The organism is Saccharothrix espanaensis DSM 44229, from assembly GCF_000328705.1.
In the GTDB taxonomy this organism is placed as follows: Bacteria; Actinomycetota; Actinomycetes; order Mycobacteriales; family Pseudonocardiaceae; genus Actinosynnema; species Actinosynnema espanaense.
Map to the genome: position 1 here is coordinate 8,359,957 of NC_019673.1, position 55,837 is coordinate 8,415,793.

At 71.5% G+C, this 55,837-nt stretch carries 58 protein-coding genes (1 of these 58 cut by a window edge); 23 read left to right on the forward strand and 35 right to left on the reverse strand.

Annotation, left to right across the window (positions count from 1 at the left end):
- Position 1 precedes the first annotated feature (1 nt).
- Entirely contained in the window at positions 2-1,537 is a 1,536-nt protein-coding gene (locus tag BN6_RS36520; protein ID WP_015104893.1) for a helix-turn-helix domain-containing protein, read from the reverse strand.
- A gap of 171 nt (positions 1,538-1,708) precedes the next feature.
- Here BN6_RS36520 and BN6_RS36525 point away from each other — a divergent pair, with 171 nt between their 5' ends.
- The gene (locus BN6_RS36525; protein WP_015104894.1) at positions 1,709-2,101 is read left to right on the forward strand and encodes a hypothetical protein; all 393 of its coding nucleotides are present in this window, start codon (positions 1,709-1,711) and stop codon (positions 2,099-2,101) included.
- Between the two features lie 155 nt (positions 2,102-2,256).
- Here the strand turns inward: BN6_RS36525 and BN6_RS36530 are convergent, their stop codons facing one another.
- Positions 2,257-2,655 carry a GntR family transcriptional regulator gene (locus BN6_RS36530; RefSeq protein WP_015104895.1) on the reverse strand — a complete coding sequence of 133 codons (399 nt, stop codon included), beginning with the start codon at positions 2,653-2,655 and terminating at the stop codon, positions 2,257-2,259.
- A gap of 134 nt (positions 2,656-2,789) precedes the next feature.
- Between BN6_RS36530 and BN6_RS36535 the strand changes: the two genes are divergently transcribed.
- The 7 genes from BN6_RS36535 to BN6_RS36565 all read left to right on the forward strand — a co-directional run bounded on the left by BN6_RS36535 (position 2,790) and on the right by BN6_RS36565 (position 6,850).
- Entirely contained in the window at positions 2,790-3,182 is a 393-nt protein-coding gene (locus BN6_RS36535) for a hypothetical protein (RefSeq protein ID WP_015104896.1), read from the forward strand.
- 148 nt (positions 3,183-3,330) lie between these two features.
- Positions 3,331-3,519 (forward strand): hypothetical protein, encoded by a 189-nt coding sequence (locus BN6_RS36540; protein ID WP_015104897.1) that lies wholly within the window; start codon positions 3,331-3,333, stop codon positions 3,517-3,519.
- The gene (locus BN6_RS36545) at positions 3,519-3,782 is read left to right on the forward strand and encodes a hypothetical protein (RefSeq protein ID WP_231905471.1); all 264 of its coding nucleotides are present in this window, start codon (positions 3,519-3,521) and stop codon (positions 3,780-3,782) included. The genes BN6_RS36540 and BN6_RS36545 overlap by 1 nt, the downstream gene beginning before the upstream one ends.
- On the forward strand, positions 3,782-3,985 hold the full coding sequence (locus tag BN6_RS36550) for a hypothetical protein (RefSeq protein WP_015104899.1): 204 nt from the start codon (positions 3,782-3,784) through the stop codon (positions 3,983-3,985). The genes BN6_RS36545 and BN6_RS36550 overlap by 1 nt, the downstream gene beginning before the upstream one ends.
- Before the next feature lie 83 nt (positions 3,986-4,068).
- The gene (locus BN6_RS36555; RefSeq protein WP_015104900.1) at positions 4,069-5,445 is read left to right on the forward strand and encodes an FtsK/SpoIIIE domain-containing protein; all 1,377 of its coding nucleotides are present in this window, start codon (positions 4,069-4,071) and stop codon (positions 5,443-5,445) included.
- Positions 5,446-5,472: 27 nt separating this feature from the next.
- Positions 5,473-5,826, forward strand: coding sequence for a hypothetical protein (locus BN6_RS36560; protein ID WP_015104901.1), 354 nt, complete (start codon positions 5,473-5,475; stop codon positions 5,824-5,826).
- Between the two features lie 25 nt (positions 5,827-5,851).
- The gene (locus tag BN6_RS36565) at positions 5,852-6,850 is read left to right on the forward strand and encodes a tyrosine-type recombinase/integrase (RefSeq protein WP_015104902.1); all 999 of its coding nucleotides are present in this window, start codon (positions 5,852-5,854) and stop codon (positions 6,848-6,850) included.
- Positions 6,851-7,344: 494 nt separating this feature from the next.
- Here BN6_RS36565 and BN6_RS36570 read toward each other — a convergent pair whose 3' ends face one another.
- Together BN6_RS36570 and BN6_RS36575 are read right to left on the reverse strand one after the other, a co-directional pair.
- The gene (locus tag BN6_RS36570; protein WP_015104904.1) at positions 7,345-8,157 is read right to left on the reverse strand and encodes an aminoglycoside phosphotransferase family protein; all 813 of its coding nucleotides are present in this window, start codon (positions 8,155-8,157) and stop codon (positions 7,345-7,347) included.
- Positions 8,158-8,197: 40 nt separating this feature from the next.
- The gene (locus BN6_RS36575; protein WP_015104905.1) at positions 8,198-9,184 is read right to left on the reverse strand and encodes an MrcB family domain-containing protein; all 987 of its coding nucleotides are present in this window, start codon (positions 9,182-9,184) and stop codon (positions 8,198-8,200) included.
- A 174-nt stretch (positions 9,185-9,358) separates the two neighbouring features.
- Between BN6_RS36575 and BN6_RS36580 the strand changes: the two genes are divergently transcribed.
- Together BN6_RS36580 and BN6_RS36585 are read left to right on the forward strand one after the other, a co-directional pair.
- The gene (locus BN6_RS36580) at positions 9,359-9,961 is read left to right on the forward strand and encodes a histidine phosphatase family protein (protein ID WP_015104906.1); all 603 of its coding nucleotides are present in this window, start codon (positions 9,359-9,361) and stop codon (positions 9,959-9,961) included.
- A complete protein-coding gene (locus BN6_RS36585; protein WP_015104907.1) occupies positions 9,954-10,442 on the forward strand; it encodes a GNAT family N-acetyltransferase in 489 nt (162 codons plus the stop codon). Before BN6_RS36580 ends, BN6_RS36585 begins: the two co-directional genes overlap by 8 nt.
- Positions 10,443-10,552: 110 nt before the next feature.
- Here BN6_RS36585 and BN6_RS36590 read toward each other — a convergent pair whose 3' ends face one another.
- The 3 genes from BN6_RS36590 to BN6_RS36600 form a co-directional block, all read right to left on the reverse strand.
- The gene (locus BN6_RS36590; protein WP_041315390.1) at positions 10,553-11,350 is read right to left on the reverse strand and encodes an SAM-dependent methyltransferase; all 798 of its coding nucleotides are present in this window, start codon (positions 11,348-11,350) and stop codon (positions 10,553-10,555) included.
- 205 nt (positions 11,351-11,555) lie between these two features.
- Positions 11,556-12,299, reverse strand: coding sequence for a S1 family peptidase (locus BN6_RS36595; protein WP_015104909.1), 744 nt, complete (start codon positions 12,297-12,299; stop codon positions 11,556-11,558).
- A 128-nt stretch (positions 12,300-12,427) separates the two neighbouring features.
- Positions 12,428-12,829, reverse strand: a complete 402-nt coding sequence (locus BN6_RS36600; protein ID WP_148303154.1) for a hypothetical protein — start codon at positions 12,827-12,829, stop codon at positions 12,428-12,430.
- 255 nt (positions 12,830-13,084) lie between these two features.
- Here BN6_RS36600 and BN6_RS36605 point away from each other — a divergent pair, with 255 nt between their 5' ends.
- Both BN6_RS36605 and BN6_RS36610 read left to right on the forward strand, forming a co-directional pair.
- On the forward strand, positions 13,085-14,029 hold the full coding sequence (locus tag BN6_RS36605; RefSeq protein WP_041315393.1) for a diacylglycerol/lipid kinase family protein: 945 nt from the start codon (positions 13,085-13,087) through the stop codon (positions 14,027-14,029).
- A 258-nt stretch (positions 14,030-14,287) separates the two neighbouring features.
- A complete protein-coding gene (locus tag BN6_RS36610) occupies positions 14,288-14,542 on the forward strand; it encodes a WhiB family transcriptional regulator (protein ID WP_015104912.1) in 255 nt (84 codons plus the stop codon).
- 133 nt (positions 14,543-14,675) lie between these two features.
- Here BN6_RS36610 and BN6_RS36615 read toward each other — a convergent pair whose 3' ends face one another.
- The gene (locus BN6_RS36615; RefSeq protein WP_041319296.1) at positions 14,676-16,154 is read right to left on the reverse strand and encodes a PAS domain-containing sensor histidine kinase; all 1,479 of its coding nucleotides are present in this window, start codon (positions 16,152-16,154) and stop codon (positions 14,676-14,678) included.
- A 173-nt stretch (positions 16,155-16,327) separates the two neighbouring features.
- On the opposite strand from BN6_RS36615, the gene BN6_RS50340 reads away from it, so the two are divergent.
- Positions 16,328-16,402 (forward strand): 50S ribosomal protein bL37, encoded by a 75-nt coding sequence (locus tag BN6_RS50340; protein ID WP_096498094.1) that lies wholly within the window; start codon positions 16,328-16,330, stop codon positions 16,400-16,402.
- A 136-nt stretch (positions 16,403-16,538) separates the two neighbouring features.
- Here the strand turns inward: BN6_RS50340 and rsrA are convergent, their stop codons facing one another.
- The gene (rsrA, locus tag BN6_RS36620) at positions 16,539-16,820 is read right to left on the reverse strand and encodes a mycothiol system anti-sigma-R factor (protein WP_015104914.1); all 282 of its coding nucleotides are present in this window, start codon (positions 16,818-16,820) and stop codon (positions 16,539-16,541) included.
- Positions 16,817-17,428, reverse strand: a complete 612-nt coding sequence (locus tag BN6_RS36625) for a sigma-70 family RNA polymerase sigma factor (protein ID WP_085983558.1) — start codon at positions 17,426-17,428, stop codon at positions 16,817-16,819. Before BN6_RS36625 ends, rsrA begins: the two co-directional genes overlap by 4 nt.
- Positions 17,429-17,666: 238 nt before the next feature.
- On the opposite strand from BN6_RS36625, the gene ybaK reads away from it, so the two are divergent.
- Positions 17,667-18,143, forward strand: coding sequence for a Cys-tRNA(Pro) deacylase (gene ybaK, locus BN6_RS36630; protein ID WP_015104916.1), 477 nt, complete (start codon positions 17,667-17,669; stop codon positions 18,141-18,143).
- A 108-nt stretch (positions 18,144-18,251) separates the two neighbouring features.
- Here the strand turns inward: ybaK and BN6_RS36635 are convergent, their stop codons facing one another.
- The 3 genes from BN6_RS36635 to BN6_RS36645 form a co-directional block, all read right to left on the reverse strand.
- Positions 18,252-18,734, reverse strand: coding sequence for an RICIN domain-containing protein (locus BN6_RS36635; protein ID WP_158509480.1), 483 nt, complete (start codon positions 18,732-18,734; stop codon positions 18,252-18,254).
- A 427-nt stretch (positions 18,735-19,161) separates the two neighbouring features.
- Complete coding sequence (locus BN6_RS36640) at positions 19,162-19,773, reverse strand: alpha/beta hydrolase family protein (protein WP_015104918.1); 612 nt, start codon at positions 19,771-19,773, stop codon at positions 19,162-19,164.
- Complete coding sequence (locus BN6_RS36645) at positions 19,770-20,531, reverse strand: SOS response-associated peptidase (RefSeq protein ID WP_015104919.1); 762 nt, start codon at positions 20,529-20,531, stop codon at positions 19,770-19,772. Before BN6_RS36645 ends, BN6_RS36640 begins: the two co-directional genes overlap by 4 nt.
- Positions 20,532-20,615: 84 nt before the next feature.
- Between BN6_RS36645 and aroA the strand changes: the two genes are divergently transcribed.
- Positions 20,616-21,896, forward strand: a complete 1,281-nt coding sequence (aroA, locus tag BN6_RS36650) for a 3-phosphoshikimate 1-carboxyvinyltransferase (RefSeq protein ID WP_015104920.1) — start codon at positions 20,616-20,618, stop codon at positions 21,894-21,896.
- Positions 21,897-21,898: 2 nt separating this feature from the next.
- Entirely contained in the window at positions 21,899-22,906 is a 1,008-nt protein-coding gene (gene rsgA, locus BN6_RS36655; RefSeq protein WP_041319303.1) for a ribosome small subunit-dependent GTPase A, read from the forward strand.
- A 155-nt stretch (positions 22,907-23,061) separates the two neighbouring features.
- Here the strand turns inward: rsgA and BN6_RS36660 are convergent, their stop codons facing one another.
- Positions 23,062-23,358 (reverse strand): hypothetical protein, encoded by a 297-nt coding sequence (locus tag BN6_RS36660; RefSeq protein WP_015104922.1) that lies wholly within the window; start codon positions 23,356-23,358, stop codon positions 23,062-23,064.
- A gap of 40 nt (positions 23,359-23,398) precedes the next feature.
- Entirely contained in the window at positions 23,399-25,039 is a 1,641-nt protein-coding gene (gene pruA / locus BN6_RS36665) for an L-glutamate gamma-semialdehyde dehydrogenase (RefSeq protein ID WP_041315398.1), read from the reverse strand.
- Between the two features lie 37 nt (positions 25,040-25,076).
- Here pruA and BN6_RS36670 point away from each other — a divergent pair, with 37 nt between their 5' ends.
- Entirely contained in the window at positions 25,077-25,445 is a 369-nt protein-coding gene (locus tag BN6_RS36670) for a VOC family protein (protein ID WP_041315401.1), read from the forward strand.
- 5 nt (positions 25,446-25,450) lie between these two features.
- Here the strand turns inward: BN6_RS36670 and BN6_RS36675 are convergent, their stop codons facing one another.
- The 3 genes from BN6_RS36675 to BN6_RS36685 are packed head-to-tail and all read right to left on the reverse strand — an operon-like array spanning position 25,451 to position 27,991.
- Positions 25,451-25,942 (reverse strand): DUF6912 family protein, encoded by a 492-nt coding sequence (locus BN6_RS36675; protein WP_015104925.1) that lies wholly within the window; start codon positions 25,940-25,942, stop codon positions 25,451-25,453.
- On the reverse strand, positions 25,939-27,324 hold the full coding sequence (locus BN6_RS36680; protein ID WP_015104926.1) for a WS/DGAT/MGAT family O-acyltransferase: 1,386 nt from the start codon (positions 27,322-27,324) through the stop codon (positions 25,939-25,941). Before BN6_RS36680 ends, BN6_RS36675 begins: the two co-directional genes overlap by 4 nt.
- A gap of 10 nt (positions 27,325-27,334) precedes the next feature.
- Positions 27,335-27,991 (reverse strand): phosphotransferase, encoded by a 657-nt coding sequence (locus BN6_RS36685; RefSeq protein ID WP_015104927.1) that lies wholly within the window; start codon positions 27,989-27,991, stop codon positions 27,335-27,337.
- Positions 27,992-28,210: 219 nt separating this feature from the next.
- Between BN6_RS36685 and BN6_RS36690 the strand changes: the two genes are divergently transcribed.
- Positions 28,211-28,954 carry a TrmH family RNA methyltransferase gene (locus tag BN6_RS36690; RefSeq protein WP_015104928.1) on the forward strand — a complete coding sequence of 248 codons (744 nt, stop codon included), beginning with the start codon at positions 28,211-28,213 and terminating at the stop codon, positions 28,952-28,954.
- Between the two features lie 380 nt (positions 28,955-29,334).
- On the opposite strand, the gene BN6_RS36695 is transcribed toward BN6_RS36690, so the two are convergent.
- A complete protein-coding gene (locus tag BN6_RS36695; RefSeq protein WP_173430504.1) occupies positions 29,335-29,742 on the reverse strand; it encodes an HAD-IA family hydrolase in 408 nt (135 codons plus the stop codon).
- 57 nt (positions 29,743-29,799) lie between these two features.
- Between BN6_RS36695 and BN6_RS36700 the strand changes: the two genes are divergently transcribed.
- The gene (locus tag BN6_RS36700; protein WP_015104930.1) at positions 29,800-30,138 is read left to right on the forward strand and encodes an Rv3235 family protein; all 339 of its coding nucleotides are present in this window, start codon (positions 29,800-29,802) and stop codon (positions 30,136-30,138) included.
- 84 nt (positions 30,139-30,222) lie between these two features.
- Here the strand turns inward: BN6_RS36700 and secA are convergent, their stop codons facing one another.
- From secA to BN6_RS36735, 7 genes are all read right to left on the reverse strand, one after another.
- Complete coding sequence (gene secA, locus BN6_RS36705) at positions 30,223-33,102, reverse strand: preprotein translocase subunit SecA (RefSeq protein ID WP_015104931.1); 2,880 nt, start codon at positions 33,100-33,102, stop codon at positions 30,223-30,225.
- Between the two features lie 989 nt (positions 33,103-34,091).
- A complete protein-coding gene (gene hpf, locus BN6_RS36710) occupies positions 34,092-34,784 on the reverse strand; it encodes a ribosome hibernation-promoting factor, HPF/YfiA family (RefSeq protein WP_015104932.1) in 693 nt (230 codons plus the stop codon).
- A gap of 429 nt (positions 34,785-35,213) precedes the next feature.
- A complete protein-coding gene (locus tag BN6_RS36715) occupies positions 35,214-35,849 on the reverse strand; it encodes a ComF family protein (RefSeq protein ID WP_015104933.1) in 636 nt (211 codons plus the stop codon).
- Between the two features lie 84 nt (positions 35,850-35,933).
- Positions 35,934-37,676: an LpqB family beta-propeller domain-containing protein gene (locus tag BN6_RS36720; RefSeq protein ID WP_015104934.1), complete on the reverse strand. Its 1,743-nt coding sequence runs from the start codon at positions 37,674-37,676 to the stop codon at positions 35,934-35,936.
- Between the two features lie 37 nt (positions 37,677-37,713).
- Positions 37,714-39,441 (reverse strand): MtrAB system histidine kinase MtrB, encoded by a 1,728-nt coding sequence (gene mtrB / locus BN6_RS36725; protein ID WP_015104935.1) that lies wholly within the window; start codon positions 39,439-39,441, stop codon positions 37,714-37,716.
- 10 nt (positions 39,442-39,451) lie between these two features.
- Positions 39,452-40,129, reverse strand: coding sequence for an MtrAB system response regulator MtrA (gene mtrA / locus BN6_RS36730; protein WP_015104936.1), 678 nt, complete (start codon positions 40,127-40,129; stop codon positions 39,452-39,454).
- Positions 40,130-40,315: 186 nt separating this feature from the next.
- Entirely contained in the window at positions 40,316-40,957 is a 642-nt protein-coding gene (locus BN6_RS36735) for a dTMP kinase (RefSeq protein WP_015104937.1), read from the reverse strand.
- A gap of 190 nt (positions 40,958-41,147) precedes the next feature.
- On the opposite strand from BN6_RS36735, the gene BN6_RS36740 reads away from it, so the two are divergent.
- Positions 41,148-42,065, forward strand: a complete 918-nt coding sequence (locus BN6_RS36740; protein ID WP_148303156.1) for a hypothetical protein — start codon at positions 41,148-41,150, stop codon at positions 42,063-42,065.
- Between the two features lie 28 nt (positions 42,066-42,093).
- Here the strand turns inward: BN6_RS36740 and BN6_RS36745 are convergent, their stop codons facing one another.
- The 3 genes from BN6_RS36745 to ahcY form a co-directional block, all read right to left on the reverse strand.
- Positions 42,094-42,660, reverse strand: a complete 567-nt coding sequence (locus BN6_RS36745) for a DUF2510 domain-containing protein (RefSeq protein WP_015104939.1) — start codon at positions 42,658-42,660, stop codon at positions 42,094-42,096.
- A gap of 4 nt (positions 42,661-42,664) precedes the next feature.
- Positions 42,665-44,002: a DUF4041 domain-containing protein gene (locus BN6_RS36750; RefSeq protein WP_015104940.1), complete on the reverse strand. Its 1,338-nt coding sequence runs from the start codon at positions 44,000-44,002 to the stop codon at positions 42,665-42,667.
- A gap of 127 nt (positions 44,003-44,129) precedes the next feature.
- A complete protein-coding gene (gene ahcY / locus BN6_RS36755) occupies positions 44,130-45,593 on the reverse strand; it encodes an adenosylhomocysteinase (protein ID WP_015104941.1) in 1,464 nt (487 codons plus the stop codon).
- A 128-nt stretch (positions 45,594-45,721) separates the two neighbouring features.
- On the opposite strand from ahcY, the gene BN6_RS36760 reads away from it, so the two are divergent.
- Together BN6_RS36760 and BN6_RS36765 are read left to right on the forward strand one after the other, a co-directional pair.
- Complete coding sequence (locus BN6_RS36760) at positions 45,722-48,109, forward strand: hypothetical protein (protein ID WP_041315407.1); 2,388 nt, start codon at positions 45,722-45,724, stop codon at positions 48,107-48,109.
- 150 nt (positions 48,110-48,259) lie between these two features.
- Positions 48,260-48,637: a helix-turn-helix domain-containing protein gene (locus tag BN6_RS36765; protein ID WP_015104943.1), complete on the forward strand. Its 378-nt coding sequence runs from the start codon at positions 48,260-48,262 to the stop codon at positions 48,635-48,637.
- On the opposite strand, the gene BN6_RS36770 is transcribed toward BN6_RS36765, so the two are convergent.
- Positions 48,553-49,815 (reverse strand): glutamate mutase L, encoded by a 1,263-nt coding sequence (locus BN6_RS36770; RefSeq protein ID WP_041315409.1) that lies wholly within the window; start codon positions 49,813-49,815, stop codon positions 48,553-48,555. The two genes, BN6_RS36765 and BN6_RS36770, sit on opposite strands and share 85 nt — an antisense overlap.
- A gap of 191 nt (positions 49,816-50,006) precedes the next feature.
- Between BN6_RS36770 and BN6_RS36775 the strand changes: the two genes are divergently transcribed.
- Positions 50,007-51,530: an amino acid permease gene (locus tag BN6_RS36775; protein WP_015104945.1), complete on the forward strand. Its 1,524-nt coding sequence runs from the start codon at positions 50,007-50,009 to the stop codon at positions 51,528-51,530.
- A gap of 47 nt (positions 51,531-51,577) precedes the next feature.
- On the opposite strand, the gene BN6_RS36780 is transcribed toward BN6_RS36775, so the two are convergent.
- From BN6_RS36780 to BN6_RS36800, 5 genes are all read right to left on the reverse strand, one after another.
- A complete protein-coding gene (locus tag BN6_RS36780; RefSeq protein ID WP_015104946.1) occupies positions 51,578-52,498 on the reverse strand; it encodes a cation diffusion facilitator family transporter in 921 nt (306 codons plus the stop codon).
- A 72-nt stretch (positions 52,499-52,570) separates the two neighbouring features.
- Positions 52,571-53,782 carry a mannose-6-phosphate isomerase, class I gene (manA, locus tag BN6_RS36785; RefSeq protein ID WP_015104947.1) on the reverse strand — a complete coding sequence of 404 codons (1,212 nt, stop codon included), beginning with the start codon at positions 53,780-53,782 and terminating at the stop codon, positions 52,571-52,573.
- 13 nt (positions 53,783-53,795) lie between these two features.
- On the reverse strand, positions 53,796-54,872 hold the full coding sequence (locus tag BN6_RS36790; protein WP_015104948.1) for a phosphoheptose isomerase family protein: 1,077 nt from the start codon (positions 54,870-54,872) through the stop codon (positions 53,796-53,798).
- 6 nt (positions 54,873-54,878) lie between these two features.
- Positions 54,879-55,076: a Trm112 family protein gene (locus BN6_RS36795; RefSeq protein WP_041319311.1), complete on the reverse strand. Its 198-nt coding sequence runs from the start codon at positions 55,074-55,076 to the stop codon at positions 54,879-54,881.
- 5 nt (positions 55,077-55,081) lie between these two features.
- On the reverse strand, positions 55,082-55,837 hold the 3' portion of the coding sequence (locus BN6_RS36800; protein ID WP_015104950.1) for a phosphomannomutase/phosphoglucomutase. It continues 597 nt past the right edge of the window; the window shows 756 of its 1,353 coding nt (coding positions 598-1,353); its start codon lies off the right edge, out of view — the gene reads right to left on this strand; it ends in the stop codon at positions 55,082-55,084.

Consider the following 55,837-nt stretch of genomic DNA (forward strand, 5'->3'; position numbering starts at 1 on the left):
CTCACGCCTGGGTTCGCGGTCCCATCGTGGGCAGAAGCGCACCGGAGACGTCCAGGAAGTCACGGACGGCGGGTGACTCGCGGTGGTCGCGCAGGCGGGCGCGTAGGTCGGCAACGGCTTCGACGGACCGGGAGGACTTCACGGTCGCGGCGAGTTTGGCGGCGGCCATGCCGGCGGATGCGGCGGCTTCCAGGTCGTGGCGGTCGATCGCGGAACGGGACAGGGCGGCCTGGGCCATCGAGCCCCGGCGGGCGCGGTTCTGGCGTTCCGATTCGGCGATCGAGAGACCGGCGAAATGGGCGGCCTCGTCGGGGCGTTGGAGGTCACGGAAGGTGTGGGCGTACTCGCCGTTGAGGTATGCCGGGTCGATGAACCGTGCCCACTCGGGTTCGCTGTCGGGGTCGACATCGGCGAACGCGGTTTCGGATAGGTGGACGCTGCGGGCGGCTGCCTTGGCGTCGCCCATCGCGGCCTCTGCCCGGCCCTGCAACGCCCAGAGGTCGGCGAGGCAGGCATCGGAGTGGCCGTGAGCGAGACCGGCGCGGCCGGCCTTGGCGAGTTGGACGGCGTGGTCGGGGTTGCCGGTGAGGGTGGCCTGGTCGGACAGGCCCGCCAAGACGTGCGCGCCCAGCTCGGGGCTGCCGGCGGCCTGGGCCAGGCGCAGGGACTGGATGAGGTAGCGCTGGGCCAGAGAGTGTTCCCCGTTGTCGAACGCCATCCACCCGAGCAGGTAGAGCTGTTCCGCGGCTGCCTCGAACAGCGCGCGGCCGTTCTCGGTGGTCGGGTCGTTGCTGCGGAGCAGGGGCACGACCTGGGAGGTCAGGTAGGTGGAGAGCTGTTCGCGGGCGTGGCCACCACCGCGCATGACGTCCAGCTCTTGGAACACGCCGAACGTGCGGCGGATCGCCTCGACCTGTTCGCTGCTGATCTTTCCTCGCGTGGCTCCAGCCTCGTCCAGCGTGGCGAGCAGCCAATCACGGCTGGGGGCGACGGATGCGGCGACGCTGAACAGCGTGCCCGTGAGAAAGGTCCTGCGCTCCATGTCGTGCCTCCCAAGTTCGGCAACCACTTCCACCGTAGACGGGAGCGAAGCCGCGTACGAGAGCCCAAGCTCGGCCAGTGACTTATCATGCGTCCCTTGGGTTTCCGCATCGCGGACTTCGAACGCTCCCCCGTTGAACCACCGGAGGTGTCGGGGTACGTGGAGGGCATCGCACCATCGTTCGAGGCGTTCCAGGTCGGTGACGGGGCGGCGGACGCGCTCGATTTCGCTGATCCGGCCCTGTGTCAGGAGCAGCCAGACGGCGAGGGTGGTCTGCGGCAACGTGGGGATCTGGGCATGGCGGTACGCGCGGAAGACCTGGCCGATGCTGCGGGACTGGAACGCCTCGTGGATGGTCGGCTGGTTCCAGAACTCGGCGGGCAGGACGGGGGCTTGGAGGGCGTAGGCGGCGGTGCAGGGGCCGCACTGCGTGCCCGGGTTGTCGCTGGCCAACCAGGTGTCACATGTGCGACAACGGCGCTTGCCCGTGTTCACCAGTGCCCCCTCGTCTAGCTGCCCGTATTCGGAGTGTAACCCGGCGACTACTGCGCTGAACTGCTGTTAGTGGTGCGCCCGATATCCCGAATGGTCATCGGGGATGGGATCGACCTTGCGCGCGAGCGACTGTTGTTGTGGAAGCAGTGGCTGAGGCGCGGAGGTGGGTCGATGGGGTTCTACGTGTTGTTCCAGCCTGAGGAGGACGCGGAGGCGACGCTGGTCGAGCACGCGCAGGGGCATCCGTCGTTGGTGGTGCTGTCTGCGGGTTCGCAGATCACGGTGCAGATCGCGGGGCGCGAGGGTGGCGCGGAGATGGCCATCAACTTCGCGCGGGAGTTGGCGCGGGCGGCTGCGGCGTTCGCGGACCGGTGCCAGGCGTTGACGAAGCTCCAGCCGTTGGACTTCGAGGCGTTGGCCGCTGCGGTCGGCACTACGCCGGAAGAGGTCGACCGGGCGACGGGGCGGCACGCAGTGGACGACGAACCGCCGGCGGTGGTCGATTCGCAGTGGTTCGCCGAGACCGGGGCAGGCGGGCCTGTGCCACCGGCGGGTTCGGCCTGACTGCCTGGCAAGGGCTGGTGGCGAGTGCGGGTCGTGACGATCGATCGAGTAGGTGACTGGGGGCACGATGTCTGGCGGTGAAAGCAAGTGGACGGACGAGGACTGGCGGGACATGCGGGCCGTGGTGGAGTTGACGTTGGCGCGCATGGCGGACCTCAGCGACCGGCTTGACCGGGTTGAGGATCGGCTGAAGTGGAGCCGAAAAGTTCAGCCTCCACGGCGGAAACACGCCGGCTGAGGTCGTCCAGGGCGCTGTTGATGCGCTCGAACATCTGCCGAAGCTCATGCGGTGAGGGACTGACGTCCCCCGCATGGGCTTCTGGCTTCTTCACGATGATCGTGCCCTCGCCTTGGCGGGACATGACCAGCCCTTCACTGCGGAGGACGTCCAGCGCCTTCTGCAAGGTCATCACGGCGCGGCCGTACTTGGTTTGCAGCTCGGACAGCGAGGGGAGCTTGTCCCCCACCTGGGCTTCGTCGGACGCCACGAAGCGGCGTAGGTCGTCCGCGATCTGTTGGTATGCCGGCCTGGGGTCCGTCGCGTCGAGAGCCATACACGGACTGTAGCGGTAGAGCTAGCTGAGCTGTAAGTCACCTGATCGGCCTAGTTACCCTGCTAGCTCTAGCAGCTATGCTGGTTCTAGTAGTGGGCGGCATCGGGTCGCCTGCGCCGCAGGGAGGTTCCGAGATGGCGTTGCAGGACTTGCCGGTCATGTTGAGCGGCTACCGGCTGATGGTCACGGAGGCTCCGGCCGCCAAGATGCGCGAGGCCGAAGACGGCACCGTGACGCCGGTCGTGGACCGGATGTCGGGTGAGGTGCAGTACGTCGTCACGTTGTTCGCCAAGCCGATGCCCGTCGAGGGCCGGAAGGCGGGCAAGGGCGAGGAAATCCGCGTCAACCTGCCCGGCGACCCCGGCGAGGGGTTCGAAGAGGGCATGTACGTGGAGCTGGTCAACGCGGTCGTCAACACGTACGAGATCCCGGACCGCGTCGACCCGCGCAAGATCGCCTCGGCCGGTCTCTGGTTCAAGGCGGCCGGACTGAAGCCGGTGGCGCGCCCGGTGCGCAACGCGGCCTGACCGCCGCACCTTCGTTCGCCTTCTGACGGTTCCCTAAGCCGTTTCCTTGGGCTGCTTGATCTTTGTCAATTCCACAGTGAGTAGAGCCATGCCTGAAACAGGGCGCACTTCGTTGGTGTGCCTACGTTTTCGAGATGAGGGGAGAACGATGACGACGGGACTGTTCCCGGTTCAGGTGTCGCCGGATGGTGACGCGCGGTTCACGTTCGGCCTGGTCATCGAGGTCGCTGACGTGCTCAAGCGTCACGGGTTCCCTGACGCGAACACGCACGGCGCGGACCACGTGGCCTTGCGCCAGGCGCTGTTCCGGTTCCTCTACGACCCGGACAGGTGGTGATGATGTCAGGCGCGAACAAGCGGGCCGAACAGCGGTACGCCAACTTGGTCAACTCGATCGACATGGTGACAGAGCAGTTCGAGCCGCTGGACAAGCTCATCGCGCGGATGCGGGATAACCCGGCTCCGCCCGGCTCGTGGCGGGTTACACCGCCGGAAGACCTGATGAAGCTCCTGGACCAGGTCAAACGCAACCTGACGGCCTTGAAGGACAAGGCGGTCCAGTACGAGACCGAACTCATGACCCGTGAATGGAAGGTCTGATGTCACAACAACTGATCACGGCGCTCGACTGCCTGGACAAGGCAATGCGCCAACTTCGCCTGGCCACCCTGGACATCCCCTACCGGCGTGAGGGGTTCAAGGGCGACCACAACACGTTCGTGCGGTCGGTGGCGGTCCTGCGGACGTCGCTGTCGTACTCGCGTTCGCAGCTCGAACCGAAGCGGCGACGTTCGCGCAGGTAGCGCACAAGGAAGTCACGGCAACGGCCGATCACCTCGTCCTGGTGGTCGGCCGTTGCCGTGCTCGAACCCAAGGGGGCAAGTACATGGCTGAACTGCCTTCGGGCACGTCCCGGCGTTCGGTCGGGTGGGAGTTCCGCACCGTGCGGTGGATCGTCCGCCATCCCGGTGCGGTTGTCGGTCCCGGCGCTGCCGGGGTTTCTGTGGCTGAGCTGGGCGCGACGGCTACCGGCGGTGTCGTCGGCGGCCTGGTGCTCGGCGCGGCTGCTTGGTACCGGGGGCACCCGGACACGTTCGACGTGTGGGCCGCTCCGGTGCTGCGGGCGTGGCGGCGTCGGTGGGCCGGTGCCTACCGCAGCCGGCGATGGGTGAACTTGATGGGCTCGTGCGGGCTGACCAAGGTGCACCACAAGACCGGGGAAACGTTGGTACCGCGCGTGTTGCGAGTCCGGGCCTGGTCGCCGTCGATCGACACCGTTCGGGTGCGGCTGGTGCCCGGTCAGGCGTTGCGGGCGTTCTCGGCGGTGTTGCCGGAGTTGGCGGCGACACTCAAGGCCGAACGGGTCGCGGTCGAACAAGGCCGGCCCGGTGAGGTCGTGCTGATCGTCCAGCGGGACGAACCGTTTGACCGGGTCATTCCCGCGCCGGCCATGCCGGAGTCCTCCGACGCCGTTGACCTGCGGTCGCTGTGCCTCGGGGAGACGGAGCTGGGCGAGGAGTGGCGTGAGCCGCTGATCGGCACGCACCACCTGACAGCCGGCGCTACCGGGGCGGGCAAGAACTCGGTGGTGATGGCGAAGCTGCGGGCGGTCGCTCCGATGATCCGTGACGGCTTGGTGCGGCCGTGGGTGTGCGACCCGAAGCTGTTCGAGTTCGTGGCGCTGCGGCCGATCCTGGACGGTCGGTACGCGGACACGCCGGAGGACTGCGCGGAGTTGATCGCGCGGTTCGTGTCGAACATGGAACGCAAGCAAAAGCGGTTGCAGCGCAAGGGAAAGCGCGGCGTTCCGGTGTCGCGTGAACATCCCGTGGACTGGCTGATCCTGGATGAGGTCGGCTACCTGATGTCGTACAACTCGGAGTACGCGCACGAGATCACCAACGCGTGTGCGGTCATCTCCTCGATGGGTCGCGCGACGAATGACGTGATCGACGTCTACGTGCAGGAGCCGTCCAAGGACGTGCTCCCGGTCCGGGACCTGTTGCCGCACAGGGTGTGCCTGCGGGTCACCAGCGAGCGGCACCCGGACATGGTCCTGGGCGACGGTGCCCGTGAGCGCGGGGCGATTGCCGACGAGATCGCCGCAGACGGGACCTCGGCCGGTATCGGGTACCGGGTCGACGGCCGGTCCCGAACACCTCGGCGGGTGCGCGCGGCCTACACCAGTGACGCGGACATTGACGAACTCGTGGCGTTCGTCCAGGCCGGTCCGGCCGGTCCCGGCCTGCGCGCTGTCGCCTGAATCCCTTCTCGCACTTGGAGTCTTGCCATGTCCAACTCACTGGACCGGATCATTCGAACCTTGCGGTCGTTCATGCGTACCTCGGGCTTGCCTCGGCCGGATCGGCTGGTCATCTTCGGCCGGTCCGGTTCGGTGCACGTCGAGTTCACCTCCGGCACCGCGCCGGATCGGCTGGCCGCGCTGCTGCTGTGGGTGACCCAGCTCGACGGGCTGACCCTCACGTGGACGTTGCGGCCGGACAACACGCTCACGGTCTCGGCGACCGCCCGGAACCGCACCGGGCTGACGTTCGGCCTCACGGCCTCGGCCACGGTGTCCGACCTCGGCGGCGCGCGGACAGACAAGGCCACGGTGACCCTCGGCTCGGATCAGGAAGACTGAAACCGAGATCTCGGTTGGGACCTGGGTGGACCCGAGAGCCAAGTCCCCCATCGACGATGACGTCACAGTGGAAGTCTTCGGTACGAAGTGGCTCGCTGACCTCGACGTGGACGAAGCGTCACGCGAGGTCATGGAGATGAGGTTCCGGAAGAACATCTTTCCGCACCTCGGCGAGCGGGCCGTCACCGCCGTCAAGGCGTCGGATATCCGGTCGTGGGACAGCAGGCTCCGCAGGGCGAACCTGTCCGACCAGTACCGGCACACGTTGTTCAAGAACCTCTCGGCGCTCCTCAACGCGGCGGTTGACGACGAACTGATCCGCAAGAACCCGTGCAGCGGGAAGTCGGTCAAGATGCCCAAAGCACCGAAGAACAAAGTCGTGCCCTGGACAGAAGATCAGGTGTGGGCCGTTCAGCAAGGTCTGCCGAAGAGGTTCCGGGTACTCACGGACCTGGGGGCGGGGCTGGGGCTACGTCAAGGCGAGTGCATCGCCCTGGCCGTCGATGACCTGAACCGGGAGAGCGGTCGGGTCAGCGTGTGCCGTCAGATCAAGACCGTGCGGAGCCAGCCGGTGTTCGACCTGCCGAAGTACGACAGTGTCCGGGAGGTACCACTCCCGGAACCGGTGTTGGAAGCGATCGACCGGCACATGCGGGACTTCCCGCCCGTGGAGATCACGCTTCCGTGGGCCGTACCGGGTGGGAAGCTGGTCACCGCTCGGGTGATCGTCACGTCGATGCGCGGTCTGTCGATCCGAGCGAACGACTTCGACCGGAACTACTGGAAGCAAGCTCTCCAGGCGGCGAACATGCCACACGGTCGGTATGAGAACGGGATGCACGACCTGAGACACTTCTTCGCTTCAGTGCTCCTCGACCAGGGTGAGTCGATCAAGGCGGTTGCCGAGTGGCTGGGTCATGCGGACGCGTCGTTCACCCTTCGGACCTACACGCACCTGATGCCCAGCAGCGACCAACGAACCCGAGGTGTCATCGACGGCGTCTACTCCCGTCGCGACCAGTAGCAGGTCGGTCCCTGTACGCTCTGGTGCCAAGAGGGCTTCTGGATGGCAGGGAGGTGCGTGGAGTGGGCAAGTTTCCCGTTGCCGGACCGGGCTCCGCACCTTCTCGTCAACTCAGCCGCAGTTCTATGGGCGGAGTGGTCCTGCAAGCAGGCCGCGACGTGTACGTCTTCGTCGTGCAGTCTTCAAAAAACCTCGCAACTAGTTGATTCGGGTCTTCGCGTAACTGGAACCGAGTCCCCATCCGGGTGGACAGCCTGACACCCGCGTCCAACGTTCACCCGCGCGCTGACGATGCCGCGACGGCCCCAGCACGGCCCACGAAGATCCACAAGGCCGTTAGTGCCTGGTCAGACCATGGTTTTGGACAGATCGACAAGATCTTCTGGGAGACGAAGGCCGCGGCCTGATCGCGTCCTGACCACGGCACCGGCCGAGCGGACACCCTCCGCCCGACCGGTGCCGTGCTCGTTCTCCCGTGCCGCTCTTGTGCTCCCCTAACGGTCGGCGGCGAACGCGAGCAACTCCTCCACCGCCCCGTCGGGACCGCCGTAGGTCAGGTGGCCGATGACCAGGAGCGGCGCGTCGACCTGCGACCACGTGCGCAGCCGGTCGTGGTCGAGGCCGTACGCGGTGGCGACCCGGGCGCACCGGTCCTCGATGCCCTCCTTGCCGGCCGCGTCGACGACGTAGTCCATGGCGTCGAAGCACGGGTCGCCCACGCACGTCTTCGGGTCGATCGCGACCAGGCCGCGCGCGCCACCGTCCAGGACGTTGCCGGGGTGCAGGTCGCCGTGCAGGAGGACCTCGGTCGACGCCGTGTCGAGCAGGTGTCGGCAACGCCGCACCGCCAAGTCCCAGACCTCGCGGTCGACGTGCGCCGCGATGACGGGCTCGGCCAACCGGCGGCCGATCCGTGCGAAAGCCTCCTCCATGCGACCGCCCAACGTCCGCTCCAGCCCGACCGGCGGCGGCACGGAGTGCAGCGCCGTCATCAACCCCGCCCACTCCGCCGGAGCCGGCGCGGCCTGCACCCCCGGCACAACGGCCTCCAACAACACGGCCCCGGTCTCGGCCGCCAACACCCCGACGACCCGCCCGGACGGCGCGAGCGACCGCAACATCTCGACCTGCGAGTCCAGGAACCCCTCGTCCGGGGTCAACTTGAGCACGGCCGGGGCACCGTCAGCCGTAGTGCACCGAACAGCGACCGACGACGCCCCGTCGTCGTAGGGCTCCCCCAACACCAGCCCCCACCGTGCAGCCAACGACTCAGCACGCGCCGGAACCCCAACGCACCACCCCGCCACCTCCGGCCCGAACCTCAGCCACAGCCGCGCGATCAAGTCGTCAACGTTCATCGACCAAGTATCTATAGGTCAACGGAGTCAGGTTCTCCTCGACCACTCGCCACGGGTGGACGACGTGCAACGTGCCGCCGGACGCCGCAGGCTCGTCACCGCGCTTCAAGGCGATCGAGTGCACCACGGCCAGCATGGTGTTCGGGTACTCGCGGAGGTGCAGGTCGACCTCGTTGCGGGTCAGGATCACCTCGCTGTCCGGCCCCCACCGGCTGGTCGTCCCCTTGACCTCGACGAACAGGTGCTCGTCCGCGCGGGTGGCGTCCAGGTCGTACGACTCGCGCGCGCCGACGTCCTTCACCTGGTAACCCTCGGCGCGCAGGTGCTCGATGACGACCTTCACGGCCCGCTTCTCGATCGCGGTCTTCTCCGGCGCGCTGAGCCGCATCCCCTGCCCGCGCCCGGTCCGCCTGCCCGCCGACCGCTCGCCGGCCACGATGGCGTCCGCCACCTCGGGCGACGGCTCCCCGGGAACGTCGAGTCGCAGGTAGAGCGTGCTGAGCATGGCCAACATGTGCGCGAGATCGTGCTCCAGCACAGACTCGTCGGGGATGGCGCCGGCGGGGTACGTGAACGCGGTGACCGTCGCGGCTTCGTAAGCGGCCCCGAGCTTGCGCTTCCGCGACGGCAGGGCGAGGCTGTCCACCCGGTCGAGGCGCACTTCCAGTTGGTCGGCCAGTGCGTTGCGCGCCCAGTCGACCCGCACCTTCAGTTCTCTCCTGGGCCGTGGCTTGTACTCGCCGTTCACGACGTGGGTCGAGCCCTGCATCAACGTCAGGTGGACGTTGGTCCCGTAGGCGTCGAACAGGTACACGACGTACCAGCCCTGCGTCGCCGATGGCGAGTGGTCCTGCGAGTAGACGCGCACCCACGGGATCTCGCTCTTGCGGCCGATGTGGTCACGGGCTTGGACGCTCAGCGTCTCGATCGGGATCGGCAAGGTCGTGTTGGCCGCGGTGCGTGCTCGCGAATCCACTCGGCGATGCCTCCCTCCACCAGCTCGCCGCGGCGTTGCATGCGGGGGTGTGGGTGGAGTGGAACTGGGACTGGAGCCGTAAGACGTCCTCTAGTAGCTCGCGCCCGCCACGGAAAGTAGTCGATGTGATCTTCCGCAAAGGCACGTTCACCGTCCCGACACTAGGATCGCCCCGTGTCCTCTCACGTTTACCTGCTCCGCCACGGCCAGACCGAGTGGTCCGAGAGCGGGCGGCATACCGGGCGTTCCGACATTCCCCTGACCGGTGAAGGGGTTCAGCAGGCTCGGCGGGCGGGGGCGGTGCTGGCCCGGTTGCGGGGGACGGACCGGCCGGCTGCCCTGGTGTTGAGCAGTCCTCGGGAACGGGCCTGGCGGACGGCCGAGTCGGCCGGGTTGGAGGCCGAGCGGACCGAGGAGCTCGCCGAGTGGGACTACGGCGACTACGAGGGCCTCACCACGCCTCAGATCCGGGAGACCGTGCCCGGCTGGACCGTCTGGACCCACCCCGTCCCGAACGGCGAGAGCCACGACGAGGTGCGGGTGCGCGCCGAGGCCGTGGTCGCCCGCGCCCGGCAGGCGCTGGCCGGCGGGGACGTGGTGCTGGTGGGGCACGGGCACTTCAGCCGGGTGCTGATCGCCACCTGGCTGGGCCTGCCGCCCGGCGAGGGCGTCCACTTCGGACTCGACCCGGCCGGGCTGACCGTGCTCGGCGACGAGCGGGGCGACCCGCAGGTGCGCCGGCTCAACGTGCCCGCCTGGGAGGTCGACGTTGACTGATCCCCGCATCCGCCGGGTCCGGCCGGGGGACGTGCCGGCGATCGTGGGGCTGGTCGAGGAGCTCGCCGAGTACGAGCGGGCCCGCGACGAGTGCCTGCTGACCGCCGACCAGCTGCACGAGGCGCTGTTCCGGGACGCGCCGGCGCTGTTCGGCCACGTGGCCGAAGTGGACGGCCAGGTGGTCGGGATGGCGTTGTGGTTCCTGAACTTCTCCACCTGGCGCGGCGTGCACGGCCTCTACCTGGAGGACCTCTACGTCCGACCGGACCAGCGCGGCGGCGGCTTGGGCAAGGCGCTGCTGCGGGCCCTGGCGCAGGAGTGCGTGGCCCGGGGCTACGCGCGGTTCGAGTGGTCGGTGCTGGACTGGAACGAGCCCGCGATCGGCTTCTACCGGTCGCTGGGCGCGGTCCCGATGGACGAGTGGACGGTGTTCCGGCTCTCCGGCGAGGCCCTGGCCGCGCTCGGCGGGGTCGACGGCTGATCCCGGACGGCGCGCGGATCGGCGAAGCTCCCCCCGTTCGTGCGCCGTCCGGGGACGTCCTCACCGAGCGTGTCCGCCGGGCTCCCCCCGGACCGGGGGACGTCCGGCGGTCAGCGCTTGACGCCCACCGCGCCGTAGCTGACGGTCTCCGCGCCGGTCGCCGCCTCGCCCTCGCCGTGCCACTTGGCGGCCAGCACCAGGCCCGGCTCCAGCAGGTCGAAGCCCGCGAGCAGCGGCTCGACCTCGGCCCGGGACCGGGCCACGATCGGGGTCAGCGTCTCGGCCGCCACGCCGACCAGCTTGTCCACCATGTCCGGCTGCACGTCGGCGGTCAGGTGGCTGACGACCAGGTGGCTGCCGGGCGCCATCGCGGCCCGGTAGCGGGCCACCACCTCGGCGGGCCGGTCGTCGTCGGTCAGGTACGGCAGGATCCCCACCATCAGCACGGCCACCGGCCGGCCCAGGTCGAGCAGGTCGCGCACCTCGGGCGAGCCCAGGACCGCGTCCGGGTCGCGCAGGTCGGCTTCCGCCACGGCCACGCTGGGGCTCTCGCGCAGCATCGTCCGCCCGTGGGCGACGGTCGCGGGCTCGTTGTCCACGTACACCACGCGGCACGCCGGGTCGGCCTGCTGGGCGACCTCGTGCACGTTGCCGGCGGTCGGGATGCCGGAGCCGAGGTCGAGGAACTGGCGGACGCCGTCGGCCACGCACCGCCGGACGGCCCGGCGCAGGAACGCGCGGGTGTGCTGGGCGATGGCGGCGGCGGGCACGATCTTGAGGGACTGCTCGGCGAACTCGCGGTCGACCGCGAAGTTGTGCGCGCCGCCGAGGTAGTAGTCGTACAGCCGGGCCACGTTGGGGCGCTCGGCGTCACCGCTCGACGACACCCACCTCGGGGGGTTCTGCACTGCGCACCTCACCCTGCCTGGCTCCCGGAGCGGCGCGAACGCCTGCCAGACGGTATCCGGCTACTCCGTTCGTGTCCATCCGCCAAACGTGAACACGCAGGGTGATTGTGACTGGTGGAGCGGCGAAATCCAAACCCGGTGGTGCCCGGCCGAGGGGGCGGTGCAGGGGACGGTCAGCCCCCTCGGCCGGGAAACCCGGTACCGGTCAGACGCCGGCGTAGGAGCGGATCCAGTCGCGGTAGCGCGTGACGGCGGTGTAGTTCGACGTGGTCGAGCGGTCGCTCGTGGAGGCCACGCCGACCTGGTAGTACCGGCCGTCGACCGGGCTGGTGGCGAACATCGGGCCGCCCGAGTCACCGCCGGCCGCGATGCCGTTGATCCGGGTCACCGAGATGGCGATGCCGCCCCGGTAGTCACGCCCGTTGACGTTGGTCACCCGGGTGTTGGCGACCTTGAGGTAGCGGGACTGGCAGTTGATCTCGGGCTGGTTGGTGCAGGTCGCGCCCCAGCCGAAGAGCTGCACGGTCTGCCCGTTGGCGACCGCGCTGGTGGTGCCCAGCGGCGCGTAGGTCGCGGTCACCGAGCGGTCGATCTGCGCCAGGGCGAGGTCGGCCGACGGGTGCTGGATGATCCTGGTCGCGGTCACCAGGGTGCCGCCGGTGGTCTGGTCGAGGCTGCCGACGCGGAAGGTGTAGGTGCCGGAGCCGGCGACGCAGTGCTGCGCGGTCAGGATCCAGCGCGCGGCGATGATGGTGGCCGAGCAGTTCTGCTGGCCGTTGCGGAAGAGTCGGGCCGCCCACGGGGCGTTGGAGGCGTTGCCGCCCCCGATGATGTACGGCTGGACGTCCTGGGCCTGCGCGGCTGCGGGGGCCAGGGTGGTCAGCGCCAGGGCGGACAACAACGCGGTGGCGGCTCCGGCCACCGCGGTCAGGGCGCGGTTCAATCGCATGTACTCGTCACCTCAACGAACGCAGGGAGTGGTGAAAAACACCACTCGCAGCGTTGCTCATGGAAGTAACGGGTAACACCCGCCGTTAGTCGGCGATCAGCCAGCCGATGGTCTGCGTCCGAATGGCGCTACTCGTCAGTTTCGTCCACGCCCAAGGCCCACCGCCGCACCGGGTTGGTGAACAGCAGGACGATCACGACGACCGCGTACACGCCGACCAGCGCACCGTAGAGCTGCTGCCCGGATGGGCCGTACGCGTACCAGGCGACACCCAGCAGGACGAGCTGCACGACGATCGACGGCGTGCGCGCCCAGTGCTTCCCGAGCACCAGGGCGATCCCGGCGGCCAGCACACCGCCGTACAGCACCGCGAAGTACGCGGCTTCCCCGAGCACGTTCACCAACCGCTGGTCGGCGTCGACCGCGTGGAGCACCAGCAGGACCGCGAAACCGAGGCCGACCAGCCCTTCGAGGGCGGTCAGGACGCCGGCGGCGCGGAGCTCGCGCGGGAGCTGCTTCGACTGCGTCACGCTGGGCCTTTCCTCACGGTGCGTACTCGTCACGCATCGTAGGCCACCCGGTTGGCGAGTCCCGTTCCGCCGCCGCAGGGGAGAAGATCACAGGGTTCCTTGGCAAGCCGGCGGTCGGGCCGGGGTGCACTTGTCGCGGGAACCACCGCAGCGGCACGCGGGAAAGGAGATGTGGACCACTTTAGTGGGTGCTGAACCCTCCTACCGGGTGACGTGCGATCTGTCCCGGGTCACGGGCTGTCCTACTCTCTAGTAGTGCGAGCACTTCTGGTGGTCAACCCGCAGGCGACGGCGACGACGGCGGCCGGCCGGGACGTGCTGGCGCACGCGCTGGCCAGCGACGTGAAGCTCGACATCGTCGAGACGGACTACCGCGGGCACGCGTCGGACGCCGCCGCGCAGGCCGTGCTGGACTCGTACGACCTCGTCGTCGCGCACGGCGGCGACGGCACGGTCAACGAGGTCGTCAACGGCATGCTGCGCGCGGGGGTCCGGCCGGGAGTGCCGATGCTGGGCGTGGTGCCCGGCGGTTCGGCCAACGTCTTCGCCGGCGCGCTGGGGCTGCCGCGCGACCCGGTCGAGGCCACTTACCGCCTGCTACAGGCGATCGAGCACGGCACGAGCCGCAAGGTGGGGCTCGGCCACGTCTCGTCGGCGGGCGCGGGCCACTCGCACGACCGCTGGTTCACCTTCAACGCGGGCGTGGGCTGGGACGCCGACGTGGTCGCCGGTGTCGAGGCGCAGCGCGCGAAAGGCCGCGACGCCTCACCCGCCCTCTACGTGCGTACCGCGTTCGCCAGCTACGTCGACCAGCGCCGGCACCCGTCGAAGCTGACCGTGCGCATCCCGGACGAGGAGCCGTTCGAGGACGTGCGGCTGGCCTTCGTCTCCAACACCGATCCGTGGACCTACTTGAAGGACAAGGCGATCCGGCTCAACCCGAGCACGTCGTTCGACGGCGACCTGGGCCTGTTCGCCCTGCGCGCCATGGGTCTGCCGACGATCACCCGGTACGTGACGCATCTTTTGGCGACGGACGGGAACCCCAAGGGCGGGAACCTGCTGCGCCGCGACGACGTCGAGTTCATCCGGGTGACCAGCCCGGAGCCGGTCAACCTCCAGGTGGACGGTGACCTGCTCGGTTCGTGCACCGAGGTGGAGTTCACCTCGGTGCGGCAGGCGCTCACCGTCGCGGTGTGACCGCGGCCGTCCACGACCGGGTGGCACGTGACCGTGGTGTGACCCGCGCGCTACCCATCCGCGATGTCCTGGCCTGCCAAGACACCGCTGAGTGAAAGCCAGGACGAACCCAGTCGATCTTTCGGGTGAGTTCACTCACCGGGTTAGTGCTAACCCCTTGACTTCCTGGCCGTTCGTGAAAGCATTCACAAGCACCCCAAAACCGACCGCTGACGACCGGCGTGCCTTTGCGCGCGCCTAAGCTGAGGAGTAGTTCCAATGGACTGGCGCCACCGCGCGATCTGCCGCGACGAGGACCCCGAGCTGTTCTTCCCCGTTGGGAACAGCGGTCCCGCGCTGCTTCAGATCGCCGAGGCGAAGACCGTCTGCCGCCGTTGCCCCGTCGTCTCCGACTGCCTCGCGTGGGCGTTGGAGAGCGGCCAGGACGCCGGTGTGTGGGGCGGGATGAGCGAAGACGAGCGCCGCGCCCTCAAGCGTCGCAACGCCCGCACCCGGGCTCGCAGCAACGCCTGAGCGTCGCCGCGCAACACGCACACGAAAGGCCCGACACCGTGCCAGGTGTCGGGCCTTTCGTCTTGTTGCACACCCTCCCGCATGACCACGTGACTTCGCTGAGGTAGGTCGTCACGTGTGCACGGGGCTTAGTTTAACGCCGGGCTCTGAGGGGCACGCGCAGGACCGCCTCTGTACCGCCTCGGGGCCTGCGCCGCAAGCTCAGGCTGCCCCGCAGTTCGGACTCCACCAGCGTCCGGACGATCTGCAGCCCGAGCCGGTCGGTGCGCTCCAGGGAGAACCCGGGCGGCAGGCCGCGGCCGTCGTCGGAGATCACCACGTCGAGCCACTTCGCCGACCGCTCGGCCTGCACCACGACCTCCCCGTGCTGGCCAGGGGCGTACGCGTGCTCGAACGCGTTCTGCACCAGCTCGGTCAGCACCATCACCAACGGCGTCGCCAGCTCCGCGGGCACGATGCCGAACGGGCCCTCCCGGCGCACCACGACCTTCGAGTCGGTGGCCGCCACGTCCGACATCATCGGGATGACCTTGTCGACCACGTCGTCCAGGTCGACCCGCTCGTCCACCGACATCGACAGCGTCTCGTGCACCAGCGCGATGGACGTCACCCGGCGCACCGATTCGGCCAGCGCCTCGCGCGCCTCCTCCGAACTCGTCCGCCGGCTCTGCAACCGCAGCAGCGCGGCGACGGTCTGGAGGTTGTTCTTGACCCGGTGGTGGATCTCGCGGATCGTCGCGTCCTTCGACATCAGCGCGCGGTCCCGGCGGCGCACCTCGGTGACGTCGCGGCACAGCACCAGGGCGCCGGCGGCACTGCCGCGCGGCCGCAGCGGCAGCGCCCGGAACAGCACGGCGGCCCCGCGCCGCGACTCCGCCTCGATCCGCATGCTCGGCTGCCCGTCCAGCGCGGACCGGATCCGCTGGGCGACCTCGGTGGCGTCGAACGGGTCGCCGATCAGCGAGCGGGTCAGCGGGGCCAGGTGCACGCCGACGAGGTCGGACGCGTGCCCCATCCGGTGGTAGGCGCTCAGCGCGTTGGGGCTGGCGAACACCACCGCGCCGGAGGAGTCCAGCCTGATCAGGCCGTCCCCGACGCGGGGGCTGGTGTGCACGTCCGGCGACGGCTCGGTGGTCGGGAACGTGCCGTCGGAGATCATCTGGCACAGGTCCGCCGCGCCGCCCAGGTAGGAGATCTCCAGCGGGCTCGGCACCCTCGGCACGGCCAGGTTCGTGTTGCGGCTGAGCACCGCGATCACGGTGTCGTGCCGGCGGACCGGGATGGCCTCCCGCCGCACCGGCACGCCCAGGTGCCAGCGCGGGTCCTCCTCGCGGCAGATCCGCGACTCGGCCATCGCCCGGCGCAGCTGCGGGTGCTCGTCCACCCGCACGGTGCTGCCGACCACGTCCTCGGGGTGCGCGGTGGGTGCCGTCGTCGGACGGGCCTGCGCCACGCAGAGGAAGGTGGTGTCGTCCAGCGGCACCCACATCAGGAAGTCGGCGAAGCTCAGGTCGGAGAGCAGCTGCCACTCCGCGACCACGAGCTGGAGGTGGTCGACGGCCGCGCCGGAGAGCTTGGTGTGCTCGGCCAGCAGGTCGGTGAGCGTGGACAGGGCTACCCCACCACCGCGGCGAGGAAGCCCTCGTGCCCGACCCGCGCCCGGATCTCCTCGACCATGCCGCTCCTCTGCTCGCCGTCCATCCAACCACGGTCCGGACCCCGCGCCGCCCGCAGGCGCGCGCGTGACACACTGGGGTGAAGCAATCTGAGCACTAGGAGAACCCCATGTCGAAGCGTGCCCGCAAGCGCCGCGACCGCAAGAAGGGTGGCGCGAACCACGGGAAGCGCCCCAACGCCTGAGTCGACGCAGGTGCGGTCGAGGGCCGTGGTGGAGCGACCAGCTCCGCCGCGGCCCTTTTCCCATTCCGGAGACTTTCCGGTTCCGGAAGCGAAAAACCCCGGAACGCCGCGTCCCGGGGTTTTCGACGAGCGGAGTTCACTCGGCGGTGGTGCGCACCTCGACCTCGACGGTGACCTGCCGGATCCGGGCCCGGAGGCGCTGCTTCAACTCCTCCGGGGCGAGTTCGCCGCCGCACTTCTTCGCCAGCAGCGCCTTGAGGTGCTCCTCGATGCCGTATTCCTCCAGGCACGGGTGGCACTCCTGCAAATGCGTCTGGAGCAGTTCTTTGCGCCGTTCGTCGCATTCGTGGTCGAGGAACAGCCACACCTCGGACAGCACTTCCGAGCAGTCGGTCTCGTGGTGCTCGCCGCAGCTCATCGGCCCGCCACCTCCGACCGGCCCTGCTCCTGGCCGCGCAGGAAGCCGCGCTCGCGCGCGACGTCGGCCAACTGCTCGCGCAACTGCCTGCGGCCCCGGTGCAACCGGGACATCACGGTGCCGATGGGGGTGCCCATGATGTCTGCGATCTCCTTGTAGGCGAAGCCCTCCACGTCGGCGAGGTAGACCGCGATGCGGAACTCCTCGGGCAGCCGCTGGAGGGCTTGTTTCACGTCCGAGTCGGGCAGCCGGTCCATGGCGTCCATCTCGGCCGAGCGCAGCCCCGTCGACGTGTGGCTCTCCGCCTGGGCCAACTGCCAGTCGGTGATCTCCTCGGTCGGCTGCTGCAACGGCTGGCGCTGCTTCTTCCGGTACCCGTTGATGTAGGTGTTGGTGAGGATGCGGTAGAGCCAGGCCTTGAGGTTGGTGCCGGCGGAGAACGACGCGAAGGCGGCGTACGCCTTCAGGTACGTCTCCTGGACCAGGTCCTCCGCGTCGGCCGGGTTGCGGGTCATCCGCAGGGCAGCCGAGTACAACTGGTCGAGCATCGGCATCGCGTCGCGCTCGAAGCGGGCGGCGCGCTCGGCCGTTGTCTCGTCAGTCGGCATGTCCTGCGTTCGCGTGGCTGGCACCGCGCTCCCTTCCCACCGGCCGGTGGGCGCGGTGGCTGAAGCCATCTGGGTCGCGTTCGAGGATACGCGCCGGTCGCCGGGCCGGCAGTGCGCCGAACCACGCGGCGGACGGGCCGCACCGGGCCTGCTGACCTGCTGTTCCATCACCTCGGTTGCCACGTCACCCGACAACGCGTGCGACAACCCGGACATTCCCCGGCTAGGGTCCGCGATCATGGCTGGACGTGGAACGCCTGCCACGGCGTTGCTGGACAAGCAGAAGGTGGCGCACGCGCTGCACGCGTACGAGCACGACCCGCGGCACGAGTCGTACGGGCTCGAAGCGGCCGAAGCACTGGGCATTTCACCCGAACGGGTGTTCAAGACCCTGGTGGCCGAGGTGGACGGCAAGCTGGCCGTCGGCGTGGTCCCGGTCACCGGCCAGCTCGACCTGAAAGCGCTGGCAGCGGCCGTGGGCGGGAAGAAGGCGAAGATGGCCGAGGTGGCGGCGGCCGAGCGCGCGACGGGGTACGTCGCGGGCGGGATCTCGCCGCTGGGCCAGAAGAAGCACCTGCCGCTGGTGCTCGACGCCTCGGCCGAGGGCTTCGACACCATCTACTGCTCGGCGGGCCGCCGCGGCCTGGAGGTCGAGATCGCCCCGGCCGACCTGGTCGCGCTCACCCGGGCCGTTGTGGCCGAGATCTCGGCGTAGTCGACGGGCGCCCGGCCGCCCGAGGGGCGCACCGGGCACCACGGTCACAGCGCGGTCGACGGACCCGCCACCGCCCGCCGGCGCCGGGAACGACCTACCGGGCACCGGTTAGGCGGGATACCATTTCTGGTTCGAGCCGCCCCAGCAATCCCACATACCGACGCGCGCGCCATTGGCCGGGTCGAAGCTCAGCACCTCCAGGCACTTGTGGTGCATCTTGGAGCGGATCTCGCCGTTGTTGGCGACGTACCACTTCTGGTTCGCGCCGCCCCAGCAATCCCACAAACCGACGCGCGCACCATTGGCCGGGTCCAAGCCCAGTACCTCCAGGCACTTGTTGTGGAATCTTGAACGGATCTCACCGTCGTTGCCCCAGTACCACTTCTGGTTCGCACCACCCCAGCAGTCCCACATACCGGCGTGCGCGCCGTTGGCCGGGTCGAAGCTCAGCACCTCCAGGCACTTGTGGTGCATTTGCGACCGCCAGTCCTCGACCGGCAGGGGGGCTGGCCGCGCGGCTGCGGACACCTGCGGCGTCGCCACGCCGACACCGCCTGACGTGGTCAGAGCCGCCGTCACCAGGACCAGCACCGCGAAGATCGACCTCAATCGTCCCCACATCTTTCCCGTTCCCTCCAGGAGTGGATTGCGCAATTGATTCCACGCGCCCCAGGGCGACGGGTCCGTAAAATCCGACACGCCCCCTTCCCGTATTTTCCGGTGACTCCGGGACGGCCATTCGCCGGCCGTACCCCGTCATCCCCGCCACCCCTGCGGATACGTCGACCCTAGACAGATGTATTGTGCGCCGGATACAGCCGATCGGGTTCGCGTTAATCGCCACCCGGATGCCGCAGCCCCCGCACGGCCGCCGCACAATTCCGCAACCGCCGCGAATCAGGCAAAGTCCGACTACCTGAAGTTCCCGGACACCCGGAATACCGATTCGCGCTCAACACAGTGCACCGCGCCGGTCCTGGAATGCGGTGACCACAATCGATCCCGGATCAGTCCGAAATCAGTCCAGCGGGCGCAGGATGCGGTCCAGCCACTCCCCGACCGCCCGCTGCAACCCCTCCAGGTCGGCCTTGAGGTTGTGGTCGCCGGGCAGCAGCACGACCTCGCGGTGGTGCGCCGCCGCCGGCTGCCCGAACGGGTCGTTCTCGCCCTGCACCACGAGCGTGGCCACGTCCACCGCGTCCAGCTCCGGCAGCCGGGTCTTGTCCGGCTTCCCGGGCGGGTGGACCGGGAACGCCAGGCACAGGACCGCCACCGCCTGGCCCTCCGCCGCCGTCCGGCAGGCCACCCGCGCCCCGGACGACCGGCCGCCGAACAGCAGCGGCATCTCGTCGAACCACCGCGCGCCCAGGTCCTCGGCCACCGCCAGCCACGCGGTGTCCAGCTGCCCGGCCGGGGCCGGGGCGCGCCGCCCGGCCACCCGGTAGGGCTGCTCCACCAGCGCCACGTGCACGCCCGCCTCCACCGCCGCGTGGGTCGCCGCCACCAGGTCCGGCGCGGAGATCCCGCCGCCGGCCCCGTGCCCGAGCAGCAGCGCGGCGCGGCCCTCGGGGGCGCAGTGCAGCTCGGCGCGGGCGGGGCCGTGCGGCGTGTCGACGGTGGTGCTGGTCATGACAGCTCGAACAGGGTGGGCTCGGGCTTCTCGTCCTCGGTCAGGCTCACCGCGTCCATCAGCGACGGGTCGTTGTTCTTGATGCTGTTGACCTTGGTGGACACCGGGCGCAGTTCGAGGCTGTTGACCAGGTCGAGGTCCGGCACCAGCAGCCCGCTCGGGTCGGTGCTGTCCGGGTCCAGCCACGCCGCCCAGCGGTCGCGCGGCAGCACCAGCGGCATCCGGTGGTGCACCTGGGTCATCTCGCCGATGGCGTCCGCGGTCAGCACCGCGCAGGTGATGATCGGCTTGCGCTCGTCGCCGTCCTGCTGCCACCAGACCGACCAGATCCCGGCCAGCGCGAGGCTGGAGTCGTCGCCGGGGTTGATGAAGTAGGGCTGCTTGCGCGCCTCGCCGGGCTGCCACTCGTACCAGCCGGCGGCCGGGATGATGCACCGCCGCTTGGCCGCCGAGGTCTTGTAGGCGGGCTTGTCCAGCACGCTCTCCGACCGGGCGTTGATCATCTTGGCCGCGCCGGAGAGGTCCTTGGCCCAGTGCGGGACCAGGCCCCAGCGCATCACCCGCACGCTGCGCTCGACCACGTCCGGGTCGGCGTTGCCTTCCTCGTCCCTGGGGTGGCGCTCCACGACCGCGAGCACCGACTTGGTCGGTGCCACGTTGAAGTCCGGGCCGGGCGCGTCGCCCTCGGTGCCGTCCACCGCGTCGAACTCCGCCGCCAGCAGCGCCGGGTTCTTGGTGGAGGCGTACCTGCCGCACAAAACCGATCACCTCCGATTGGCCATCGTCGCACGTCGGAACCACCGGTGCGAGCCGCCGACCACCCCATGCGGAATCATCAGGACATGACTTCGCAGTGGTCCGCTCCCACCGCCCACGGCCCCGTGCACGCGACGGTACCCGTGCCGGGCTCCAAGTCGATCACCAACCGCGCCCTGGTCCTGTCCGCGCTGGCCGACGGGCCGTCCGCGCTGCACGCCCCGCTGCGCAGCCGGGACACCGCGCTGATGGCCGCCGCGCTGGTCGCGCTGGGCGCCGGGATCGAGGACGGGCCGGACGGGTCGTGGCTGGTCACGCCGCGCGCGCTGCGCGGTCCGGCGGCGGTGGACTGCGGGCTGGCGGGCACCGTGATGCGGTTCCTGCCGCCGGCCGCGGCGCTCGCGGTGGGCGAGATCGTGTTCGACGGCGACGAGCACGCGCGGGTCCGCCCGATGGGCACGATCCTGAACGCGCTGCGCGCGCTGGGCGCGGACGTCGACGGCGAGGCGCTGCCGTTCACCCTGCACGGCAAGGGCGGGCTGCCCGGCGGCGAGGTCACCATCGACGCGTCGGCGTCGTCCCAGTTCGTCTCCGGCCTGCTGCTCTCGGCGGCCCGGTACGAGAGCGGCGTGACCGTGCTGCACGACGGCAAGCCCGTGCCGTCCCTGCCGCACATCGAGATGACGGTGTCCATGCTGCGCGAGGCGGGCGTGGTCGTGGACGACGCGGAGCCGAACGCGTGGCGCGTCGAGCCGGGCCCGGTCGCGGCCCGGGAGTGGCACGTCGAGCCGGACCTGTCGAACGCGACGCCGTTCCTGGCCGCCGCCGCGGTGACCGGCGGCGAGGTGACCATCCCCGGCTGGCCGGCGACCACCACCCAGCCCGGCGGCGCGGTCCGCGGGATCTTCGGCCGGTTCGGCTGCGAGGTCACCCTCGACGAGCGGGGGCTGACCGTGCGCGGTCCGGGCCGGCTGACCGGTGTCGACCTCGACCTGCGCGACGAGAGCGAGCTGACCCCGACCGTCGTCGCGCTCGCCGCGCTGGCCGAGGGCCGCACCCGGATCCGCGGCGTCGCGCACATCCGGGGCCACGAGACCGACCGCATCGCCGCCCTGGCCGCCGAGGTCAACCGGCTCGGCGGCGCCGCCGAGGAGACCGAGGACGGCCTGGTCATCACCCCGCGCCCGCTGCACGGCGGCACGTGGCGGGCCTACGCCGACCACCGGATGGCCACCGCCGGTGCGATCGTCGGGCTGGTGGTGCCCGGCGTCGGGGTGGACGACATCGCGTCCACCACCAAGACGATCCCCGACTTCCCCGGCATGTGGGCGACGATGCTCGGGACCACCGCGCACGGGACCCGCTGACCGTGGCCCGCGACTGGCACCGCCTGGACGAGTCCGACGTGCGGGTGCGCCCCGGCAAGGGCACCCGGCCGCGCAGCAAGCGCCGACCCGAGCACGCCGACGCGGTGACCGCGATGGTGGTCGGGGTGGACCGGGGGCGGTGGACGTGCGCCGTGGACGACGACCCGAACCGCCTCGTGATCGCGATGCGGGCCCGCGAGATGGGCCGCACCCCGGTCGTGGTGGGCGACCGGATCGGGCTGGTCGGGGACACGTCCGGGCAGCCGGACACGTTGGCGCGCATCGTGCGGGTCAACGACCGCCGGTCGGTGCTGCGGCGCACGGCCGACGACACCGACCCGTTCGAGCGGGTGGTGGTGGCCAACGCCGAGCAGCTGGTGATCGTGTCGGCGCTGGCCGACCCCCAGCCGCGCCGGGGGTTCATCGACCGGTGCCTGGTGGCCGCGTACGCGGGCGGGCTGGAACCGCTGCTGTGCTTGACGAAGTCCGACCTGGCCTCGCCGGACGAGCTGCTCGCCGCCTACGCGGAGCTGGACCTGCCGGTGGTGGTGACCCGCTCCGACCAGGACCCCGACGAGCTGCGCCAACGCCTGGTGCACCGGCTGTCCGCGCTGATCGGCCACTCCGGGGTCGGCAAGTCGACCCTGGTCAACCGGCTGGTGCCGGACGCGAACCGGGCGGTGGGCGTGGTCAGCGGCGTCGGCAAGGGCCGGCACACCTCGACCCAGGCGGTGGCGCTGCCGCTGCCCGAGGGCGGCTGGGCCGTCGACACGCCGGGCATCCGGTCGTTCGGGCTGGCGCACATCACGCCGGACGACATCGTCGGCGCGTTCCCGGGCATGAGGGCGATGGCCGAGGAGTGCCCGTCCGGCTGCGGCCACCTGGGCGCACCCGAGGACCCGGACTGCATGCTGGACGAGCTGGTCGGCACCGGCGAGGCGTCACCGGGCCGGCTCGCCTCGCTGCGCCGGCTGCTGGAGTCGCGCGGCAAGTTCGAGGAGTACGACTAGGAGCTGTTCGGGGCTCGGATCTTGGTGCGGGCCGCTGGCGTGCCGGGGTGGAACACGGGGGTGGCGCGTTGCGCTCTGTTCCGCACCGGGTCAGGATGGCGCGACGTCCCGGAACGGTGCGGGCCGTGATCCGAGCCTCGACCGGCTCCTGGCGCTCACGGCTTGTCGAGCGGCCGGGGCGGGGTGAAGCTCGCGAGGATGCGTTCGGCGGGGATCTCGCCGACGTACTGCACGCACGTGCACGGCGTGGTGTGCTCGCCGACGTACTTGGCCCTGGCCTTGGTGGTGCCGTGGCACTTGCCGTGCTCGTCGTGGAACGACAGGCCGTGCTCGCAGCCCTCGCAGATCGCGCGCGGCGGGCCGGTCGGCGTGCGCCGGCGGCCGGTCAGGTTGCCCAGGCCGAAGGCGGCCATGGCGATGACCGCTCCGGCGATCAGCGTGACGGGGTCCATCGGGAGTCCTGTTCCGTGGCGGGATGTCCTGCCACGGAACCTACTCCGGCGTGGCCGCGCCCATGTGCGGGTACCGGTGATCGGTGGGCGGCACGAACGTCTCCTTGATCGACCGCGGGCTGATCCAGCGTTGCAGGTTGAAGATCGAGCCCGCCTTGTCGTTGGTGCCCGACGCCCGCGCGCCGCCGAACGGCTGCTGCCCCACCACGGCGCCGGTCGGCTTGTCGTTGACGTAGAAGTTGCCCGCCGCGAACCGCAGCGCCCGCCCGGCCCGCTCGACCGCCGCGCGGTCGGTGGCGAACACCGCGCCGGTCAGCGCGTAGGGCGAGGACTGGTCGACCAGCTCCAGCACGTCGTCGAACCGGTCGTCCTCGTAGACGTGGACGGACAGGATCGGCCCGAAGTACTCGGTGGTGAAGACCTCGTTCGTCGGATCGGTCCCGACCAGCACGGTGGGCCGCACGAAGTACCCGACCTCGTCGTCGCACGTGCCGCCGGCCAGCACCTCGATGCCCGACTCCGCGTGCGCCGCCTCCAGCGCCGCCTTGTGCTTGGCGAACGCGCGGGCGTCGATCACCGCGCCGCCGAAGTTCGCGAAGTCCCTGACATCGCCGTAGGTCAAGGAGTTCGTGACGTCCGCGAGCTCGTCCCGGATCCCGGTCCACACCGAACGGGCGACGTAGGCGCGCGACGCCGCCGAGCACTTCTGGCCCTGGTACTCGAACGCGCCGCGCACCAGCCCGGTCACCAGCGCCGCCGGGTCGGCCGACGGGTGCGCGACCACGAAGTCCTTGCCGCCGGTCTCGCCGACGATCCGGGGGTACGAGCGGTACGTGTCCAGGTTGTCGGACATGGTGCGCCACAGCGCTTTGAACGTGTTCGTGGACCCGGTGAAGTGCAGCCCGGCGAAGTGCGGGTCGGTCATCGCCACCGCGGACACCGCGCGCCCGTCGCCGGTGACCAGGTTGATCACGCCCGGCGGCAGGCCGGCCTCCTCCAGCAGCAGCATCGTGTGGTGCGCGGCGAGCTGCTGGGTCACCGACGGCTTCCAGACGACCGTGTTGCCCATCAGCGCGGGCGCCAGCGGCAGGTTGCCGGCGATCGCGGTGAAGTTGAACGGGGTGATCGCGACGACGAACCCGTCCAGCGCGCGGTGGTCGAACCGGTTCCACACGCCGGGGCTCGACTCGGGCTGCTCGGCGAGCAGCCGGCGGGCGAAGTGCACGTTGAACCGGAGGAAGTCGATCAGCTCGCACGCGGCGTCGATCTCGGCCTGCTGGGCGGACTTGGACTGGCCGAGGACCGTGGCCGCGTTGAGCGTGTCCCGCCACGGCCCGGCCAGCAGGTCGGCGGCCTTGAGCAGGATCGCGGCGCGGGCGTCGAAGGGCAGCTCCCGCCAGCCCGGCGCGGCCCGGCGGGCGGCCCGCACGGCGTCGGCGACGTCCTCGTGCGTGGCGTTGCCGGTGACGCCCAGGACGTGCCGGTGGTCGTGGGGCTGGACGACGTCGACGGGGTCGCCGCCGGCCATCCGCCGCACGCCGTCGATCGTCTGGGTCAGCTCGTGCCGCTCGCCCTCGAGTTCGGCGACGCGGCGTTGCAGGGACTCGCGTTCGGGACTGCCGGGTGCGTACCCCCGAACCGGTTCGTTCGCCGGATCGGGTACCGAGGTGACCGCGTCCATGTGGTCATCGTGGCACGCGGTAGTACGGTGCGCAGCCGTGGCGAAAGTGACCGGCATCGGCGGGGTGTTCCTGCGTGCCCGCAACCCGGTGCGGTTGGCGGAGTGGTATCGGGCGAACCTCGGCGTGCCGATGAGCGAGCACGGCGCGGTGACCTTCCACTGGGTGCGGGAGGAGACGACGACGTTCGCGCTGTTCGCGAACGACACCGAGTACTTCGGCGAGCCGGGTCAGCGGGCGATGCTGAACCTGCGCGTCGACGACCTGCACGCGCTGCTGGGCAGGCTGCGCGAGCGGGGCGTCGAGGTGCTGCCGCAGACCGAGGACTCGGAGTTCGGCCGCTTCGGCTGGGTGGTCGACCCGGAGGGCAACCGCATCGAGCTCTGGGAGCCCGCGCCGGGAATGTGAACTCGTTACATGAGTTCCAGGACGAACGGGAGTTCCTGGGCCGCGTACCAGGCGAGTTCGTGGTCCTCGGCCTCGCCCAGGGCGAACTCGGCGTCCGAGTCGCCCAGGTCCGCCGCGTCCACCACCTCGACGGCTTCCGCGACCGCGTCCTCGGCGTCCGAGGTGTCCAGGTGGATCGCCGCGATCTGCTTGAACGGGATGGGGCCGGCGATCTTGACCACCGAGAAGTCCAGGTCCGGGCGGAGCTTCACGTCCTCCACGTCGACCGAGACGACCGCCCGGCGCGGCACCGGCTTGTCCTCGTTGGACAGCAGCCGCAGCGACGCGCGCGCCGCGTCCAGCATCGCCGAGTACTCCAGCTCCTCGGTGTCGCCGGTCGCGTAGGACTCGCGCAGCGCCGGGGTCAGCGCGAAGCCCGTGCCGCCCACCGGCGCGAACTCGCCGCGCTCCACCAGGTCGCGCAGCATCGCGACGGTCGCCGGGAGGTACACCCTCATTGAGACACCGTTCCCATCAGTTCCTCCACGGACTCCTCGACCATCGCCGCCAGGACGTCCACGTCGGACATCGCGTCCCGGTCGGCGTTGAGGCCGAAGTACACACCACCGTCGTACGAGGTGACGCCGATCGACAGCGCCTGGCTCTTGGCCAGGGGCACGACCGGGAACATCTCGGTCATCTTCGCCCCCACCGCGTACAGCGGCACCTGGGGGCCCGGCACGTTGGTCACCACCACGTTGAACAGCCGCCGGGAGAACGAGCTGGCCGCCCGCGCGCCCAGGGCGTGCAGGGTCGGCGGCGCGAACCCGGAAAACTTCACCAGGGTCTGCGCCGCGACCTGCTGGCCGGACTCCTGGTGGGCGCGCATGGCGTGGCTGACGTGGTGCAGCCGCACCACCGGGTTGGGCTCGCCGACCGGCAGGTCGACCAGGTAGGCCGAGACCTGGCTGCCGTTCGTGTCCTCGTCGCGGATCGACAGCGGGGCCATCGCCCGCATGGTGGTCTGCCCGGTGACCACCTCGCCCCGGGAGAGCAGCCAGTTGCGCAGCGCGCCGGACAGCACGGCCAGCACGCCGTCGTTCACCGTGCCGCCGTGCGCGCGGCGGATGGCGCGGAACTCGTCGAGCCGCGTGCGGGCCACCGCGAAGCGGCGCTGCGGCGAGATCCGGACGTTCAGCGGGCTGCCGGGCGCGGGCGTGGCGGCGGTGCGCACGGCCGACGCGAGCCCGCCCAGCGCGCCGGCGACCTTGCGGACCGTGGCCACGGTGTCCATCGCCGCGCTGCGGACGTTCTCCACCAGCTCGCCGGGCCGCTGCACGACCTCGGCCACGGCGTCGGCGACCAGTTGCAGGCCGCTGGGCTCGGGCTGGGGCATCCACAGCGCCTCGACCGGCCGCCGGGGCGTGGCCGACACGTCCAGGATGACCTGGCCGATCTCCGGCGCGCCGATGCCGTCCACCATCGCCTGGTGGGTCTTGGTGATCACCGCGGACCGGTTCCGGGCCAGGCCCTCGACCAGGTAGATCTCCCACAGCGGCCGGGTGTGGTCCAGCGGGCGCGACATCAGCCGGGCCACCAGGTCGTGCAGCTGCTGGTCGGTGCCCGGTCTGGGCAGCGCGGACCGGCGCACGTGGTAGGTGACGTCGAAGTCCGGGTCGTCCACCCAGACCGGCCGGGCGAGCCGGCCCGGCACGTGCACGACCTTCTGCCGGTAGCGCGGCACCAGGGCCAGCCGCTGGTCGATCAGGTCGACCAGGCCGTCGTAGTCGAAGCCCGCCTTCGGCCGGCGGAACACCGCGACCCCGCCGACGTGCATCGGCGTCGTGGAGTCCTCCAGGTACAGGAACGAGGCGTCCAGCGCGGACAGGCGGTCGGGCATGGCTGCCAGGCTAGTCGCTGCAACTCTCCACGAGCTTGCGCACGGCTCTGACCTCGATCGGGTCGCGGGAGTGCCGGGCCAGCCGGATCTCCGCGGCGGCGGGCATGGCGCGGCGCGCCTCGCGGTCCACGCCGGACAGGAACCCGCGCACCAGCCGGGACCGGGCCAGCCGCTTGAACGGCCGCAGCGGGGCCACCGCGATCGTCAGCCAGCTCAGCGCCACGTCCACCCGGCGGTCGCCGCGCTGCGCCGACGCCCAGTCGACCACCACCGGCCCGGCCGGGCCGAGCACGACGTTGCCGGGGTGCAGGTCGAGGTGCAGCAGGCAGCCCTCGCCGGGCAGGAAGTCGGGCGCGGCCACCGAGTCCAGGCAGCGGTGCAGGTCGGCCAGTTCCCGGCCGAGCTGACCGGCGCGCCACGGCTTGGCGTCGAGTTCCTGCGACATGCGCGGGCCCGGCACGTACTCCATGACCAGGTCGCCGCCGTCGACGTCGTGCACCCTGGGCACCGGGATGCCGCGCGCGTGCAGGTAGCGCATCAACAGCGCCTCGGGCTCCAGGTCGCGCCCGGCCCGGCTGCGCTTGAGCAGCAGGCCGTCCGACCGCAGGTAGACGTCCGCCTCCCGGCCGCTGGCCAGCAGACGGTGCGCCTCGTTGCGCGGGGTCATGTGACGATCATCATGATTGACAGCTCGGAAACAAGCCCCAAACGGGTGCACCCCCCGCCCCCACCCTCGTCCCACCCCACCCCCACACACGCGTGGCCGCGTCGGACTGTCGCGCCGCCTTCCACCCCGATCACGCTCTTCGATCGGGGTGGAAGACGGCGCGATGGGCCGACTTCAGGCGGTCACGCCGCCCCGACGGAGTCGGGGCAAGATGACACAGTGGAGATCTCGCCGAAGGATCGGTTTGTCACCGTGTACGGCCGCAAGCCGGTGTTGGAAGCCCTTGACGACGCCCGGCTGGAAGTCGACAAGGTGCTGCTCGCCGAAGGGGCGCGTGGGCCGGCGGCGAAGGAGATCCTCGACGCGGCGAGCCGGCGCGGGGTGCGGGTGCAGCGGGCGACCGCGCAGCGGGTCAAGGTGCTGGCCGGCAACGGGCGGCACGACCAGGGCGTGCTCGCCGACGTGGTCGCGCCCCGGATGCTGCCGCTCGCGCACGCGCTGGAGCACCGCCCGGCGCGGATCCTGCTGCTCGACGGCATCACCACGCCCGCGAACGTCGGCATGATCCTGCGCACCGCGACCGCCGCCGGCATGGACGGGATCGTCGTGCCGCGCCGGGGCGTCGCCTCGATCGACCCGCTGGTGGTCAAGGCGTCCGCCGGGGTGGCGTTCCGGGCTCCGGTCCTGAAGTGCGCCACGGCGGGCGAGGCGGCGGCCGAGCTGACCGCCGCCGGGTACCCGGTGTACGCGCTGGACGCGGGCGCGCGGGAGACGATCTTCAGCGCCGACCTGCCCGAACGCGCGGTGTACGTGCTGGGCAGCGAGACCGACGGCATCTCCGACGACGTGCGGCCGCACGTCACCGGGTGGCTGTCCATCCCGATGGCGGCGGGCGTCGAGTCGTTGAACGTGGCCAGTGCGGCGGCGGTGCTGTGCTTCGAGGTGGTCCGCCGGCACGGCTGACCGGACCAGCTGCGGCGCGGGCGCCGGAGGGCCACTCCGACACCCGCGCCGCTTCACTGCGGGCGACCCGACGTCGCAGTCGTCCGGGCACGTGCTGCCCGGCGCGCGCCGTCCCGATCCGCCCCCGGTGTCTCCGCCTCGGCGCCGCGAACCCGGTGCGGGGCGACGTTGCCGGTCTCACCCGGGCCGATACCGGCTTCGCAGTACGCCACCACCCGAGGTATCGCCGCGCCGTCCCGAAGCGGCGGAACACCGAAAGAACTCCCCGTTGGCCACGCTGTGGAACTGTCCTTCCATTCCAACCGGATCGAAGGCAGGTCGCAGCGCGGGGACGGACAACCCTCCGCACGGGTGGTCGGACCGCAGCGGACGGTCACCGGCTAACCCCGCAGGGGGAACTCCAACAGCACTTCGAGCTCCTCCAGCGTGGCGTGCACCGACCGGTGGTGCACACCGACCATGCCGACCGCCGCCGCGCCCCGGACGTTCACCGCGAGGTCGTCGACGAACACGCAGCTGCCCGGGTCCAGGCCCAGCCGCTCGGCGACCAGCAGGTAGATCCGCCGGTCCGGTTTGGCGCAGCCGGCCTCGCCGGAGGTGACCACCGCGTCGAACAGGTCGCGCCACCGCTCGGGCGGGGCCCACAGGCCGTCCGCGTTGGACAGGATCGCGGTCCGCAGGCCGTGCCGGCGGGCCTGCCGGGCGGCCGTGACCAGCGGCGGCTCGTCGCCGGCGGCGTCACCGTGATCGGTGAGCACCCCGCCGAAGTCCAGCACCAGACCGCGCACACCCACCTCCACCAGGTGATCCCGGTACCCCGCCGACCCGCGCCGGCTCTGTTCAGCATGTCATCCCCGGTGCGCGTGCTGCGCGCCCGCACGTCCACCGCCCACCGCCGGGCCCGCCGGCTGCTCGCGGTGGTGGTCGAGGCCGTGGCCGGGCGGCGGCCCCGCCGCCAGGTGGCCCGGGTGCTCGCCGCGCCGGCGGCGGTCGGGGTGGGACGGGCGGTGGCCGTGCCGCGGACCGTGCGGCTGGGCGCGACCCGGCTGTGCCCGACCGCGGCGCAGGCCGTCGAGCTGTGCGGCGTGCTGGTCAACCGGGGTGGCCGGGTCCGCGCGCTGGCCGCGCGGATCGAGTGGACCGGCGACCAGTGGCGCTGCACCGAGTTCCACGTCCTGCCCTGACCGGTTCCTCGATCGCACGTCCGCCGGCAGACGTGCGAATGCCGCCGGACCCGGAGGCCCGACGGCATTCGGCACCGAACAGCCCTACTGGCGCGGGCCCTTGCGGTTCGCCTTCTCCTGCGCACGGGCCGCCGCACGGCGTTCCTTGCGGGTGCCGCCGCCCTGACCGCCGGTACCACCCTGCTGCGCCTCGCCGCTGGTCTCGGCGTCACCGCTCTCGGACGGACCGCTGTAGGTCAGGCCCTGCTGGCCGCCCCGCTGGTCCAGGCCCTTGCCGCGCAGCGCGGGCGGGATCGCGTCACCGCTGGACAGCTGCGCCAGCGCGGGGCCGGCGGGCGCGTCCTGCGGCGGCGAGTCCTGCGCGGCGGCCGCGGCGGCGGCGCGGGCGCGGGCCCGGCTGCCGGTCAGCGGGCCGGCACCGGCCGCGAGGGACACCTGCACCGGCGGCTCGGGAGCGGGCTCCGGCTCGGCCGCCTCGACCTGGAGGTTGAACAGGAAGCCCACGATCTCCTCGCGCAGCGCTTCGAGCATGCCGTTGAACATGTCGAAGCCCTCCCGCTGGTACTCGATCAGCGGGTCGCGCTGCGCCATGGCGCGCAGGCCGATGCCTTCCTTCAGGTAGTCCATCTCGTAGAGGTGCTCGCGCCACTTGCGGTCCAGCACGGACAGCAGCACGCGGCGCTCCAGCTCGCGCATCGCGCCCGGACCCACCCGGCCGTCGATGTCGGCCTCGCGCGCCTCGTACGCGGCCAGCGCGTCCTCCTGGAGCTTCGCCTTCAAGGACTCCTTGGTGAGGTCCTCGTCGTCGGACTCCAGCAGCGCCTTGTGGTCCAGGGTGATCGGGTACAGCGTCTTGAGCGCCGTCCACAGCTTGTCGAGGTCCCAGTCCTCGGCGTACCCGTCGGCGGTCGCGCCGTCCACGTAGTCGCCGACCACGCCGGTGATCATGTGCTCGACCTGCTCGCGCAGGTCTTCACCGGCCAGCACGCGGTGCCGCTCGGCGTAGATCACCTTGCGCTGCTCGTTCATGACCTCGTCGTACTTGAGGACGTTCTTGCGGATCTCGAAGTTCTGCTGCTCGACCTGGGTCTGGGCGGACCGGATCGCCCGGGTGACCATCTTGTGCTCGATCGGCACGTCGTCGGGCACCCGCAGGCGGGTCATCACGTTCTCGACCATGGCCGCGTTGAAGCGGCGCATCAGCTCGTCCTTGAGGGACAGGTAGAACCGCGACTCGCCCGGGTCGCCCTGCCGGCCGGACCGACCGCGCAGCTGGTTGTCGATGCGCCGCGACTCGTGCCGCTCGGTGCCCAGCACGTACAGGCCGCCCGCCGCGCGGACCTCTTCGGCCTCGGCCTTGACCTCGTTGCCGATCTCCTCGATCAGCTTCGACCAGGCGGTCTCGTACTCCTCCGGGTTCGCCACCGGGTCGAGGCCGCGCTCGCGCAGCTCGTGGTCGGCGATGATGTCCGGGTTGCCGCCCAGCACGATGTCGGTACCGCGGCCGGCCATGTTCGTGGCGACGGTGACCGCGCCCTTGCGGCCGGCCTTGGCGATGATCAGCGCCTCGCGGTCGTGGTGCTTGGCGTTGAGCACCTCGTGCGGCACGCCCTTCTGCACCAGCAGCTTCGACAGGTACTCGGAGCGCTCGACGCTGGTCGTGCCGACCAGGACCGGCTGGCCCTTCTCGTGCCGTTCGAGGATGTCCTCGGCGACCGCCTCGAACTTCGCCTCCTCGGTCTTGTAGACCAGGTCGGGCTGGTCCTGGCGCTGCATCGGCCGGTTGGTCGGGATCGGCACGACGCCGAGCTTGTAGGTCTGGTGGAACTCGGCCGCCTCGGTCTCGGCGGTACCGGTCATGCCGCCGAGCTTGGCGTAGAGCCGGAAGTAGTTCTGCAGGGTGATCGTGGCGAGGGTCTGGTTCTCCGCCTTGATCTCCACGCCCTCCTTGGCCTCGATGGCCTGGTGCATGCCCTCGTTGTAGCGCCGGCCCGCCAGCACGCGGCCGGTGAACTCGTCGACGATCATGACTTCACCGTTGCGGACGATGTAGTCCTTGTCCTTGGTGAACAGCTCCTTGGCCTTGATCGAGTTCTGGAAGTACCCGACCAGCGGCGTGTTGGTGGAGTCGTAGAGGTTCTCGATGCCGAGCTGGTCCTCGACGTACTGGACGCCCTGCTCGGACACGCCGATCGTGCGCTTGCGCTCGTCCACCTCGTAGTGGACGTCCCGCTTCATGCGGGTGGCCAGCCGGGCGAACTCGACGTACCAGCGGGACGACTGGTCGGCCGGGCCGGAGATGATCAGCGGCGTGCGGGCCTCGTCGATCAGGATCGAGTCGACCTCGTCCACCACGGCGAAGTAGTGGCCGCGCTGGACCATCTCGTCCTGGCTCCACGCCATGTTGTCGCGCAGGTAGTCGAAGCCGAACTCGTTGTTCGTGCCGTAGGTGATGTCCGAGTGGTAGGCGGCCCGGCGCTGCTCGGGCGTCATCTCGGAGAGGATCACGCCGACGGAGAGGCCGAGGAAGCGGTGGATGCGGCCCATCCACTCCGCGTCGCGCTTGGCCAGGTAGTCGTTGGTCGTGACGACGTGCACGCCCTCGCCCGCGAGGGCGTTGAGGTAGGACGGCAGCACCGAGGTCAGGGTCTTGCCCTCACCGGTGCGCATCTCGGAGATCTGGCCGAGGTGCAGCGCCGCCCCGCCCATCAGCTGCACGTCGAAGTGGCGCTGCCCCAGGGTGCGCTTCGCGCCCTCCCGGACCACCGCGAACGCCTCGGGGAGCAGCTCGTCCAGCGTCTCGCCGTCGGCGTAGCGCTTCTTGAACTCCTCCGTTTTGCCGCGCAGCTCCGCGTCGGAGAGGTCGACGACATCGTCTTCGAGGTTGTTGATGTGCGCTGCGATGTTGCGCAGGCGCTTGAGCATCTTGCCTTCGCCGGCGCGGAGCAGTCGGGACAGCACCATCTCGGGTCGACCTCATTACCTCATCGCGACGCGCCCGCGCACGGGCGCCTTCCAGCGGTTCGCCACGGCCATGGCGAACCCACACCACCCGCCATCGTAGGCAAGTCGTGAAGGTGTGTGCACAGACACAGGTAGGAAGGGGTGCGGAACGCCGAGTGACGACCCCGCCGACCCCGCCCGGCGGCGGGCGGGGTCGCCCTGGGTTCCGCGCACGTCGCCGCGTTCGCCGCCGGGTCGTCGTCGGGTCGCGGACCGGCCTGCGGACCCTCCGGAGGTGGACTCCGCAGTGCCCGGCACCTACCTCCGGTTGGCACCATCGCCGCAGGTGAAAATGGGTGTGTTCGATGGCAGGGGGCGTCGCCACGACCGCTGGACGGGGTGGTGGCCGGGCTGATCCTGGGTTCGACCACGTGCGCGTGCGGTGGGTGCCGGTGCGGCTCGGACCACCGGGCGGGCAGGTCGGTGCCGAAGCTCGGACGACTGGGAGCAGGGCGCGCTTACCAGTTGACCGGTGCCGGCGCGTCGGCGGCGGGTTTGTCGTGGGAAGGGGCAACGCCGGCCGGCGGGCACGGGGGTCGTGGACGCCGGCGGCGGGCATGCGGTCCGGGACGCCGGTGGTCGCCACGGGTGTGGGGCCGGCGGTGGAGGTCGAAGGCCGGTGGGCGCTTGCGCGGACTCGGGCCGGGCGCGGCTTGGTTCGGCGTACCGCCGGTGTTGCGCGGTGCGGGTGGCCGGGCGCGGTCGGGCGAGCCGGTGTCGGGTTGCCCGTGGTCGGTCGGGTGCCCGGGTCGAGTGCCCGGGACGGGTGCCTGGGTGGGGGGCGTCGGTCGGTCAGGCGCGGTGGTGGGGCCGGTCCGGTGGTGAGCCGGGCGCGCTGCCTGCCGAGTCGGCGCGGATCCGCACCTCGGCGGTGCGGATCCGGGTCACGGCCCCCGGCGTGCAGAGGACGCCGGGGAGCCGCGAACGTCTGGGGGTGGGGCCGGCTTCCCTCAGGCCAGCCTGATCACGCCGTAGTCGAAACCCTTTCGGCGGTAGACGACGCTCGGACGACCGCAGTCCGCGTCGGAGAACAGGTAGAAGTCGTGGCCGACCAGCTCCATCTCGTAGAGGGCCTGGTCCACGGTCATCGGCTTGGCGGTGTGCTCTTTCTCGCGCACGATCTGGCCGGGCAGGTTGGCGTCGGCGTCCTCGTCCCACCGTTGCTGCGCGGGCACTTCCGCCATGCCCCCGTAGGCCGGTTCGGCGTCCGGGGCGGCTTCGAGCACTGCGGTGTGCCCGAGCCACAAACCCTGCGCCTGTCCGTCCTGCTCGGAGAGGACGGGTGGTGCCGCGAGTCCGCTGGTCGCCTCGGCGACCGACGTCGGGCCCCGTCGCCCGTGGTGCACCCGCCGGCGATCGTGCGAGCGGCGCAGCCGGTTCTCCAACTTGCTGACCGCCGAGTCCAGTGCGGCGTAGAAGTCGCCCGCACACGCCTCGGACCGGATCACCGGGCCACGTCCCTTGCCCGTGATCTCGACCCGCTGGCAGTTCTTCGACTGGCGGCGGTTCGGCTCGTGGAAAAGCTCCACGTCGAAGCGGATGACCTTGCGGTCGTATCGCTCGAGCCTGGCCAACTTCTCCACGACGTGCACCCGGTAGTGATCGGGCACCTCGACGTTGCGGCCCTTAACGACGATGTCCATACACGACCTCCCTCGCGTTGCTGCGAGCTATGGCTTCGGATCGTTGCGGCACCGGTCCCGCGATCGCCTTCGCGAGTTGTCGCTGAGGGTTGTCCTCAGGGCTCCACCGGCGCCAGGGTCATGGGCTGTTCGCCTCCTCCCCGCGTGCCGGGAACGCTGATAGCGGTGCACGTTAGCCCGGTATTCGCCGCTGCGACAGCCCCCGGGGCGGGGGAACTCCATGATTTTCCGGACGTGACGCTCAGCGACGAAAAACGGGCACCGGCAGTGCGCCAGGCGGGCGCGGCGAACTGGGGCGCGAACGGAGACTCACCCGTTCGACCCAGCCACCTGCCGACAGTCGTCGGCTGGGTGGCTGCGCCGAACAGCCTCCGCAAGCACCTCATATCCGGCCAACGGACGAACGGCCCGCGGGGTTCCCCATCAGAATCACCCGTGTGGGTGGGATCCGCGAGTCGACGTCAGCGTCAGGACGGCCGGTACCCGGAACCCGCCGATCTTCAACGCCGAGACGCACGCGGCTGCCGTCGCACCCGTCGTGACCACGTCGTCCAGCACCACGACGCCCGCTCCGGGCGGCGGGAGACCCCCTCGGACCAGCCGCACGCGGCCCGCCAGGTTGGCCCGCCGGGCCGCCGCGTCGAGCCCCACCGAGTCGGCCACGCCGGGCGCGAAGGCCAGCGCGCGGGCCAGCGGCAGGCCGGCGCACCGCGCTACTCCCACCAAGTGGGAACCACCGCGCCGGCGGACGGCTGCGCGGCGTGACGGCGCGGGCACCAGCCACCAATTCCGGCAGCCCGCCGGACAGCCCGGCAGTTTCGGCACGGCCGCCGCGACGAGCGCGCCCAACACCGGCGCGAGGTCACGCCGGCCGCGCTCTTTGAGGGCGAGCACGAGTTCGCGACCCGGACCCCGGTAATCGGCCAGTGCGAACACCGGTGGGCCTTTGCCCGGCACGGGCACCCGGCGGGGCGGGCCGAACGCGGCGAGGCACCGCGCGCAGCAGCGCGCACCCTCGACTCCACAGCCGGCGCAACGGGGCGGGAACAGCAGGTTGATCAGCACGTGATCGAGAGTGCCGGCCGGGTACGACAATTTTCGGGCGCGCGAATCCCGAACTGAGAGCCCCCTGGGGCAGGCTCTCAGAAATCAGCCGGGATAGAAAGCCTGGGCGCCCGTTTCGACCTTCACCGCGGTGCTCGCCCGCCACACGTCGCCGACGTCGCCCGCGCTCCACAGCCCGCTCTGGTCGACGGCCACCACGTTGCGGCCCGGCGCGGCGGTCACCGAGCTCACCGGCACGGTCAGGTTCGAGGTGTTGTAGCGCTCGATCTTGAGCCCGTCGATGTTCACCTTGGCGATCGGCCAGGACGCCAGCGACGTGCTCGCCACCAGCACGTCCTGCGCCAGCCAGTCGACCGCGATGGTCGCCGTGCCCAGGACGGTCGGCTGGAGGTTGCGCGGCAGCCGCAGCGAGACCGACGAGTCCGACCCGCGCACCACCGCTGCCACCACGAGCCGCCCGCCGACCACGGCCGCGACCCGCGTGCCGTCGCGCGAGAGCCGCAGCTCGGTGATCCCGCCGAACAGGCTCAGCTCGGAGGCGTTCACCGCGTTCGCGGTCCACCCGGCGTCGGTCTTGTTGACCCGCACCACGTTCGCGCCGTCCGCGACCGTCCACACCTCCGGGCTGGGGTCGCCCGGCCGGCCGCTGAGCAGCCACGTCGGCCGGGTCAGCGTCGAGGCGGGCAGGTCCACGGCGGCCAGCGCCTCCTCCAGGTTGCCCACCCGCAGCCGCACGGTCTTCGGGTCGACCCGGCTGACCACGGCCAGTTCCGTGCCGTCGAGCGACTGCGCGGCGCTGACCACCTGGTACTCGCCGGTCCCGGCGGGGCCCCGGACGGGTTCGCCGTTGGCCAGCCGGCGGACCAGGCCGCCGGTCGCCACCAGGCCGCTGAGGTCGGCGTCGGGGGTGATCAGGGCCTCGCCGGACTGCACGTCGGCGGGCCGCCACTCGATCTGGTCGGTCGAGATCGGCGCGCCCTCCACCAGGATCCGGATCCGGCTGCTGGTCACGCCCGCCAGCGACTTCACCACCTGGGCCACGATCTGCTTGCGCAGCTGCGCGGTGAGGTCGCCGACCTTGGTCAGGTCGACTTCCAGCGCGCCGTCGTCCGCCTCGTGGGTGTCCTTGCGCTGCGCCGCGCCGTTGGGCACCGCGGTCGCCAACGCGCCACGCAGGCCCACAGCGGGGCCCTTGAGCAGCAGTTCGGTCACACGGCGCGGGATGGACGTCGACGGCGGGACCACGACGTAGCGCGGGTCGGGCACCAGGACGCCGAAGTCCGGGTTGTAGAAGTAGAGGGTGACCCGCCGGTAGTTGGCCTGGAAGCCGACCAGGGGCACGTAGATGCCGTCCGGCGGGTCGGAGATGCGCCACTCGCCGTCCTTGTCGGCCTCGATGCCGACCGGGGCCGTGAGGTCGCCGACGCGCTGCACGAACGAGCTGTCGACCTCCAGCGAGCCGATGTTCTTGCCCTGGAGCATCACCGTGCGGTGCTTGGCGTCCGCGGGCAGGTCGCCGCCGCCGGTGGGGACGGTGTTGAACGTCGTGTCGATGACGGTCGGGGTGACCTTGGTGTCCCAGTTCTTCCGGGCGTCCTCGGTCAGGTAGGCCTTGGCCGCCGCGTAGTCGGCGTCGGGGTTCGCCGAGGCGTTGACGAACTCGCGGACCAGGCTCAGCGGGTCGATGCCCTTGGTGGGCTTCGGGGCGGCGGCCTCGGTGGCGCTGCCGGCCGACGGGTTCACCGCGATGGGCGTCGTCTGCGTGGGGATGGCGGCGCACCCCGTCAGGGCCGCCAGGCACGCCACCACCGCTACCAGCCGCTTCACCGGGCCTCCCCCGCTCTCGTCGCACCCCGCCCGGCGGTCACCGGACCTCCTCGCGATCGCCCGTCACGGGCTGCGCGGGCTGCCAGGTGATCTCCTCCTCGGTCAGCTCGACCTCACCGGTCGGCTCCTCCGCCGGCTCCTGCCCGGCCACCACGGCGGGCAGGTCCGGCGGTTCCAGCGGCAGCGGGCTGCCGGTCAGCTCGTGGCCGTGCCGGCAGGGCACGGTCAGCCGGAACACCGCGCCGTACCCGCGCTCGCCCCACGCCTCCAGCCACCCGCCGTGCAGCCGCGCGTCCTCCAGGCTGATCGACAGGCCCAGGCCGGTGCCGCCGGTGCGCCGGTTGCGCGACGGGTCGGCCCGCCAGAACCGGTTGAACACCAGGTCCGCCTCGCCGGGCCGCAGACCCACGCCGCGGTCGCGCACGGTGACGGCCACCGCGTGGTCGTCACTGCGGAGGGTCAGCTCGACGGGCAGGCCCTCGCCGTGGTCGATGGCGTTGGCGAGCAGGTTGCGCAGGATGCGCTCGACCCGCCGGGAGTCCAGCTCGGCGGTCACCTCGTGGTCCGGCAGGTCCATCACGATCGTGGTGCCGCTGCTGTTCGCGATGGCCCGCACCGAGTCGTGCGCGCGCCGCGCGAGCACCCGGATGTCGACCAGGTCGGCGGCCAGCTCCTCGACGCCCGCGTCCAGCCGGCTGATCTCCAGCAGGTCGCCCAGCAGCGACTCGAACCGGTCCAGCTCGTCGACCAGCAGCTCGGTGGAGCGGGCCAGGCCGCCGGGGAACTGCTCGCGGGACGCGTGCAGCACGTCCGCGGCCATCCGCACGGTGGTCAGCGGGGTGCGCAGCTCGTGCGAGACGTCGGAGGTGAACCGGCGCTGGAGCTGGCCGAACTCCTCCAGCTGGTGGATCTGGCGCTGGATGCTCGCGGCCATCTCGTTGTACGACTCGGCCAGCCGCGCCACGTCGTCCTCGCCCACCACGGGCATCCGCTCGTCCAGGCTGCCGTCCGCGAACCGCTCCGCGATCTCGGCGGCCTGCCGCACCGGGCGCACGACCTGCCGGGTCACCAGGTTCGCGATCACCGCGAGCAGCAACAGCAGCACCAGGCCGCCGACGACCAGCGTCGACTGCACGACCTCGGCCGTGGACTGCTCGCCGGTCAGCGGGAACAGCAGGTAGAGGTGCATGGCGCGGGCGGAGCTGTTCACCGGCTTGCCGACCACGAGCAGCGTGGTGCGGCCGGTGCTGCGCTCGACGGTGGTGATCTGCCAGCCGGCGCTGCCGCGTTCGAGCATCTTGGTCAGGCTCGCGGGCACGTCCTGCCACGGGCCGACCGCCGTGGGCAGGCCGTCCGAGCCGACGCCGACCGGGTCGGACAGCACGGGCTCGAACGCGCCCGCGCCGGACGAGGTCGCGTCGAGGCCGGAGCCCGCCGCGTTGATCTTGTTCAGGGCGGCGGTGAACCGCGACTTCACGCTGTCCGGGCCCGGGTTGAGGCCCGACAGGTCGGGCTGCACGGCCGCCGCCGACGCCTCGGTCTGCCGGATCGCCGCCTGGGTCTTGGTGTCCAGCAGCTGGCCGGTGATCTGCACCTGCAGCACCATGCCCAGCACGAACACCACCGCGGAGGACAGCGCGAGCGTGCTGACCACGACCCGCAGCTGCAACGAACGCCGCCACAGGTCGCCGAACGCGGCGGCGTGCCGCCGGGCGCGCTCGACCCCGCGTCGCAGCTCGCGGACCGCGGGATCAAGCACGCTCATCGGACACCGATCACGGAGGGCCCGCCTTGTACCCGACGCCGCGGACGGTCAGCACCACCTCGGGGTGCTCGGGGTCGCGCTCCACCTTCGAGCGCAGGCGCTGCACGTGGACGTTCACCAGCCGGGTGTCCGCCGCGTGCCGGTAGCCCCACACCTGTTCGAGCAGGACCTCGCGGGTGAACACCTGGCGCGGCTTGCGGGCCAGTGCCACCAGCAGGTCGAACTCCAGCGGGGTGAGCTGGATCGGCTTGCCCTCGCGCAGCACCTCGTGGCCGGGCACGTCGATGGTCAGGTCGCCGATCTGGAGCACCTCGGCGGGCTCGGCCTCGGTGCGCCGCAGGCGCGCGCGGATCCGCGCCACCAGCTCCTTCGGCTTGAACGGCTTGACCACGTAGTCGTCCGCGCCGGACTCCAGGCCGAGCACGACGTCCACGGTGTCGCTCTTCGCGGTGAGCATGACGATCGGGACGCCCGACTCGGAGCGGATCGCCTTGCACACGTCGATGCCGTTCATGCCCGGGAGCATGAGGTCGAGCAGCACCAGGTCCGGTTTCAACTCGCGGAGCGCGGGCAGCGCGCGGGCGCCATCGGCCACCACCGCGGTATCGAACCCCTCGCCCCGCAGCACGATGGTCAGCATCTCCGCCAGAGCGGGGTCGTCGTCCACCACGAGCACGCGTGCCTTCATACCCACCATCGTCCCACTAGTGGTCGGACCCCCACGCACCGCCCAGTACTCATCGCCGCTGGTCGCCGCACGGGTCCGCTCGGTCATCGGTCTCGGTCGCCGTTCCACGCGCCCACCTCGCACTCACCGCACGGGATTCTTCAGCGACTCATCGGCGGGGCGGTCACGTTTCGTTACTCCGTGAGACTAACGGGTGAAATACCGGTCTAGCAGACCATCCATCCGCAGGTCGACCGTGCCGTCGAGGACCTCCCACGGCGACAGCCAGTGCGCGGCGGCCAGTTCGTCGTACACGGCGCCGCAGCGGCTCTGAAGGTCGTCGTCGGACTCGTAGACGTCACGTTCGCGCTGTTCGGACGTCTCCCGGTGGGCGGCGCGACTCTGCGCGACGGCGCTCGGCACGCGCAGCAGCAACTGCAAGTCCGGGATCGGCAACCCGAAGCGGTCCACCTCCAGCGCGCGCAGCCAGTCGACGAACTCGCCGTCCGCGTGCTGGCGCAGGCGTGCAGCGCCGTACGCGGCGTTGGAGGCGATGTACCGGTCGAGGAGGACGACGTCGTAGTCGAGGAGGTCCGCGCGAATCCGGTCGGCGGCACCCCGGCGGTCCAGCGCGTACAGGACGGACATGCCGTGCACGGAGTCCGTCAGGTCGCCGAGCCGGCCGTGCAGCGCGTCCCGGACGAGTTCGGCGTGGATGTCGTCGTCGTACCGGGGGAACGCCCCGGTGGCGACTTTGCGCCCCTGCACCGCGAGCGCGTCGGTGAGCGCCTTGGCGAGGGTCCGCTTGCCCGCGCCGTCCAATCCCTCGATCACGACGAGTTTTCCCACGCCACCACCCTAGGGGGCGATCAAAAACCTCGATCGGCGGCATGACTTCGCCCAGTCGGGTGACTGGAGATCTTTCTCTCACCAGATCGAGTGACTACGGTGAACCCAATTCGGGCGCGCACGAAAGGGTGGTGCCGCGGTGACCGCGGATTCCGGGCCGGTTGACCAGCCGGTGGGCCACCCCCCTGGCTTGCCCAGCGCCCTGGCCGAGACGCTGCGCTACGGCCCGTTCCACCGCGCCCTGCACGACGCCATCGCCCACCGCGGGCTGTCCCTGGCCCGGCTGCGGGCGCACCTGGAGCAGCAGGGCGTGCAGGTCGGCCAGTCGACCCTGAGCTACTGGCAGCGCGGACTGCGCCATCCCGAAGTGCCCCGGGCGATCGCGACCGTGCGGGCGCTGGAGACCGTGCTGCGGCTGCCGGTGGACTCGCTGGTCACGCTGGTCGGCAACCGCCCGCAGCCCCGGCTGCCCCGGCCGGCGTTCACCGAGCTGGCCAACGCGTGGGTGCAGACGGTGCCGCTGCTGGCCGAGTTCGAAGCCGTGCCGGAGAGCGCGCGGGCCAACGCCGACCTCGAAGTGCTGTCCGTGCACGACACCGTGCTCATCGGGGTGCAGCGGGAGCAGCGCTCGATCACCACGCGGCTGGTCGTGCGGGCGCTGCGCACCGGACCGGACCGATACCTGGCCGTGCACCAGGGCGACGAGGGGTCAGTGATCGACAACGCCCTGGTAAGACCCGCGGAGGGGTGCCGGCAGGGGCGGCTGCGGCGGCAGAGCGCGTCCCGGGGGCTGGCGTTCGAGCTGCTCTTCGACCGGCGGCTCTCCGAGGGCGAGGAGCACGTCTTCAGCTTCACCGTGGTGGACGACACCGGCGGCCCGACCCCCGGCCACCACCGCACGTTCCGCGAACCGTGCCGCGGCTACCTGCTGCAACTGGCCTGCAACCGGCGAACCCTGCCCGCCCGGTGCACCAAGCAGTTCCGGGTGGACACCGGCGCGACACCGGTGGACGTGGAGGAGCTGGTGTGCGGCCTGGGCGGCGTGGTCAGCGCCTACTTCACCGACGTCGGACCGGGCATGGCCGGCATCGGCGTGGAGTGGAACTGACCCTCGGGCGACCGACCGGCCGGCCACCTCAGACGATGTCGAGGCGCGGCGCGGCCGACGCCGCCTGCGCGGCGTGCGCGACGGCCTGGGCGTCCTCGACCCGCCCCACGCGCACCGACATGGCCGGCACCGCCCGCTTCGTCGGCTTGGTCGTGTAGACCGTGAACGCCTTCGAGGCCCGGTCGTAGAAGACGCCCTTCGCCTGGTTCCAGTCGACCTCCACGAACTGCCGGCGCAGCACCCCGACGAACAGGAACAACAGCCGGCGGTCGGTGCAGGCGAGCACCCCGAAGCCCTCCCCCTGGGCGGCGGTCAGCGCGAGCACCCGCTCCTCCGGGCGCAGGTGGCCGGCCAGGAGGTGCACCTCCTTCATCGACCCCGTCAGCGCACCCCGCACGCGGTCCAGCGCCGCCGCGATGTCGGGCCGCAACGCCAGCACGGCCGGTTCCGGCGGCGCAGCGGCCACCGGCTCGGCCACCGCCACCCGGCGCACGGCGGTGTGGAACGTCCACCGCCCGCCGTCCCAGTAGCGGACCAGCGAGTCGTCGAGCGGATCGGGCAGCCACGCGGGCGGCCGCACGGGCGACTGGGTCATCGCCTCACTCCTCCCCGTCGTCGGACAGGTCGCCGTCACCGTCCGCCGCCAGGGCCGCGACCGCCGACGCCTGACCGCGCCGACCCGACTCCGACGCGCGCCACTCGACGGCCTCGACGGCCTCGGTGAACTCCAGGACGTGGTCCTCGCCCAGGCCGACGAGCAGGTCTTTCACCTCGGCGGGCGAGGCGTAGAAGAACTCCCGGCGCGCGTTGACCAGGTTCACCCGCTTGTGCGCCAACCGCTGGTGGAGCGCGGTCTCCAGCGCGACGGCGTCCTTGGAGAAGAACAGGGCGTGCGTGTCGAACCGGAACGGCACCGACGCGTCCCCGAGTTCGCGCACGCGGTCCATCGGCTCCAGCCGGCGGGTCATACCGATCTTGACCACGTCGGGGCCGAACGCGCCGATGTTCGAGATGACGTACACGTACCCGGCCCGGACGTTCGCGGCCTGCTGCTCGACGCCCTCGATCGCCCGGTCGACCTTGTCGAGCTCGGCCTGCGCCCGGCCCAGCCCCTCCAGGTCGCCGTTCGCGGTCAGCTTCGCGACCACGGTCGCGTAGTGCGCCCGCTCCTTGGCCAGCCGCGCCCGCTCCCGTTCGATCTCGCGCACCACCTTGGCCTCCTCGCGCAGCCGGGCGCGCTCCTCACGGGCCTGCTCGCGCTCGTGCTCGGCCTTGACCAGGTGGTCGGCGGTCAGGTCGATCTCGGCCAGCCGGAGCCGGTGGTAGTCGGCGGAGATGGCGATGCCCATCGCCGTGCCGAGCTTGCCGATCGTGGTCCGGGTGGTGGTGAGCCTGGTCTTCACCGACTCGCGGGTGTGCGGCTTCACCGAGCGCACCGCGTTGTCGGCTTCGGCGTTGTAGGCGCGCAGCATCAGCTTGGCCATGTCCCGGCCGAGCCGCTGCCCCTCCTTCACCGAGCCGTTCACCGCCCAGTTCACCTGGCTGGTGACGGCGTCGGCCTTGGCGGCGGCCTTGATCCGCTGCTTCAGCTCGGCCAGCGCGTCCTTGTACGCGAGCACGTCGTCCAGCGGGTGCGCGTACTCGTAGACGCCGACCTCCTGGAGCAACGCCAGCTCACGCGTCTCGACCAGGCCGGACTGCACCGCCGCGAGCTCGGCGGTCAGCTGCCGCCGTGACGCCCCGAGGGCCTCGTACGTCGCCTTCGACTTCTCGACGGCGGCCCGCAAGTCGCGCAGCTCGGCCTCCAGCGCCGGGGTGCCCGCGCCCCTGAGCTGCCCCACCCAGCCGCGCAGTTCGGCGATGGTGCCGTGCGCCGCCACCAGTTGCTGGTGGAGCGCCGCCGCCTCCGCGTTCTCCCTGTTCCCGAACAACGCCACGCCCTGCCCCCTTTGTGCCACGCGGTGTGCACAGAAGATCGCGGCGATCGATTGCGGTGTTACGAATCAGGGGGCGGACAGCGGAACGGGCCGGTGCGTCGCCGCACCGGCCCGTTCGGGAAAAGCGTCAGTAGCGGTAGTGCTCCGGCTTGTACGGGCCTTCGACGTCCACGTCGATGTACTCGGCCTGGTCCTTGGAGAGCTTGGTGAGCTTGCCGCCCAGCGCGTCGAGGTGGATCCGCGCGACCTTCTCGTCCAGCTTCTTCGGCAGGCGGTACACCTCCTTGTCGTACTCCTGGTACTTGGTGAACAGCTCGACCTGCGCGATCACCTGGTTGGAGAACGAGTTCGACATCACGAAGCTCGGGTGGCCGGTCGCGTTGCCCAGGTTGAGCAGGCGGCCCTCGGACAGCACCAGGATCGACTTGCCGTCCGGGAACACCCACTCGTCGACCTGCGGCTTGATGTTGATCCGCCGGATGCCGGGGTAGCGCTGGAGGCCGGCCATGTCGATCTCGTTGTCGAAGTGGCCGATGTTGCCCACGATCGCCTGGTGCTTCATCGCGGCCATGTGCTCGATGCGCACGACGTCCTTGTTGCCGGTCGTCGTGATGATGATGTCGGCCCGGCCCAGCACGTCCTCCAGCACCTGGACGTCGTAGCCGTCCATGGCCGCCTGGAGGGCGCAGATCGGGTCGATCTCGGTCACGATGATCCGCGCGCCCTGGCCGCGCAGCGACTCCGCCGCGCCCTTGCCGACGTCGCCGTAACCGCAGATGACCGCGACCTTGCCGCCCATCAGCACGTCGGTGCCGCGGTTGATGCCGTCGATCAGCGAGTGCCGGATGCCGTACCGGTTGTCGAACTTCGACTTGGTGACCGCGTCGTTGACGTTGATCGCCGGGAACAGCAGGTTGCCCGCCGCCGCCAGCTGGTAGAGCCGCATGACGCCGGTCGTGGTCTCCTCGGTCACGCCGCGGATGCCCTCGGCGATCTTGGTCCACTTGCCGTTGTCCGCCGCCAGCGACTTGCGCAGCGTCTCCAGGACGAGCTGCCACTCCTCGGAGTCGTTCTCGTCCGCGGGCGGCACGACGCCGGCCTTCTCGTACTCGGCGCCCTTGTGCACGAGCAGCGTCGCGTCACCGCCGTCGTCCAGGATCATGTTCGGGCCGCCGCCGTCGGGCCAGGTCAGCATGGACTCGGCGGTCCACCAGTACTCCTCCAGCGTCTCGCCCTTCCAGGCGAACACCGGGACGCCCTGGGGCTCCTCGGGAGTGCCGTGGGGGCCGACGACGACCGCGGCCGCGGCGTGGTCCTGGGTGGAGAAGATGTTGCACGAGGCCCAGCGGACTTCGGCGCCGAGCGAGACGAGCGTCTCGATCAGCACGGCGGTCTGCACCGTCATGTGCAGCGAGCCGGAGACTCGCGCCCCCTTCAAGGGGTAGACCTCGGAGTACTCGCGCCGCAGCGCCATCAGGCCGGGCATCTCGTGCTCGGCCAGGCGGATCTCCTTGCGGCCGAACTCAGCCAGGGAGAGGTCGGCGACGGCGAAATCGATGCCGTTGCGGTTCTGGAGCCTCTCGGCGGTCATCGCGGGTTCCTCCAAGTTCGGGGTTCGTCCGACCCTACCGCCCGCCACGCCCGGAACCGGGGTCGCCTGCGACTGGGGTCTTCATGCACCACTATGGCCTGGCTGACGCGAGGTTCGCTGGAGGTTCTGTGCTGATTCCCGGCCCCGACACACGGGTGGTCGAGCTGCGGGTGCACGGTGTCCAGGGCACGACCCCGCAGTCCCTGGTGGACGCGGTGGCGGCGGTGGACGTGGCCGGGGACGGGCTGGGGCGCGTGGTGCGTCCGGCCGATCGGCTTCGGAGACCCGCGCCGGGACCGATGCTCCAGGCGGGTGGCCGGCCGGTCTCCCGCGTGGTCGAGGGCTACGTGTGGGGCGGCATGACCTCCGGCGGCTGGGCCAAGGCGACCTGGGCGCTGCTGTTCCCGTTCTCGCTGGCGAACGTGGCGCACTGGATGCTGCCGCCGGTGCCGACCGGCTCGACGGCCGCGCACCTGCTCGGCGTCGCGCTGCGGTCGCTGCTCCGGTTGGCGGCACTGCTGCTGACCGTGCTGCTGGTCGCCCAGCTCGCGGTGATCAGCCTCGACCTGGTCGCGGCGCAGTGCCTCGCGCCCGGCTCGACGTGCCTGTGGGGTCCGTCGTGGGTGTCGGACGTGCCGTGGGCGCGGACGGTGATCGGGCTCGCGCCGGTCGCGCTGCTGCTCGTGGTGCTGCACCGGGTGTCGGCGGTCGACTGGCGGATCGAGCGCAAGGACGTGCCCGCGTCGGCGATCGGGGCGTCCGGGCTGCCCGGCGCGCACGTGGCGACCGACCCGGACGTGCCCGCGCTGCGGGTGCTGCACCTGGTCGCGGGGCTCGGCGCGGCGGTGGTGATCGGGCTCGGCGGACCGCTGGGGCCGCTGGTCGCACCGGGGTGGCACGGCGTCGCGCTGACCGCGGCGTGGGTGGCCGGCGTCGCGCTGCTGGCGTTCTCCGCGCTGGCCGCGATGCTGCTGGACGACCCGACCGGCGGCGCGCCGCACCGGGGCGGGCGGTGGCTGCGGGCGGTCCTGGCGCGGCGGCCCCGGCGGGTGCTGCTGGCCGTGGCGTGGGCGGTTTTCCTCGGGTCGGCGGCCCTGCTGACCCGGCTGCCGGTGCGGATGCCCGGCGCGGACCTGGCCGTGCAGCTCGTGGCGGCGGCGGTGGCGCTGGTGTGCGCGCTGCTCGCGCTGCTGCTGGTGCCGGCGGCGCTGCTGGCCCGCAAGACGTGGAAGGACCTGCCGCGCGACCTGCGGCCGTGGGCGGGCGGCTGGATGGCCGCGCCCGTGCTGGCGATCGCGGCGCTGCTCGGCGGCGGCTTCGGGGCCGGGGTGGGGTTGACGCTGCGGCGCGTGCTGGGGCACGGCGTGCTGCCGCGCGGGTACGACTACATCGCGCTGCTGTGGGGCGTGGCCGGCGTGTTGGCGTTCGCGGCCGGGATCGCGGTGGTGGCGACGACCGGCGCGGTGCGGTGGAGTTCGCTGCGCCGCGGCAAGGAGTGGGCGCGCGAGGCGTCGCTGCTGCACGCCGGGCGGGCGCGGGACGTGAAGCGGGCGGCGCGGGCGTGGTGGTGGGCGCGCTGGCAGCAGCGGCACAGCCACCACGTGGTGCTGATCGGGGCGTGCGTGCTGGTGGCGGGCGCGGTGCCGGCGGCCGTGCTGCGGCTGCGCGAGGTCGAGCCGCCGGCCTGGTCCCGGCCGTTCGCCGCGCTCGGCGTGGTGGTGCTGGCGGTGTTGGCGCTGGCGCTGCTGCGGGCCGTGTGGCTGGCGGCGCGGCGGCCGGACACCGCGCGGCAGTTGGGGATCCTGGCGGACCTGGCGGCGTTCTGGCCGCGCGAGGCGCACCCCGTGGTGCCGCCCTGCTACGCACTCAAGGTCGTGCCGGAACTGGTGTCGCGGGTGCGCGAGCACCTGGCGGACCCGGGGGTGCGGGTGGTGATCGCCGGGCACTCCCAGGGAAGCCTGCTCGCGGCGGTCGCGGCGGCGCGGCTGTTGGAGGAACTGCCGGCGTCCGACGCGGCGCGGGTCGGCCTGGTGACGGCGGGCTCGCAGTTGCAGTGGGCGTACCCGAGGGCGTTCCCGGCGGTGGTGCCGCACGAGTCGCTGGCCCGGCTGGCCGGCGGACTGGACGGCCGGTGGCGTGCGCTCTGCCGCGGCACGGACCCGCTGGGCGGCGCGGTGACGACGTGGGGCCGCCAGGTGTTCGACGGCATGCTCCTGGGCGTCGGCTTCCTGCCCGACGGCACGACCGGCGCCCTGCCACCGGCGCTGCGCGGACCGACGGGCGCACTCGTGCTCGGCGGCGACCACTGGCTGCCCGACCCCCAACGCGGCCCGTTCCCGGGCCGGCGCTGGGCACCGGGCGTGAACCGGCACAAGGACTACACGTCGGACCCGGAATGGGACCGCGCGGTCGCCATCGCGGCCGGCCTCGAAGACGTGGCCGCACCGCTGTCCCGCCCGGTCCTGCCCACCGCCCGCCAGGCCCCGCTCCGCACACCGGAACCCGAGGCGCTCTAGCCGTCCTCCCGGTCGTGGCCGACGTGCGAGTGGAAGAACGCCACGGCGGCCCCGGCGGCAGCCAACCCACCGAGCACCGCCGCCGCCACGTTGTTCCCGACGAAGCTGGTGCCTAAGGGCGGACCGGCTCGATAAGGGAGAGCAGGGTCGGTGATCCCGCAGCAGCGGCGTCGGCGCGACTTCCTGTCCCACACCGCCGCCGAACGCGTCGCCCGCGTCCTGGCCGAACTCGTCGGCTCCTACGGACGAGAGGAGCGCGGCGGCTGGACCCTCGGAATTCCGCTGACCAAGGTCGAGCTGGCCTCCATCGCCGGGATGAAGCCCCGCACCGCCGAGAAGGCGTTCAGCGACCTGCGCAAGGCCGGCGTCGTGGTCAGCCACTACCGGCGGGACCTCCTGGTGCCCGACCTCGGGAGGCTGTGGGCGTTCGCGGGTCTCGGCGGTCAGCCCAGGTGGGCGGAGAGCAGGCGGTCGGCGGCTTCGGTGCGGCCGGTGTCGGTGAGCAGGCCCGCCGGGGCCAGGACGTAGTCGTGGTCCACGGTGATGGTGGCGGACTTCAAGACCGGGCGGAGGAAGGGGTCGGCGCGGAGGGTGCGTTCGACCTCCGCCACGTCCGGCGCGTGGCGGAACACGCCGCCGGACAGCACCAGGCGGCCCGCGCCCTGCGGGCCCAGGCGGCCGTCGACCAGGCGGAGGTGGCGGCGGGTGGCGAGGACCGCGGCGAGGGCGGCCAGGCGCAGGTCGACGGTCGGGTCGTCGGACAGCCACGTCACGTTCGCCGCCCGGTGCGCGGCTTCCTGGTGCAGCGCAACGGCTTCCGCCTTGTCGACCAGCTTCTCCGCCACGGCCTCCGCGACGATTCCCGGTGCGGACCACCGCATCCCGAGGTCGCCTTCCACCGTGCGGCGGTCCGGCGGTAGCGCGACCGTGCGCTCGACGCCTTCGTCCACCGTGGACACCGCCGAGTACACATCCGTTGTCGCACCGCCGACATCGACCACCAACACCGCGCCTTCACGGTCCTGGGCGGCCAATCTGGACACTCCCCTGAGGACGGCGTCCGGCGTGACCGCCTGGACCAGGTCGCGGAACGCCGTGCCCCGCGACAAGCCCTTGCCGCCGATCACGTGCCGCAGGAACACCTCGCGGATCGCCCGCCGCGCCGGGCCCGGCGCGAGTTCGCCGACGTCGGGCAGGACGTTGTCCGTCGCCACGACCGTGCGCGCGGCCAGCAGGTCCAGCGCCGCCGACCGGGCCTCGACGTTGCCCGCCAGCACGATGGGGCACGCCACGCGGGCCAGTTTCGCCGCGTTGTGCAGCAGGACCGTGCGGTCGCCGCCGTCCGTGCCGCCGACCAGCAGGACCAGGTCCGGTGCCGCCGCGCGCAGCGCGCGCACGCCCGCGCCGTCCAGCGGACCCGCCGACACGTGCACCACCTTCGCGCCCGCCGACAACGCCACCCGGTACCCGGCCTCGGCGCTGACCAGGCGTTCCTGCCCGACCACCGCGAGCCGCAGACCACCGCCGGCCGACGAGCAGGCCAGCACCTCGTCCGCACCGCCCAGCGCCCCGGTCACCGCCGTCACGCCGTCGAGCACCTCGGGCGGCGACGTCGGCCGCTGCGCCGTGCCGAGCAGGTCGCCGGACGAGGACACCAACGCGCCCTTCGTCCAGGTCGAGCCCACGTCCAGGCACAGCACCGTCATGACCGTGCAAACTACCCGAGCCCGTGCACGCGAAGGTGATCCGCGCACCGCGCACCGGTGGTCCAATGGACCGCCGGACGTGCCTGTTCGCCTGGTTGGAGAAGTGCGGCCCGCTCGGGCTCGCCGACCGGTTTCCCGCCGGGCCTCTAGGCTGAACAGCCGTACAACCCTCGACGAGGAGGAGAAGCACCGTGCCGGGGAACGGGCTTTGGCGCACGAAGTCGATCGAGCAGTCGATCGCCGACACCGACGAGCCGGGCACCAAGCTACGCAAAGACCTGACCGCGTGGGACCTGACCGTGTTCGGCGTCGCGGTGGTGATCGGGGCCGGCATCTTCACGCTGACCGCGTCCACCGCCGGCAACCTCGCCGGACCGTCGGTGTCCCTCGCGTTCGTGCTGGCCGCGATCGCCTGCGCGCTGGCCGCCCTGTGCTACGCCGAGTTCGCGTCCACGGTGCCCGTCGCGGGCAGCGCGTACACGTTCTCCTACGCCACCTTCGGCGAGTTCATGGCGTGGATCATCGGCTGGGACCTGGTCCTGGAGTTCGCGGTCGGCGCGGCGGCCGTCGCGAAGGGCTGGTCGCTGTACCTGCAGACCGTGCTGGGGCAGATGGGCCTCGACCTGAAGACCACGGTCGTGATCGGCGGCCTGGAGGTCGACTGGGGCTCGCTGCTGCTGGTGTTCGCGCTGACCGTGCTGCTGGCCGTCGGCACCAAGCTGTCGTCGCGGGTCAGCGCGGTGATCACGGCCGTGAAGGTGGCCGTGGTGCTGCTGGTGATCGTGCTCGGCATCGGGTACATCAAGGCGGCGAACTACAGCCCCTACATCCCGCCGGCCGAGACCGGCGGCACCGCGGGCAGCGGCCTGGAGCAGTCGTTGTTCTCGCTGGTCACCGGGTTCTCGGGGAGCACCTACGGCGTGCTCGGCCTGCTCGCCGCGGCGTCGCTGGTGTTCTTCGCGTTCATCGGCTTCGACGTGGTCGCGACCACCGCCGAGGAGACCCGCAACCCGCAGAAGGCCGTGCCGCGCGGCATCCTGGGCTCGCTCGCGATCGTGACGGTGCTCTACGTCGCGGTGTCGCTGGTGATCACCGGCATGCTGCCCTACGACCGGTTGAAGACCCAGCCGGACGGCAGCCGCGCCACGCTGGCCACGGCGTTCGCGGAGAACGGCGTCGACTGGGCGGCCACGGTCATCTCGGTCGGCGCGCTGGCCGGCCTGACCACGGTCGTGATGGTGCTGATGCTGGGCCAGTCGCGGGTGCTGTTCGCGATGTCGCGCGACGGCCTGCTGCCGCGCGGCCTGGCCAAGACCGGCAGCCGCGGCACGCCGGTCCGGATCACCCTCGGCATCGGCGTGCTGGTCGCCATCGCGGCGGGCTTCTTCCCGGCGGGCAAGCTGGAGGAGATGGTCAACGTCGGCACGCTGTTCGCGTTCGTGCTGGTGTCGGCGGGCGTCCTGGTGCTCCGCAAGACCCGGCCGGACCTGGAACGCGGCTTCCGGGTGCCGCTGGTGCCGCTGGTCCCGATCCTGGCGATCATCTCGTGCGTCTGGCTGATGCTCAACCTGACCGCGCTGACCTGGGTCCGGTTCCTGGCGTGGATGGCGCTGGGCGTGGTCGTGTACTTCGCCTACAGCCGGCGGAACTCCCTGCTGGGCAAGCGGAACGGAGCGACCGCCACCCCGCTGGTGAAGCCCGACGAGGTGCCGTAGCGGACAAGGGTGACGAGTCGGCTTGCACCGACTCGTCACCCTCTCGCCTACGCCTTGGGGGCCGTGCGGTCGAGGTCGGGCTCCAGGTAGATCAGGCGGGCGGCCGGGACCTTGTTGCGGACGCGTTGCTCCGCGTCGTCGATCGCCTGCGCGACCTCCGCCGCCGCCAGGCCCGGGTTGAGGGCGATCTTCGCGGCCACCAGCAGCTCGTCCGGGCCGATGTACTGGGTGCGGATGTGGATCACCCGCTGCACCTTGCCCGCCGCCAGCTCGTCCACGATCGTGTCCAGCTCGACGGGCGACGCGCCCTCGCCGATCAGCAGCGACTTCATCTCGATGATCAGGATGATCGCGATGACGCCGAGCAGCACGCCGATGCAGATGGTGCCGATGGCGTCCCACACCGGGTCGCCGGTCACCGTCGACAGGCCGACGCCCATCAGCGCCAGCACCAGGCCGAACAACGCGCCCGCGTCCTCCAGCAGCACCACCGGCAGCTCGGGCACCTTCGACTGGCGGATGAACTGCCACCAGGTCGCGTCGCCCTTGATCAGCTTCGACTCGGTGATCGCGGTCTTGAAGCTGTAGGTCTCCAGGCCGATCGCGACCACCAGGATGACCACCGCGACCAGCGGGGAGGACAGCTCCTCGTGCGACTCCAGCTTGTGGATGCCCTCGTAGAGCGCGAACACCGACCCCAGGCTGAACAGCAGCAGCGCCACGACGAACGAGTAGAAGTACCGGTCCCGGCCGAACCCGAACGGGTGATTCAGGGTGGCCTTGCGCCGGGACGTCTTCTGGCCGAGCAGCAGCAGGCCCTGGTTGGAGGTGTCCGCGACCGAGTGCACCGCCTCGGCCAGCATCGACGACGACCCCGTCACCAGGAAGCCGACGAACTTGGCCACCGCGATCCCGGCGTTGGCCACCAGCGCGGCGATGATGGCCTTCGTACCGCCCCCAGCTGACACGGTTGCTCCCTCATCCAAAGTCCGATTTGTCGGAGTGATCCGGTTGCCGCGGATGACCCTAGTGGGCTGACCCTAATCGGTGCCCGCCGTCGCGCGGAAAAGGCGCGTCGGCTCGTCCGCTGTGACCACCACCGCCGGGTCCGACGCCGGCAGCCACACCGAGTGGCCGCGCTCCACCAGCAGCGTCGCGCCGGAGGAGTTCGCCAGCCGCGCGCGCCCCTGCGCGACCAGCAGGATCTGCGGTCCGGAGTGGTCGACCCGCAGCTGCGCGCCCGCGTCCAGCTCCAGCCGGGACAGCTCGAACTCGGGGCTCGGCGTGCGGTAGGTCCACAGGCCGGGCGCGGTCCGCTCGCCGGTCTGCACCGGCATGTCGCCGCACGCGAAGTCCAGCACCCGCATCAGCTCGGGCACGTCCACGTGCTTGGGGGTCAGGCCGCAGCGCAGCACGTTGTCCGAGTTCGCCAGGATCTCCACGCCGGTGCCGTGCAGGTAGGCGTGCAGGTTGCCGGCCGGCAGGTAGATCGCCTCGCCGGGCCGCAGGACCAGCCGGTTGAGCAGCAGCGCGGCCAGCACGCCCGCGTCACCCGGGTACGCCTCGCCCAGCTCCAGGACCGTGCGGCACTCCAGGTCGAAGTCGCCGTGGGCCTTCACGTGCAGCACGCACGCGTCCAGGACCTGCGGCAGCAGGGCGTCCAGCGCGGTCTGCGGGAGCGTGATCAGGGTGGTGAACAGGGCCCGCAGCCCGCTCTCGTCCGGCTGGGCGGCCAGCAGCTCGGTGTACGGGGCGAAGTCCGGGGCCTCCAGCGACCGCAGCAGCGCCACGGTCCGGTCCGGCGCGCGGAACCCGGCCAGCGCGTGGAACTCGGTCAGCGCGCAGACCAGCTCCGGCTTGGCCGACGGGTCCTTGTAGTTGCGCACCGACGAGTCCATCGGCAGGCCCGCCGCCTCCTCGGCGGCGAACCCCCGCGCGGCCTGCTCGGCCGACGGGTGCGCCTGAAGGCTCAGCGGCTCGTCCGCCGCCAGCACCTTGAGCAGGAACGGGAGCCTGCTGCCCCAGCGGTCGGCGCCCCGCGCCCCGAGCTGGCCGACCGGGTCCTCGACGAGCAGGTCCAGCAACGAGCGTTCGCCGTCCGGGCGGAGCACCCGGGACGGGTCGCCCGGGTGGGCGCCCATCCACAGCTCCGCCTCGGGGTGGGGGGCCGGCACCTCCCTCCCGAGGAGCTCGGCGATGGCCGTGCGCGATCCCCACGCGTACGCCCGCACCGCGTTGTGCAGCAGTTCCACAGCCAGATTCCCCTCACACGGCCGGCGCGTAGAGCCCCGGACCGCCCAGCGTTCCCGCCGCCAGGCCCAGGTACAGCGCCGCCAGTTCGAACCGCAGCGCGAGCAGCGCGGCACACACCGCGTCGCCGCCGGTCACTTCCTCGGCCGGTTCGAGCACGTCGGCTCCCGGCAAGGTCTCCATCGCGGACCGCCGCGCGAACTCCGCCCGCCGGCCCTGCCGCACGGCCAGCAGCAGCACGCGCACCAGCCCGTCCTGCTCGTCGTCGGGGTCGGCGAAGATGTCCGCGCCGGAGGTGCCCCGCACGGCCCGGCGGTGCAGCACCGACTTGGTCAGCGCCTGCGGGTAGCCGGCGACGTCGCTGACCAGCCCCGCGTAACAGGCCAGCACGCCCGCGCCGTGCCCGGCGACCGCCGTGGCCGGGTCGTCCAGACCCCACAGCAGCGGGGTCCGGTCGGCGACCCGCAGCGCCAGCGACTTCGCCGGGTTCACGAACGACTCGTGCATCGGGTGGTCGCGCTCGGCCTCCCGGTCCAGCTCGTCGGCGATGAGCTGGACGTCCACGTCGAGCAGGCGCAGCGCGTTGAGCGCCAGCAGCCACGCGGCGAACCCCCGCGCGAAGCCGAAGCCCTGCGGCACCGGCACGCGCGGCGGGATGAGCAGCGCGTGCTGCGCGGCCGACGCGGCCACCGGACCCTCGGCCTCGGCGGTCAGCAGCACCCGCGCGCCCCGCCGGGCCACCCGGTCCACCGCTTCGGCGAGCAGCACGTCACCGGGGTCCTCGGTGTGCGCGAGGACCACGTCCAGCGCGCCCACCCAGCTCGGCACGTCGTCGGCCACCACCACCGGCACCGGGCACCGCGGCCCGAGCAGGGCGGTCACCAGCTTCGCCACCGACTCGCCCACACCGGGCCGGGTGACCAGCACCAGCGCCCGGGGCCGGTCCTGCAGGACCCGCCGCAGACCGAGGTCCTCGGCCGCCTCGGCGGTGGCCCGGACCTGCGCGCCGGCCCGTGCGGCGGCCCGCAGCAGGCCGCCGGTGTCGGCGTCCAGGAGGCGGGACTGGTCGTCCAAGAGGCTGTCGTCGAGCACCGGAGCTCACCCCGCCGTCGGCGCGACAGCCTCGTCCAGCAGGAGCACCGGGATGCCCTCCCGGACCGGGAACGACCGTCCGCACGCGGTGCAGGTCAGGAAGTCGGCCTGCGGGTCCTCGGCGGTGCCCGGTGTCAGCGGCGCGTGCTCGGGGCACGGACAGGCCAGGATCTCCAGCAACTTGGCGTCGAGTCGGACGACCACGGTGTTCATCCCCTCACGATCGCCAGGACCTCGTCGCGCAGCGCCGCGACCGAGGCCGCGTCGGCGGCTTCGACGTTCAGCCGCAGCAGCGGCTCGGTGTTGGAGGCCCGCAGGTTGAACCACGAGCCGTCGGGCAGCCCGACGGTGAGACCGTCCAGCTCGTCCAGCGTGACACCCTCGCGCCCGCCGAACTCCGCCTTGATGGCCGCCAGCCTGCCCGCCTGGTCGGCCACCGTCGAGTTGATCTCGCCGGACGCGGCGTAGCGCGAGTAGTCGGCGGTGAGCGCGGACAGCGGACCGTCCTGCTCGCCCAGCGCGGCCAGCACGTGCAGCGCGGCCAACATGCCCGTGTCGGCCCGCCAGAAGTCGCGGAAGTAGTAGTGCGCGGAGTGCTCGCCGCCGAAGATGGCGCCGGTCCGGGCCATCTCCTCCTTGATGAACGAGTGGCCCACCCGGGTCCGGACCGGGTTGCCGCCGTGCTCGCGGACGATCTCCGGCACGCCGTGCGAGGTGATCAGGTTGTGGATGATCGTGCCGCCGGGGTCCTTGGCCAGCTCGCGCACGGCGACCAGGGCGGTGATGGCGGAGGGCGAGACCGGCTCGCCGCGCTCGTCCACCACGAAGCAGCGGTCCGCGTCGCCGTCGAACGCGACACCGGCGTCCGCCCCCTCCGTGCGCACCCGCGCCTGGAGGTCGACGATGTTCTTCGGGTCCAGCGGGTTGGCCTCGTGGTTCGGGAAGCTGCCGTCCAGCTCGAAGTA

Coding starts and splice junctions, on each gene's coding strand:
- BN6_RS36555 (WP_015104900.1), top strand. CDS start 4,069: ATGGCTGAACTGCCTTCGGGCACGTCCCGGCGTTCGGTCGGGTGGGAG.
- BN6_RS36535 (WP_015104896.1), top strand. CDS start 2,790: ATGGCGTTGCAGGACTTGCCGGTCATGTTGAGCGGCTACCGGCTGATG.
- pruA (WP_041315398.1), bottom strand. CDS start 25,039: ATGGACGCGGTCACCTCGGTACCCGATCCGGCGAACGAACCGGTTCGG.
- ahcY (WP_015104941.1), bottom strand. CDS start 45,593: ATGACCGCCGAGAGGCTCCAGAACCGCAACGGCATCGATTTCGCCGTC.
- mtrA (WP_015104936.1), bottom strand. CDS start 40,129: ATGAAGGCACGCGTGCTCGTGGTGGACGACGACCCCGCTCTGGCGGAG.
- BN6_RS36560 (WP_015104901.1), top strand. CDS start 5,473: ATGTCCAACTCACTGGACCGGATCATTCGAACCTTGCGGTCGTTCATG.
- BN6_RS36745 (WP_015104939.1), bottom strand. CDS start 42,660: ATGACCCAGTCGCCCGTGCGGCCGCCCGCGTGGCTGCCCGATCCGCTC.
- BN6_RS36550 (WP_015104899.1), top strand. CDS start 3,782: ATGTCACAACAACTGATCACGGCGCTCGACTGCCTGGACAAGGCAATG.
- BN6_RS36540 (WP_015104897.1), top strand. CDS start 3,331: ATGACGACGGGACTGTTCCCGGTTCAGGTGTCGCCGGATGGTGACGCG.
- secA (WP_015104931.1), bottom strand. CDS start 33,102: ATGGTGCTGTCCCGACTGCTCCGCGCCGGCGAAGGCAAGATGCTCAAG.
- mtrB (WP_015104935.1), bottom strand. CDS start 39,441: ATGAGCGTGCTTGATCCCGCGGTCCGCGAGCTGCGACGCGGGGTCGAG.
- BN6_RS36640 (WP_015104918.1), bottom strand. CDS start 19,773: ATGACCAGCACCACCGTCGACACGCCGCACGGCCCCGCCCGCGCCGAG.
- hpf (WP_015104932.1), bottom strand. CDS start 34,784: ATGGACATCGTCGTTAAGGGCCGCAACGTCGAGGTGCCCGATCACTAC.
- BN6_RS36525 (WP_015104894.1), top strand. CDS start 1,709: ATGGGGTTCTACGTGTTGTTCCAGCCTGAGGAGGACGCGGAGGCGACG.
- BN6_RS36545 (WP_231905471.1), top strand. CDS start 3,519: ATGATGTCAGGCGCGAACAAGCGGGCCGAACAGCGGTACGCCAACTTG.
- BN6_RS36660 (WP_015104922.1), bottom strand. CDS start 23,358: ATGGACCCCGTCACGCTGATCGCCGGAGCGGTCATCGCCATGGCCGCC.
- BN6_RS36610 (WP_015104912.1), top strand. CDS start 14,288: ATGGACTGGCGCCACCGCGCGATCTGCCGCGACGAGGACCCCGAGCTG.
- BN6_RS36625 (WP_085983558.1), bottom strand. CDS start 17,428: ATGCCGACTGACGAGACAACGGCCGAGCGCGCCGCCCGCTTCGAGCGC.
- aroA (WP_015104920.1), top strand. CDS start 20,616: ATGACTTCGCAGTGGTCCGCTCCCACCGCCCACGGCCCCGTGCACGCG.
- BN6_RS36685 (WP_015104927.1), bottom strand. CDS start 27,991: ATGACCCCGCGCAACGAGGCGCACCGTCTGCTGGCCAGCGGCCGGGAG.
- BN6_RS36530 (WP_015104895.1), bottom strand. CDS start 2,655: ATGGCTCTCGACGCGACGGACCCCAGGCCGGCATACCAACAGATCGCG.
- ybaK (WP_015104916.1), top strand. CDS start 17,667: ATGGCTGGACGTGGAACGCCTGCCACGGCGTTGCTGGACAAGCAGAAG.
- BN6_RS36700 (WP_015104930.1), top strand. CDS start 29,800: ATGTCATCCCCGGTGCGCGTGCTGCGCGCCCGCACGTCCACCGCCCAC.
- BN6_RS36680 (WP_015104926.1), bottom strand. CDS start 27,324: ATGCCCGACCGCCTGTCCGCGCTGGACGCCTCGTTCCTGTACCTGGAG.
- BN6_RS36595 (WP_015104909.1), bottom strand. CDS start 12,299: ATGCGATTGAACCGCGCCCTGACCGCGGTGGCCGGAGCCGCCACCGCG.
- BN6_RS36675 (WP_015104925.1), bottom strand. CDS start 25,942: ATGAGGGTGTACCTCCCGGCGACCGTCGCGATGCTGCGCGACCTGGTG.
- rsrA (WP_015104914.1), bottom strand. CDS start 16,820: ATGAGCTGCGGCGAGCACCACGAGACCGACTGCTCGGAAGTGCTGTCC.
- BN6_RS36770 (WP_041315409.1), bottom strand. CDS start 49,815: ATGACGGTGCTGTGCCTGGACGTGGGCTCGACCTGGACGAAGGGCGCG.